The sequence below is a fragment of the Amycolatopsis sp. NPDC004368 genome (assembly GCF_053602515.1).
The window spans coordinates 1-56,768 of sequence record NZ_JBSGDT010000016.1; the positions used below are offsets into that span (position 1 = coordinate 1).

At 71.5% G+C, this 56,768-nt stretch carries 53 protein-coding genes and 1 pseudogene (1 of these 54 running past the window's edge); 24 read left to right on the forward strand and 30 right to left on the reverse strand.

Annotation, left to right across the window (positions count from 1 at the left end; genetic code table 11):
* The 4 genes from ACWEOE_RS22230 to ACWEOE_RS22245 form a co-directional block, all read right to left on the reverse strand.
* Positions 1-245, reverse strand: a 245-nt coding sequence (locus ACWEOE_RS22230) for a transposase (RefSeq protein ID WP_452012158.1), incomplete at its 3' end; no start/stop codon positions are given.
* Between the two features lie 130 nt (positions 246-375).
* A complete protein-coding gene (locus ACWEOE_RS22235) occupies positions 376-3,807 on the reverse strand; it encodes a S8 family serine peptidase (RefSeq protein ID WP_452012159.1) in 3,432 nt (1,143 codons plus the stop codon).
* 216 nt (positions 3,808-4,023) lie between these two features.
* On the reverse strand, positions 4,024-5,244 hold the full coding sequence (locus tag ACWEOE_RS22240) for an MFS transporter (protein WP_452012160.1): 1,221 nt from the start codon (positions 5,242-5,244) through the stop codon (positions 4,024-4,026).
* On the reverse strand, positions 5,241-5,885 hold the full coding sequence (locus tag ACWEOE_RS22245) for a GntR family transcriptional regulator (RefSeq protein WP_452012162.1): 645 nt from the start codon (positions 5,883-5,885) through the stop codon (positions 5,241-5,243). Before ACWEOE_RS22245 ends, ACWEOE_RS22240 begins: the two co-directional genes overlap by 4 nt.
* Before the next feature lie 358 nt (positions 5,886-6,243).
* Between ACWEOE_RS22245 and ACWEOE_RS22250 the strand changes: the two genes are divergently transcribed.
* The 7 genes from ACWEOE_RS22250 (at position 6,244) to ACWEOE_RS22280 (ending at position 15,511) form a co-directional block, all read left to right on the forward strand.
* Entirely contained in the window at positions 6,244-10,281 is a 4,038-nt protein-coding gene (locus ACWEOE_RS22250) for a carboxypeptidase regulatory-like domain-containing protein (protein WP_452012163.1), read from the forward strand.
* A gap of 92 nt (positions 10,282-10,373) precedes the next feature.
* Complete coding sequence (locus tag ACWEOE_RS22255; protein WP_452012164.1) at positions 10,374-10,907, forward strand: hypothetical protein; 534 nt, start codon at positions 10,374-10,376, stop codon at positions 10,905-10,907.
* Positions 10,908-11,044: 137 nt separating this feature from the next.
* Positions 11,045-12,208 carry an NAD(P)/FAD-dependent oxidoreductase gene (locus ACWEOE_RS22260; protein WP_452012165.1) on the forward strand — a complete coding sequence of 388 codons (1,164 nt, stop codon included), beginning with the start codon at positions 11,045-11,047 and terminating at the stop codon, positions 12,206-12,208.
* The gene (locus ACWEOE_RS22265) at positions 12,205-12,483 is read left to right on the forward strand and encodes a (2Fe-2S)-binding protein (RefSeq protein ID WP_452012167.1); all 279 of its coding nucleotides are present in this window, start codon (positions 12,205-12,207) and stop codon (positions 12,481-12,483) included. The genes ACWEOE_RS22260 and ACWEOE_RS22265 overlap by 4 nt, the downstream gene beginning before the upstream one ends.
* Positions 12,464-13,843, forward strand: coding sequence for an FAD-dependent oxidoreductase (locus ACWEOE_RS22270; protein WP_452012168.1), 1,380 nt, complete (start codon positions 12,464-12,466; stop codon positions 13,841-13,843). Before ACWEOE_RS22265 ends, ACWEOE_RS22270 begins: the two co-directional genes overlap by 20 nt.
* A complete protein-coding gene (locus ACWEOE_RS22275; protein WP_452012170.1) occupies positions 13,836-15,101 on the forward strand; it encodes an aconitase X in 1,266 nt (421 codons plus the stop codon). The genes ACWEOE_RS22270 and ACWEOE_RS22275 overlap by 8 nt, the downstream gene beginning before the upstream one ends.
* On the forward strand, positions 15,089-15,511 hold the full coding sequence (locus ACWEOE_RS22280) for an aconitase X swivel domain-containing protein (protein ID WP_452012172.1): 423 nt from the start codon (positions 15,089-15,091) through the stop codon (positions 15,509-15,511). Before ACWEOE_RS22275 ends, ACWEOE_RS22280 begins: the two co-directional genes overlap by 13 nt.
* Positions 15,512-15,513: 2 nt before the next feature.
* On the opposite strand, the gene ACWEOE_RS22285 is transcribed toward ACWEOE_RS22280, so the two are convergent.
* Together ACWEOE_RS22285 and ACWEOE_RS22290 are read right to left on the reverse strand one after the other, a co-directional pair.
* Positions 15,514-16,740, reverse strand: a complete 1,227-nt coding sequence (locus tag ACWEOE_RS22285) for an amidohydrolase family protein (protein ID WP_452012173.1) — start codon at positions 16,738-16,740, stop codon at positions 15,514-15,516.
* Between the two features lie 22 nt (positions 16,741-16,762).
* Positions 16,763-18,169: an MFS transporter gene (locus tag ACWEOE_RS22290; protein ID WP_452012175.1), complete on the reverse strand. Its 1,407-nt coding sequence runs from the start codon at positions 18,167-18,169 to the stop codon at positions 16,763-16,765.
* A 137-nt stretch (positions 18,170-18,306) separates the two neighbouring features.
* Between ACWEOE_RS22290 and ACWEOE_RS22295 the strand changes: the two genes are divergently transcribed.
* The 5 genes from ACWEOE_RS22295 to ACWEOE_RS22315 are packed head-to-tail and all read left to right on the forward strand — an operon-like array spanning position 18,307 to position 22,467.
* Positions 18,307-19,215, forward strand: a complete 909-nt coding sequence (locus ACWEOE_RS22295; RefSeq protein ID WP_452012177.1) for a dihydrodipicolinate synthase family protein — start codon at positions 18,307-18,309, stop codon at positions 19,213-19,215.
* 3 nt (positions 19,216-19,218) lie between these two features.
* Entirely contained in the window at positions 19,219-20,220 is a 1,002-nt protein-coding gene (locus ACWEOE_RS22300; protein WP_452012179.1) for a proline racemase family protein, read from the forward strand.
* A complete protein-coding gene (locus tag ACWEOE_RS22305; RefSeq protein WP_452012180.1) occupies positions 20,217-21,110 on the forward strand; it encodes an ornithine cyclodeaminase family protein in 894 nt (297 codons plus the stop codon). The genes ACWEOE_RS22300 and ACWEOE_RS22305 overlap by 4 nt, the downstream gene beginning before the upstream one ends.
* Entirely contained in the window at positions 21,107-21,781 is a 675-nt protein-coding gene (locus tag ACWEOE_RS22310; protein WP_452012182.1) for a GntR family transcriptional regulator, read from the forward strand. Before ACWEOE_RS22305 ends, ACWEOE_RS22310 begins: the two co-directional genes overlap by 4 nt.
* Positions 21,782-21,840: 59 nt before the next feature.
* Positions 21,841-22,467: a class I SAM-dependent DNA methyltransferase gene (locus ACWEOE_RS22315; protein WP_452012184.1), complete on the forward strand. Its 627-nt coding sequence runs from the start codon at positions 21,841-21,843 to the stop codon at positions 22,465-22,467.
* On the opposite strand, the gene ACWEOE_RS22320 is transcribed toward ACWEOE_RS22315, so the two are convergent.
* From ACWEOE_RS22320 to ACWEOE_RS22345, 6 genes are all read right to left on the reverse strand, one after another.
* Complete coding sequence (locus ACWEOE_RS22320; protein WP_452012185.1) at positions 22,468-23,364, reverse strand: isocitrate lyase/PEP mutase family protein; 897 nt, start codon at positions 23,362-23,364, stop codon at positions 22,468-22,470.
* Positions 23,365-23,702: 338 nt separating this feature from the next.
* The gene (locus ACWEOE_RS22325; protein WP_452012186.1) at positions 23,703-23,903 is read right to left on the reverse strand and encodes an antitoxin; all 201 of its coding nucleotides are present in this window, start codon (positions 23,901-23,903) and stop codon (positions 23,703-23,705) included.
* Positions 23,904-24,017: 114 nt separating this feature from the next.
* Positions 24,018-24,317: a putative quinol monooxygenase gene (locus ACWEOE_RS22330; RefSeq protein WP_452012187.1), complete on the reverse strand. Its 300-nt coding sequence runs from the start codon at positions 24,315-24,317 to the stop codon at positions 24,018-24,020.
* Between the two features lie 49 nt (positions 24,318-24,366).
* A complete protein-coding gene (locus tag ACWEOE_RS22335; protein ID WP_452012189.1) occupies positions 24,367-24,633 on the reverse strand; it encodes a hypothetical protein in 267 nt (88 codons plus the stop codon).
* The gene (locus ACWEOE_RS22340; RefSeq protein ID WP_452012190.1) at positions 24,630-24,860 is read right to left on the reverse strand and encodes a non-oxidative hydroxyarylic acid decarboxylases subunit D; all 231 of its coding nucleotides are present in this window, start codon (positions 24,858-24,860) and stop codon (positions 24,630-24,632) included. The genes ACWEOE_RS22335 and ACWEOE_RS22340 overlap by 4 nt, the downstream gene beginning before the upstream one ends.
* 23 nt (positions 24,861-24,883) lie before the next feature.
* Positions 24,884-26,305: a non-oxidative hydroxyarylic acid decarboxylases subunit C gene (locus ACWEOE_RS22345; protein ID WP_452012192.1), complete on the reverse strand. Its 1,422-nt coding sequence runs from the start codon at positions 26,303-26,305 to the stop codon at positions 24,884-24,886.
* A 72-nt stretch (positions 26,306-26,377) separates the two neighbouring features.
* Here ACWEOE_RS22345 and ACWEOE_RS22350 point away from each other — a divergent pair, with 72 nt between their 5' ends.
* The gene (locus ACWEOE_RS22350) at positions 26,378-26,785 is read left to right on the forward strand and encodes a MarR family winged helix-turn-helix transcriptional regulator (protein WP_452012193.1); all 408 of its coding nucleotides are present in this window, start codon (positions 26,378-26,380) and stop codon (positions 26,783-26,785) included.
* Between the two features lie 45 nt (positions 26,786-26,830).
* Positions 26,831-27,925, forward strand: coding sequence for a CaiB/BaiF CoA transferase family protein (locus ACWEOE_RS22355; protein WP_452012194.1), 1,095 nt, complete (start codon positions 26,831-26,833; stop codon positions 27,923-27,925).
* A gap of 109 nt (positions 27,926-28,034) precedes the next feature.
* On the opposite strand, the gene ACWEOE_RS22360 is transcribed toward ACWEOE_RS22355, so the two are convergent.
* The 3 genes and pseudogenes from ACWEOE_RS22360 to ACWEOE_RS22370 all read right to left on the reverse strand — a co-directional run bounded on the left by ACWEOE_RS22360 (position 28,035) and on the right by ACWEOE_RS22370 (position 30,774).
* Positions 28,035-28,916: an MFS transporter gene (locus ACWEOE_RS22360; RefSeq protein ID WP_452012399.1), complete on the reverse strand. Its 882-nt coding sequence runs from the start codon at positions 28,914-28,916 to the stop codon at positions 28,035-28,037.
* Between the two features lie 16 nt (positions 28,917-28,932).
* Positions 28,933-29,193 (reverse strand): annotated as a pseudogene (locus ACWEOE_RS22365) (MFS transporter); the annotation flags it as partial.
* A gap of 645 nt (positions 29,194-29,838) precedes the next feature.
* Complete coding sequence (locus ACWEOE_RS22370; RefSeq protein WP_452012196.1) at positions 29,839-30,774, reverse strand: LysR family transcriptional regulator; 936 nt, start codon at positions 30,772-30,774, stop codon at positions 29,839-29,841.
* 203 nt (positions 30,775-30,977) lie between these two features.
* On the opposite strand from ACWEOE_RS22370, the gene ACWEOE_RS22375 reads away from it, so the two are divergent.
* The 3 genes from ACWEOE_RS22375 to ACWEOE_RS22385 all read left to right on the forward strand — a co-directional run bounded on the left by ACWEOE_RS22375 (position 30,978) and on the right by ACWEOE_RS22385 (position 33,010).
* Positions 30,978-31,562: a hypothetical protein gene (locus ACWEOE_RS22375; RefSeq protein ID WP_452012198.1), complete on the forward strand. Its 585-nt coding sequence runs from the start codon at positions 30,978-30,980 to the stop codon at positions 31,560-31,562.
* Positions 31,563-32,168: 606 nt separating this feature from the next.
* Positions 32,169-32,564, forward strand: coding sequence for a PPOX class F420-dependent oxidoreductase (locus ACWEOE_RS22380; RefSeq protein ID WP_452012199.1), 396 nt, complete (start codon positions 32,169-32,171; stop codon positions 32,562-32,564).
* Positions 32,565-32,593: 29 nt separating this feature from the next.
* The gene (locus ACWEOE_RS22385; protein ID WP_452012201.1) at positions 32,594-33,010 is read left to right on the forward strand and encodes a hypothetical protein; all 417 of its coding nucleotides are present in this window, start codon (positions 32,594-32,596) and stop codon (positions 33,008-33,010) included.
* A gap of 108 nt (positions 33,011-33,118) precedes the next feature.
* Here ACWEOE_RS22385 and ACWEOE_RS22390 read toward each other — a convergent pair whose 3' ends face one another.
* From ACWEOE_RS22390 to ACWEOE_RS22450, 13 genes are all read right to left on the reverse strand, one after another.
* Positions 33,119-34,678 carry a purple acid phosphatase family protein gene (locus ACWEOE_RS22390; RefSeq protein WP_452012202.1) on the reverse strand — a complete coding sequence of 520 codons (1,560 nt, stop codon included), beginning with the start codon at positions 34,676-34,678 and terminating at the stop codon, positions 33,119-33,121.
* 229 nt (positions 34,679-34,907) lie between these two features.
* A complete protein-coding gene (locus ACWEOE_RS22395) occupies positions 34,908-35,444 on the reverse strand; it encodes an HD domain-containing protein (RefSeq protein WP_452012204.1) in 537 nt (178 codons plus the stop codon).
* Complete coding sequence (locus ACWEOE_RS22400; protein WP_452012205.1) at positions 35,441-36,262, reverse strand: inositol monophosphatase family protein; 822 nt, start codon at positions 36,260-36,262, stop codon at positions 35,441-35,443. Before ACWEOE_RS22400 ends, ACWEOE_RS22395 begins: the two co-directional genes overlap by 4 nt.
* Positions 36,259-37,461, reverse strand: coding sequence for an alpha-D-ribose 1-methylphosphonate 5-triphosphate diphosphatase (locus tag ACWEOE_RS22405; RefSeq protein WP_452012206.1), 1,203 nt, complete (start codon positions 37,459-37,461; stop codon positions 36,259-36,261). The genes ACWEOE_RS22400 and ACWEOE_RS22405 overlap by 4 nt, the downstream gene beginning before the upstream one ends.
* Before the next feature lie 43 nt (positions 37,462-37,504).
* Complete coding sequence (locus ACWEOE_RS22410) at positions 37,505-38,242, reverse strand: ATP-binding cassette domain-containing protein (RefSeq protein WP_452012208.1); 738 nt, start codon at positions 38,240-38,242, stop codon at positions 37,505-37,507.
* A gap of 5 nt (positions 38,243-38,247) precedes the next feature.
* Positions 38,248-40,068: an alpha-D-ribose 1-methylphosphonate 5-phosphate C-P-lyase PhnJ gene (locus ACWEOE_RS22415; RefSeq protein WP_452012210.1), complete on the reverse strand. Its 1,821-nt coding sequence runs from the start codon at positions 40,066-40,068 to the stop codon at positions 38,248-38,250.
* A complete protein-coding gene (locus tag ACWEOE_RS22420; protein WP_452012212.1) occupies positions 40,068-41,183 on the reverse strand; it encodes a carbon-phosphorus lyase complex subunit PhnI in 1,116 nt (371 codons plus the stop codon). The genes ACWEOE_RS22415 and ACWEOE_RS22420 overlap by 1 nt, the downstream gene beginning before the upstream one ends.
* A complete protein-coding gene (phnH, locus tag ACWEOE_RS22425) occupies positions 41,183-41,785 on the reverse strand; it encodes a phosphonate C-P lyase system protein PhnH (RefSeq protein WP_452012400.1) in 603 nt (200 codons plus the stop codon). Before phnH ends, ACWEOE_RS22420 begins: the two co-directional genes overlap by 1 nt.
* Before the next feature lie 5 nt (positions 41,786-41,790).
* Complete coding sequence (gene phnG / locus ACWEOE_RS22430; protein ID WP_452012213.1) at positions 41,791-42,225, reverse strand: phosphonate C-P lyase system protein PhnG; 435 nt, start codon at positions 42,223-42,225, stop codon at positions 41,791-41,793.
* The gene (locus tag ACWEOE_RS22435) at positions 42,218-42,967 is read right to left on the reverse strand and encodes a GntR family transcriptional regulator (RefSeq protein ID WP_452012214.1); all 750 of its coding nucleotides are present in this window, start codon (positions 42,965-42,967) and stop codon (positions 42,218-42,220) included. Before ACWEOE_RS22435 ends, phnG begins: the two co-directional genes overlap by 8 nt.
* Positions 42,968-43,079: 112 nt before the next feature.
* Positions 43,080-44,726 carry a phosphonate ABC transporter, permease protein PhnE gene (gene phnE / locus ACWEOE_RS22440; protein ID WP_452012216.1) on the reverse strand — a complete coding sequence of 549 codons (1,647 nt, stop codon included), beginning with the start codon at positions 44,724-44,726 and terminating at the stop codon, positions 43,080-43,082.
* Positions 44,723-45,511, reverse strand: coding sequence for a phosphonate ABC transporter ATP-binding protein (gene phnC, locus ACWEOE_RS22445; protein WP_452012217.1), 789 nt, complete (start codon positions 45,509-45,511; stop codon positions 44,723-44,725). The genes phnE and phnC overlap by 4 nt, the downstream gene beginning before the upstream one ends.
* Positions 45,508-46,467: a phosphate/phosphite/phosphonate ABC transporter substrate-binding protein gene (locus ACWEOE_RS22450; protein WP_452012218.1), complete on the reverse strand. Its 960-nt coding sequence runs from the start codon at positions 46,465-46,467 to the stop codon at positions 45,508-45,510. The genes phnC and ACWEOE_RS22450 overlap by 4 nt, the downstream gene beginning before the upstream one ends.
* A 488-nt stretch (positions 46,468-46,955) precedes the next feature.
* Between ACWEOE_RS22450 and eno the strand changes: the two genes are divergently transcribed.
* The 3 genes from eno (at position 46,956) to ACWEOE_RS22465 (ending at position 49,795) form a co-directional block, all read left to right on the forward strand.
* Positions 46,956-48,233: a phosphopyruvate hydratase gene (gene eno / locus ACWEOE_RS22455; protein ID WP_452012219.1), complete on the forward strand. Its 1,278-nt coding sequence runs from the start codon at positions 46,956-46,958 to the stop codon at positions 48,231-48,233.
* 104 nt (positions 48,234-48,337) lie between these two features.
* Complete coding sequence (locus ACWEOE_RS22460) at positions 48,338-48,892, forward strand: PadR family transcriptional regulator (RefSeq protein ID WP_452012220.1); 555 nt, start codon at positions 48,338-48,340, stop codon at positions 48,890-48,892.
* Between the two features lie 6 nt (positions 48,893-48,898).
* The gene (locus ACWEOE_RS22465) at positions 48,899-49,795 is read left to right on the forward strand and encodes a LysR family transcriptional regulator (RefSeq protein WP_452012222.1); all 897 of its coding nucleotides are present in this window, start codon (positions 48,899-48,901) and stop codon (positions 49,793-49,795) included.
* 31 nt (positions 49,796-49,826) lie between these two features.
* On the opposite strand, the gene ACWEOE_RS22470 is transcribed toward ACWEOE_RS22465, so the two are convergent.
* Together ACWEOE_RS22470 and ACWEOE_RS22475 are read right to left on the reverse strand one after the other, a co-directional pair.
* Positions 49,827-50,603, reverse strand: a complete 777-nt coding sequence (locus ACWEOE_RS22470) for a S1 family peptidase (protein ID WP_452012224.1) — start codon at positions 50,601-50,603, stop codon at positions 49,827-49,829.
* A 159-nt stretch (positions 50,604-50,762) separates the two neighbouring features.
* Positions 50,763-52,019, reverse strand: a complete 1,257-nt coding sequence (locus ACWEOE_RS22475; RefSeq protein ID WP_452012226.1) for a hypothetical protein — start codon at positions 52,017-52,019, stop codon at positions 50,763-50,765.
* Positions 52,020-52,296: 277 nt separating this feature from the next.
* Here ACWEOE_RS22475 and ACWEOE_RS22480 point away from each other — a divergent pair, with 277 nt between their 5' ends.
* The 4 genes in view from ACWEOE_RS22480 to ACWEOE_RS22495 are tightly spaced (each overlapping or abutting the next) and all read left to right on the forward strand, a layout consistent with a single transcriptional unit that may run on beyond the window.
* Positions 52,297-53,241 (forward strand): ABC transporter permease, encoded by a 945-nt coding sequence (locus ACWEOE_RS22480; protein WP_452012227.1) that lies wholly within the window; start codon positions 52,297-52,299, stop codon positions 53,239-53,241.
* Positions 53,241-54,110, forward strand: coding sequence for an ABC transporter permease (locus ACWEOE_RS22485; RefSeq protein WP_452012228.1), 870 nt, complete (start codon positions 53,241-53,243; stop codon positions 54,108-54,110). Before ACWEOE_RS22480 ends, ACWEOE_RS22485 begins: the two co-directional genes overlap by 1 nt.
* A complete protein-coding gene (locus tag ACWEOE_RS22490) occupies positions 54,110-56,182 on the forward strand; it encodes an ABC transporter ATP-binding protein (RefSeq protein WP_452012229.1) in 2,073 nt (690 codons plus the stop codon). The genes ACWEOE_RS22485 and ACWEOE_RS22490 overlap by 1 nt, the downstream gene beginning before the upstream one ends.
* Positions 56,179-56,768, forward strand: the 5' end (the start) of a protein-coding gene (locus ACWEOE_RS22495; protein ID WP_452012230.1) for an ABC transporter substrate-binding protein. Its footprint extends 1,243 nt past the window's final position; only the first 590 of its 1,833 coding nucleotides appear in the window; the start codon lies at positions 56,179-56,181; its stop codon lies beyond the right edge, outside the window. The genes ACWEOE_RS22490 and ACWEOE_RS22495 overlap by 4 nt, the downstream gene beginning before the upstream one ends.

Here is a 56,768-nt window from a genome sequence, read left to right on the forward strand (position 1 = left end):
ACCTGCGCCACCAGGGCGGACAGAATGCCGGTCCGTGACCAGCGCCAGAACCGGTTGTAGACCGTCTTCCACGGCCCATACCGTTCCGGCAGGTCCCGCCATGCCACCCCCGTCTTGGCCTTGAACAACATCCCGTTGATCACCCGACGATCATCCACCCGCGGACGGCCCTTCGCCCCCGACACCGGCAGCAACGGCTCGACCACCTGCCACTGCTCGTCAGTCAACTCATGCCTACGCACCACAACCCAAGATCAAAGCAGGTCGCACCGCCCACTTTGAGGACAGGCCCTAGCAGTACCGACCAGAGAACCGGGCCGCCGGTCCCAAGTGGACCGACGACCCGGTTCGTCCTACCGCGACGGATGCGAAAGATCAGCCGATCTTGTAGCTGTACGGCAGCGTCGAGATGACCTCACCGGTGCCGTACTGCGGCAGGCCGGTGACGCCGGTCGGCAGGATCGGCACGGTCACCAGGTTGAGGTGACCCGCGACCGAGGCGCCACGCTTGCCCGAAGGCTTGATGGTCACCATGATCGTCACCGTCTGGCCCTGCTTGACGAGCAGCGGCGTGCCGCCCGTGCCGTTCGGGTCGATCGACTGGTCGTACGGGTCGCCGGTCGACGACGTCACGGCCGAGTCGAAGCCCGCGGTCCGCATCGACGCCGTGTACGACGCGTGGCCGGCCGGGGCGCCCGACGGGCCGAACGGGCCCATCTCCTGGACGTCGGCGAACCAGACGCCCTTCGTGACGTAACCCTGCTTCTCGCCGATCGTCGCGACGGAAACGGTGCTGCCGGCCTGCGCGGCCTTGAGGTCACCGAGCACGTCGATGCCCGCGGCGGCGTTCTGCAGTTCCACCTGGGCCGGCGCCGAAGACGACGTCGCGACGGTGAACTTGCTCGTGTCCGGCGGGATCGAGTACACGGGCGCGTCGGTGTTGAACTCGGGCAGATCGACCTCGGTCGAACCGCCGACCAGCTGCGGCTGCAGCGTCTGCTGCGTGTTCGTCCGCGCGTCCACACCGATCGCGATCGGCTCGACACCCGTGTTGTGCACGGTCACCGGCACCGTCACGGCCTGGCCGGCGGCCAGCTTCTTCGACGCCGAGTTCGGCAGCGCGGGTGCGCTCACCACGACCTGGTCGAAGCCGACCGTGCCGGTGAACGGCTGCTCGAGCTGCTTGCCCGTGACCGGGTTCTGCACCACCACGACGAAGTGCCAACGGCCCGGCAGCGGGTTCGCGTCGGTGAGCTGCACCGCGGTGCCCTGCGACAGCTGCGTCGCCGAGCTGAGGAACACGTTGCTGTTCACGTCGGCGACCTCGCCGTTCGGGTCCACGAGCACCCCGTCGACGATCGTGCCCGGGTCCTGCAGCTTCACCGCGACGTCGAGGTCCTTCTTGCCCTTGGGCACGTCGAACTCGTACGAGAAGGTCTGCCCCGGCGAGACCGCCCGCGCGTTGCCGCCCGTGATCGTGCCGCCGAAGGTGCCGGTGCCGTTCTTGGTCGGGATCAGCGCGCGCAGCACGGCGGACACCGTGGTCTGATGGCCGTCGGAGCTGCCGAAGGTGATCGAGTAGTCCGCGTCACCACCGGAGGACGGCGTCTGCAGCGACACCTTGACCGGCTTGGTCTGGCCCGGCTTCAGCGTGAGCACGGCCGGGGAGACCTGGCCGTACGGGATCGCGCGCTGCGTGGAGGTGGCGAGCTGGATGTCACCGGTGTAGCCGGTCGGGCCACCCGCCGAGTAGAGCACCGCGGTCCACGTGCCGGCGACCGGACGGGTGACGTCCACATTGGCGTAGTTCGCCGTCGCGGCCCCACCCTGTGGGCGGCTGTTGGCCACGAACGTGCCGTCCGGCGCTAGCAGCGTCGCCCGCACGACCGGGGTCACGGACTGGCCGTTGACCGTCTTCGGGCTGCCCTGCCACGCCATCCGGGCGAGCAGGCGCTGCGCCCCGGCCGGCACGGTGAAGGTGACCTTCTTGTACGCCCAGTCGGTGCCGTTGTAGTACGGGAAGGTCGGCAACGTCTTCGAGTCGAACGCGGTGGTCTGCGTCTGCGTCGACTGCGGGGCGAACGAGCGCGTGCCCGCCGTGACCGTCAGGGGCTTGTTCCCGACGTTGGTCACGTTCACCGTGGCCTTCTGGGTGCTGCCCGGGGCGCCTTCCAGCGTGAGCTGGTCGGCCGAGAGCGCGATGTTCGACGACACACCCGCCGGGGCACCGCTGGTGCCGGGCGAGGTCAGGGCCGCCTCCACGGCCGCGCGCGCGTCGAGCAGACCGGAGCCCTGCTCGTCGGCCGGCAGACCGAGGTCACGCGTGGTGCCGGTGATGAACTGCTTCACCTGCGCCGGCGACGGGGAGGCGCCGTGGTGCGTGCCGCGGTAGGCCTGGATCACCAGGGCGGCGACACCCGCGGTCAGCGGGGCCGATTCGCTGGTGCCACCGAAGGACTCGAGGTCCGTCGGCTGCGGCACGGTCTTGAAGTCGCGGCATTCGGCGTACGCGGGCGCGCAGTCGGCCCAGTTGCCTTCACCCGGGGCGACGAGGTCGATGGTGCGCCCGTCCTGCGTGATGCCCGACGACGACAGCGCGGAGATGTTGTCGCTCGTCCACTTCCCGTTGGAGAACGGGAAAGCCGCGTAGGTGGTCTGCGCGTAGAGCCGGTTGTCCGTGGTCGCGCCGGTCGAGATCACCAGCGGGTCGGTGGCCGGGCTGCCGATGGTCGACGTGATGCCCGCGTCGCCGCTGGAGGCGGTGACGGTGACACCCGCGGCCACGGCCTCGTCGTTGAAGACCTGGAACAGGTTGCGCGAGCTCGCGTCCGGGTAGGAGTTGAGGCCGAGCGACTCGTTGATCACGTCGACGTGGTCCACGGTCACCGCGTAGTCGATGGCCTGCAGGATCGCGGAGTTCGTGGCGGTGGAGCCGAACACGTTGAGCCCCACCAGGCTCGCGCCCGGCGAAACGCCCTTCACCACGATGTTGCAGCCCGCGGGGAGCGGGTGCTTCTCGTTCACGAACTTCGACAGGTCGTGCACCACCACGCCCTGCGCGGCGATCGACGACGCGTCGCCGAACGCCTCGGCACCCGAATCGGTCGTGTTCGGGCCGTCACCGGAGAAGTCCTGGTAGTCGGAGAACACGTGGGAACCGTCGGGGCGGATGAAGTCCGCGTAGTTCGGGTCCATGTTGTCCGCGAGGAACGCGACCTTCACGCCCTTGCCGTCGGCGAGGTCCGAAGCGGACTTGGAGCCGTCGGTGCTGTAGGCGTGGATCGAGGTCAGTGCCTCGGGCTCCAGCAACGGCTTGGCCGGGTCGGTCGGGCAGATCGCGTTGGGGTCCTGGTTCTGCGCCGTGCCGCCGCCCGCCTTGGGCGCGTTCGCGTCCGTGGTCTTGGCCGGGTTCGCCTCGGGCAGCGCGACCAAGCTGTCCGGCAGCACCTGCGCCACGGCCGGGTCGGCCGCGAGCTGCGCGGCCTGGTCCGGCGTCACCGTGGCGGAGAACGCGTTGCCCAGCGCGAAGTGCTTGACCTTGGCCGGCGCCGAGCCCGAAAGCTTGGCCAGCACCGACTCCTGCTGCCGGGTCGCCTTGGCCCGCCGGTTGCCCGAAGCCGCCTTGGTGGCCGGGGCGTCGGGCAGCTGGTCCTTGAGGACCACGATCACCGACTGCGGTGCGCTGCCCGCCTGGGTGGTGGGCGCGGCGACGGCGGCCTGACTGCCGAGCTGGGTGACCCCGGCCAGTGCCAGACCGCCTGTCGCGGCTATGACGAGGGCGCGAACGGATCGCGAGGAACGCCGCATGTGCAGCTCCCACTTCCTTCTCGTAGGGTTCGAAAGTTACTGGCCCCGACGAAATCGGGCCCGGTCGCGCCGGGCCGATTTCCCTGCTGGAGCACTATTTCGCGCACCCCGACGATCCACAAGCGACAATAGTGGTGAAGATTTCCGTGCAAAGGGGACACCGTTTCCGGAATGCCCGGAATCGGTGTCCCATTTGTCGGTGAAGTGAATTCCTGCTCAGGTCACAGGAAGGTGACTGCGGGAATTTCGGGCGACCGTGAGTGTCCCCGCGAACGCGATCACGGCGAGGCAACCGAGCAGAACCGGGTAGCTCGCGACCCCGCTGAGCGCCGCGAGCACCGACGGCAGCAGGAAGCCGATGTAGGCCAGCGCGTAGTAGACCCCGGTCAGCTGGGCGATTTCTCCCGGGCGGGCGAGTCGTTGCAGCTCCAGCAGCCCGGACACCACGACCGTGCCGTAGGCGGCGCCGAGCACCACGGCCGTGAGCAGCGCGAGCCACGGCGAACGCAGGTCGGCGGCCACGGCGGCGAGGACCAGACCAGTGCACATCACGGCCATGCCGGTGAGCACCGCGCGGGCGCTGGTGGTCCGGTCCACGCGTTTGGCGATCGGCTGGATCCCGACGCCGGCGCCGATCGCGCACACCGTCAGCAGCGTGGAGTAGGCGAGTGACCACGAACCGAGTTGGTCCTGGACGAGCTGCGGCATGATCGCATAGGCGACCCCGCACGAGCCGAAGATCCACGGCGCCATCGGCAGAATGATCCGGCGGAACCGCGGGTGCCGGGTCGTCACGGGCAACCGGGTCAGCGCCGGCTTGCGGCTTTCGGTGCCGAGCGTCTCCGGGCTGCGACCGACGAAGGGCAGGGCGAGCAGCGTCAGTCCGATGTGGACGGCGAACGGCAACACCATCGGCCACGGTCCCCACTGCGCGAGCACACCCGCCGCGCCCGGCCCGATGCCGAGCCCGAGCGTGAGGCACAGCGCCGCACGGCGGGTGCCGAGGTCGGCGGCCCCGCGCGGGTCGGCGTCGGCGAGCTCCTTGATCCACGTTGAGCCCACCGCCATCGCGACCGCCACGGCCACGCCGGTCAGGAACCGCCCCGCGGCGATCCAGCCGGCGCCCTCGGGGCCGAGTGCGATCAGTGCGCTGGCGAGCAGCGAAAGCACGGTGCCCGTGGCCATCACGGGCCGGCGACCGTAGCGATTGGACAGTCCACTCGAGAGCAACAGGCCCGGGACGAGCCCGACCACGTACGCGCCGAGCAAGGCGTCGACGGTGAAGGTGGAGTAGCCCGCTTCCTTGTACATCACCAGCAGCGGCGTGAACTGGTTGCCACCCCAGCCGACCACGAACACCGCGGCGGCGGCGCCGAACCAGGCTGGCCGGGTGGTGTCGGAGCGGGGGAGTGGCGCGCTTTCGGCGGTCGCGGTCACCGGCGGTGCACCTGGTCGAGATGGGCTCGCAGCGCGGGGCCGAACGCTTCGCCGTCGGCGCGCTCGATGATGGCGAGCAGGTCCTCGTGCTCGCGCAGCACCACCGGCAGTCGCGCGGGGATCGGGCCCAGGGCGTGCACGCTCATCCGGCGCTGGCGGTCGGCGAGCGTCGCGTAGAAGTCGAGCAGCAGCGTGTTGCCGCCCGCCGCGACGATGGTGCGGTGGAAGAGTTCGTCGGCCTCGGCGAAGCCGTGCAGGTCGCCGGAGCCGGCGTGGCCGCGCTGGGTGTCGAGCACGCCGCGCAGCTGTTCGAGGGCGTCGGGGATGAGGTCGGGCCGGCGCACGAGCCGGCGCACGGCCGCGCCTTCCACCGCCTCCCGCGCGTCGAGCACGTCCTCGGCCTCGCCCGGCGGCACGGGCACCACGACGGCGCCGCGCTTGGGGATGAGGTTGAGGAACCCCTCGACCTGCAGGCGCAGGAACGCCTCGCGCACGGGCGTGCGGCTCACCCCGAGCCGCTCGGCGATCTCCCCTTCGCTGAACAGGTGGCCGCCGGGGAGCTCGCCGGTGAGGACGAGCTCCTTGGTGAGGCGGTACGCGCGGTCGGCTGCGCCGGGCGCGGTGTACTTGGCTGGTGTCACGCCCGGAACCTAACATGGGTGCAAGCTTGTATCTAAGGGGTTGTGACCTGCTGCTCACCTGTGCGGGGAAAGATCACCTCAACGAGGTTTCCTCGGTGGCGACCGGTGGCGTCCGTGGTAGGTGAGGACGAAGTGCTGCCGGGACCATGTCGCCGGCGCGAGGCGGCGTGGGCCGGCCTGCTCCTAGTGGTCTGAACCATTGCTCCGTTCGCCGCGTGAGGGTCCCGGACAGCGGGAAAACCGTGATCCTGTCCGGCTTTTTGTCCGTTCGGGCGTGATCGTCCGCGGCAGGTCGCTGACAGAATTTCGCGACGTCGGGTGAGCAGCCGACCGCGGTTCGTCAGCGAAAGGGACGCGCATGTCGTTCGCCAAAGCGGCACTGAAGACCCTCCTCACGTTCCTCCTGGCGACGATGGCGTTCGGCGTCGTGCCCGCCGCCCAGGCGGCACCGGCCGCACCCGCGGCGCCGGTGCTCGGGCGCAAGGCGTGCACCGATGACCCGAAACCCGGGCAGGTCGCGTGTTTCGCGCTCTTCCGCGCCGACGAACACGGCCTTCAACGCGCCACCGCACCCCAGGGATATGGCCCGGCTGACCTCGCCGGCGCGTACGAGCTGCCCACGGGCACCGGCGGCGACGGGATGACGGTCGCGATCGTCGACGCCTTCGACACCCCCGACGCGGAAGCCGAGATGGGTGTGTACCGCGCGCAGTTCGGGCTGCCGCCGTGCACGGTCGCCAACGGCTGCTTCACGCGCGTGGACCAGCGTGGCGGCCAGGACTTCCCCCGCGAGAACACCGGCTGGCAGCAGGAGACGATGCTCGACCTCGACATGGTCTCGGCCGTCTGCCCGCGTTGCCACATCCTGCTCGTCGAGGCCGACGACGACCTGGTGCCGAACATGGGCGCCGCGGTGAACCGGGCCGTCGCGATGGGCGCGAAGTTCGTGTCCAACAGCTACGGCGCCGACGAGGACCCGTCCGAGCTCGACCTCGACGAGTCCTACTACGACCACCCCGGCGTCGTCGTCACCGCGAGCTCCGGCGACTACGGCTACGGGCCGCAGTTCCCGGCCGCTTCGCCCCACGTGACGTCGGTCGGCGGTACCTCGCTCCACCGCGACTCAACCGCCCGCGGCTGGCGCGAGACGGTGTGGTCGGGCACAGGCAGCGGGTGCTCCGCGTACGAGCCGAAGCCCGCGGCGCAGACGGATTCCGGCTGCTCTCGGCGCACGATCGCCGACGTCGCCGCGGTCGCGGACCTCGCCACCGGCGTCGCCGTGTACCTCCACGGCACCTGGGCGGTCGCGGGCGGCACGAGCGCGTCCTCGCCGATCGTCGCCGCTGCTTACGCCCTGGCCGGTGAACCGGCGGCGGGCACCTACCCCAACGCGTTGCCCTACCGCGCCGGCGCGACCTTCAACGACGTGACCGAAGGCGCCAACGGCACGTGCGCCCCGGCGTACCTCTGCACCGCCGGCCCGGGCTTCGACGGCCCGACCGGGCTCGGCACCCCACGTGGCATCTCGGCCTTCACGCCCGGCGCGACCGGACTCGTGTCCGGCACGGTGCGCGACGCCGCGGGCGCGCCGCTGGCCGGTGCTCAAGTCAAGGCCGGTGACTTCGCGACCACTGTGGACAGTGCGGGTCGCTACACGCTGGGCGTTCCGATCGGCACCTACACGGTGACCGCGAGCAAGTTCTCCTACCAGGACACGGCCGCCGACGTCACCGTCGAAGCCGGCAAGACCGCGACCGCCGACTTCACCCTCGCGTCGGTGCCGTCCGTGCGGCTGAGCGGGACCGTCCGCGACGGCAGCGGCCACGGCTGGCCGATGGCCGCGCACGTGCAGGTCGCCGGGCAGCCGACCACCACCGTGCAGACGGATCCGCTCACCGGGCGCTACTCGATGAGCGTGCCCGAAGGCGCGGTCTACAGCGTGCAGGTCGATCCCGACTACCCCGGTTACCTGCCCGGTTCCGCGTCCGTGTCGGTCGGTGACACCGCCACCACGCACGACGCCGTGGTCACCGTCGACCCCGTGAGCTGCGGTGCGCCCGGCTACACCGACCGGTTCACCGGCCCCGCGCAGGACTTCGAGGCGCCCTCGGGGTGGCAGGTCGTGAACAACCTCGGCGAAGATGCGGCGACCTGGTCGTTCACCAACCCCCGCCGCGACAACTACACCGGCGGCACCGGGGCCTTCGCCACCGTCGACAGCAACTCGATCGGCGGCGACCAGGACACCGCGCTCGTGAGCCCGGTCGTGGACCTCAGCGCCGCGGTGAACCCGACCGTGCGGTTCGCGAGCGACTACCAGGGCACGCAGGGCCAGCAGGGCTCGGTGGACTTCACGACCGACGGCGGCGCCACCTGGACCACGGCGAGGCAGCACGGCAGCGACACCGTGGCCGGGCCGTCGACGCAGGTCGTGCCGCTGCCCGGCGCCGCGGGCAAGCCGGCCGTGCAGGTGCGGTTCCACTACCGGGACAAGCTCTTCGGCTTCTGGTGGCAGGTCGACGACGTGCTGATCGGCGACCACGTGTGCGAGGTGGTGCCGGGCGGTCTCGTCACGGGTTCGGTGCACGACCACGTGACCGGCGCCGCGCTCGGCGGGGCGGCCGTGGACAGCCTCGACCGGCCCGGCGAGGGCTCGACCACTCGCGCCGACGGTTCGTACTGGTTCTTCTCGACCGCCACCGGCAGCCACCCGGTCACGGCGTCGGCCACGAACTTCGTGCCCGGCACGCAGCAGCCGGTGATCGCGCCCGACGCGGTGACCCCGGCGGACTTCGTGCTCGACGCCGGTCAGCTGCAGGTGACCAGCGCGGCGGTGGCCGAAACCGTGGCCTGGCAAGGACAGGCGAGCGCGAGCGTGAAGGTGCGCAACACCGGCACCGCGCCCGTGGACGTGCGGCTGAGCCCGTCGGCCGCCGCGTTCACCCCGGCCGCGGCCCACGGCGCGCCGTTGCAGCGGATCAAGGGTGACTTCAGCACGGGACCGTTGCTGGGGCACGTGAAGCAGGCCGCGCCGGCCGACCCGTTGCCGGCTTCGGACGCGTGGCAGAGCGTGGCGAACTACCCGACGAAGATCATGGACCACGGCGTGGCGTCGGTGAACGGCAAGGTGTACTCGTTCACCGGCCTCAACGGCTCCGAGCTCACGACCAAGAACTTCGTGTACGACCCGGGCACGCTCGCGTGGACGCCGATCGCCGACCTCGCGACCCCGCGCGAGAACCCGGCGGTGGCGGCCATCGGCACGAAGATCTACGTGACCGGTGGCTGGGCCGACGGCAGCATCCCCGTGACGAACACCGACGTCTACGACACCGTCGCCGACACGTGGACCACGGGCGCACCGATGCCGACGGCCACGTCCGCGATGGGGGTCGCCGTGGCCGGCGGTCGCATCTACGCGGTGGGTGGCTGCGACGGCGGCAACTGCGGCGTCACGCGGGTGCAGGTCTACGACCCGGTCGCGAACCGGTGGTCGGCGGGACCGGCGCTGCCGCTGCCGATCGGCTGGACCAACTGCGGCACGATCGCCGGCTCGGTCTACTGCGCCGGCGGCGTGAGCGACTTCGATCCCGTCAAGACGGCGTTCAAGCTGGATGTCGAAACGGGCACCTGGTCGCGGGTCGCCGACCTGCCGGTGCCGATGTGGGGCTCGGCCTCAACCGTCGCGAATGGACAGTTGCTGCTCTCGGGCGGCATCGCCGACGGCGCGCTCACCAACGCCGGGTACGCCTACGACCCGCGGACCAACCAGTGGTCGGCCCTGCCCAACGCCGATGAGACGCTGTTCCGCGGTGGGTCCACCTGCGGCTTCTACCGCATCGGCGGCTCGGCCAACGCGAGCTTCAACCCGACGGACCACGACCTGCTGTTGCCGGGCTACGGCGACTGCGGGGAGTACGTGTCGGTCCCGTGGCTCTCGACCGCCCCGGCGGCGACCACGATCGCGCCGGGCAAGACGGCGACGTTCACGGTGACACTCGACGCGAACGTCGCGGCGATCACCCAGCCGGGCACGTACACGGCGGAGCTGGTGGTCGGAGCGCTGGTGCCGAAGGCGGTGCCGGCGCTCCCGGTGTCGTTCACGGTGAAGCCGCCGGCCACGTGGAGCAAGCTCACCGGCACCGTCACCGGCGCGCGCTGCGGCGCGACCGCGGGCCCGCTCGCCGCGGTCACCGTGCAGGTCGACAGCTGGGCGGCGAGCTACACACTCAAGACCGACGCCGCCGGCCAGTACACGCTGTGGCTGGATCGCCGGAACAACCCGCTGACGCTGATCGCGGCTCGCGACGGCTGGCAGCCGCAGACGCGGACGGTGAAGCTGGTGAAGGGCCAGCCGGAGGTGGCCGACTTCGTGCTGAAACCGACGGGCTGCTGAGGTTTCGCGGCTGGTCGCGGCTTCTTGGTCACGATCAGCCGCGGCCGCTAATCGGGTGCGTCCGGCGGCTCGGTGGTGCCAGGCTTCGGGCCGTGCTGAACATTCGGATGAACGAGATGGCGGTCGAGAGCCTGGGGCCGTCGGGCGCTGTGCCCTCGGCGGAGTTGACGCCGGGCCTGCGAAAGATGGTCGCCGAAGGCATCGTGCGGCACGGCGCGGCAGTGGGTTTTGCCCGCGACGCTGCTCGGGTTCGAACGCCCCGGCCGGGCGAGCCGGACCTGACTCGGTGGGAGTGCTCGACGAGCAGCGTCCACCTCGAGGACGTGGTGCCGGTCCGCGCGGGAGCGGCGGCGGACGGCGAGCGCCTGATCGGCGAGGCGGATCAGGTCTCGATGCTGCGGCAGGGGTTGGGCTTCGCTCTGGAGGTGGTCCGGCTCGCCCGCGCGCTGCCCGAGCCGGCTGCGGTGCGGTGCGTCGTGGGAGCGAACAGCACGAACGGCACCTTCAGGTTCCACTGCGCTCGGCCGGGTGAGACCAGGCTGGACCCGGATGTGGACACCTACTTGCTCGGCAAGCTGATCCTGGTCGACAGCGGTCCGGTGAGCCTGGGCGGAACACCGTGGTGACGGGTTTTCCCGTTGGTGGGTTGCGCGGTCCGTGTGCGGACTCGCTGCTCTGGCTCACCCACCACCCCGCCAATGCCCACCCGCTCCTGTGGTGAACCGCACGTCCCGGCGTTGTGCAATGTGACATACTACTGGCCATGGAGGCGACGGGAAGGCCCGCCGACGTGCTCGTGGTGGGCGCCGGGGTGGTCGGGGCGGCGTGCGCGTACTACTGCGCCGCGGCGGGGCTGCAGGTCGCCGTGCTGGACCGCGGCGGGGTCGCCGGCGGCACGACCAGCGGCGGCGAAGGCAACATCCTCGTGTCGGACAAGGAGCTCGGCGCCGAGCTCGACCTGGCGTTGCTCTCGGTGCGGCTGTGGGCCGAGCTGGGGGAGCGGTTCGGGTCGGGCGCGCTGGAGCTGGAGCACAAGGGCGGCGTGGTCGTCGCGCAGTCCGCGGAAGCGGCGGCGGGCCTGGCCGAGCTGGCCGCCGAGCAACGTGCGATGGGCGTCGAGGCCGTGGACCTGACGCCGGCCGAGGTGGCCGAGCTCGAACCGAACCTGACGAAAAACGTCTCCTCCGGCGCGTACTACCCGCAGGACAAACAGGTGCAGCCGATGCTCGCGGCCGCGGAGCTGCTGCGCCAGGCTGGGCGGCTGGGCGCGCGGCTGCACACGGACACGGAGGTGCGCGCGTTCCGGCGCGGCGCCGACGGGTCCTTCGCGGGCGTCAGCACCAACCGCGGCGAGTTCTCCGCGCGCTGGCTCGTGAACGCGGGCGGCACGTGGGGCGGCGAGATCTCGGCACTCGCCGGCGCGCCGATCCCGGTGCTGCCGCGGCGCGGGTTCGTGCTGGTCACCGAGCCGCTGCCGCGGGTGATCCGGCACAAGGTCTACACGGCCGACTACGTCGCCAACGTGGCGAGCGGCGACGCCGGGCTCGAGACGTCCGTGGTCGTGGAGGGCACGCAGTCCGGCACCGTGCTGATCGGCGCGAGCCGCGAGCGCGTCGGGTTCGACCGGCAGTTCTCGCTCGACGTGGTGCGCAAGCTCGCGGCGCGGGCGATCGGGGTGTTCCCGTTCCTCGCCGACGTCGCGCTGATGCGCAGCTACCTCGGCTTCCGCCCGTACTGCCCGGACCACCTGCCGGTGATCGGCGAGGACCCGCGGGTGCCGGGACTGGTCCACGCGTGCGGCCACGAGGGCGCGGGCATCGGGCTCGCCGCCGCGACCGGGCACCTGGTGGCGCAACTGGTCACCGGCGTGCGGCCGGACCTGGACCTCGCGCCGTTCCGGGCGGATCGCTTCGAGGGGGTCGCGTGACGGAGCAGGTGAAGTTTTCCTTCCGTGGCACGGAGATCGTGGCGGAGCCCGGACAGAGCGTGGGCGCCGCGCTGATCGCCGCCGGCCACCGGTCCTGGCGGACCACGCGCCGCGAAGGCGCGCCGCGGGGCATCTTCTGCGGCATCGGCGTGTGTTTCGACTGCCTGGTGGTGGTCAACGGCGAGCCGGGCCGGCGCGCGTGTCTCACCGAGGTGCGCCCGGGTGACGTGATCGAACCGCAGGAAGGAGCCGGCCGTGGCGATCTCGCCTGCTGAGTGGGACGTGGCCGTGCTGGGCGCCGGGCCCGCCGGGCTGGCTGCCGCGGTGGCGGCCGGCTCGGGCCGCGCCCGGGTGTCGCTGGTGGACGGCGGTGCCCGCGTGGGCGGGCAGTTCTGGCGCCACCGCGAGGGCGACGACGGCGCGGGTCACCACGACTGGCGGACGCTGGTGCGGCTGCGCTCCAGACTGTCGCGAGTGGACGTTCGCGTCCGCCACCGGATCTGGCACGTCGAACGCACCGGCGCCGGGTTCACCGTGCACACCGACCGCGGTGAGCTCACCTGCCGCGCGGTCGTGATCGCGACCGGCGCGTACGACCGGCAGCTGCCGTTCCCGGGCTGGACGCTGCCGGGTGTGTATACCGCTGGGGGCGCGCAGGCGCTGCTGAAGGGCCACGGCGTGCGGGCAGGGAACCGGGTCGTCGTCGGTGGAACGGGACCGTTCCTGCTGCCGGTCGCGGCCGGGCTGGTCTCCGCGGGAGCCGAGGTGGCGGGCGTGTTCGAGGCCGGCTCGCCCGCCGGGTTCGCGCGGTCGCCGATGGCCGTGCTGGCCAACGCGGGCAAGCTCGCCGAAGGTGCCGCATATCTGAAAACACTGGCGCGGCAACGGGTTCCGTACCGCACGCGCACGGCCGTGGTGGCCGCGCACGGCACGGACGGCGTCGAGGGCGTCACCGTCGCGTCGCTCGACCGGCGCTGGCGGATCGTGCCCGGTACCCGGCGGGAGATCGCGTGCGACACCGTCGCCGTCGGCTACGGCTTCACGCCCCAGCTCGAGCTTCCGTTGCAGCTCGGGTGCGAAACCGCGCTCGGTGCGGACGGCAGTCTCGTCGCCGTGGCCGACGACCGGCAGCGCGCGACGGCCCCCGGCGTCTACCTCGCCGGTGAGGTCTGCGGCGTCGGTGGTTCGGCGCTGTCCGTGGTGGAGGGTGAGCTCGCCGGGCTGCACGCGGCGCTCACGACCGTCGGCGCCGAGCCGGGCCGGGACACCGTCGCCCGCCTGCTGCGGCGGCGCAAGTCGTTGCGGGCCTTCGCTTCGGCGATGCACGCGGCCCACCCGGTGCCGTCCGGCTGGCAGACGTGGCTCGACGCCGAGACTCAGGTGTGCCGCTGCGAAGAGGTGTCCGCCGGCACCGTCCGCGGCGCTGTGAAGGATTTCGGCGCCACCGACGCGCGAACCGTGAAGCTGCTGGCGCGCCCGGGTATGGGCCTGTGCCAGGGCCGCGTGTGCGGCTACGCGACGGCCTGCCTCGTCGCGGCCGAGTGCGGGCGGGAGCCGGCGGCCGCCGACCTCGCCGGCGTGGCGACGCGGCCGATCGCGCAGCCGGTGAAGCTCGGGGACCTCGCGCGTGGCTGACCTCCAGCTGTCCGAAGAGGACACCGCGGTGCTCGCCGGCGATCGTGGCGAGGCGGCGAAACTGTGCCTGCGCCTGGTGGTCGCGCTCGCCGAGGTGCGCGGCGCCACCCGGCTGCGCACGGTGGAGTCGGCCCACGTCGACGGCTGCCTCTACCACGGCCAGGCCGGGCTGGACTTCGTCGAACGCCTGCGTGAGCTCGGTGGCCGGGTCGCCGTGCCGACCACGCTCAACGTCGGCTCGCTCGATCTGCGCCACCCCGAGCTGGTGCGCGCCGACCCCGAAACGGCGGCCGGGGCACGCCGGCAGATGGCCGCCTACACCGCACTGGGCTGCACGCCGACCTGGACCTGCGCGCCGTACCAGCTCACGCACCGGCCGGCGTTCGGCACGCACGTGGCGTGGGCGGAGTCCAACGCGATCGTGTTCGCCAACTCCGTGCTCGGTGCCCGCACCGACCGCTACGGCGACTTCCTCGACATCGCCGCGGCTCTCACCGGCCGAGTGCCCGACGCGGGCCTGCACCGCGACGAGAACCGCCGCGCCACGATCCGGCTCGACTGCGCGGGCCTGTCGCCGCGGCTGCTCGCGGAGGACGCGGCGTGGAGCGTGCTCGGCCACCTCGCCGGCCGCTTGACCGGCAGCGGGGTCCCGGTGGTGACCGGGGTGTCCGGCGCGGTGACCGAGGACCAGCTGAAGGCGTTCGGTGCGGCCGTGGCGTCGAGCGGGGGCGTGGGCTTGTTCCACGTCGTGGGCGTGACGCCGGAGGCCCCGACAGTGGAAGCCGTTGCGTCGCCGGGGATCCCCACCCATCGCGTCGAAGCCGCGCAGTTGCGGGCGGTGCGCGACGAGCTCACCACGGCACGCGGCTCGGCGCTCGACGCGTTGTGCCTGGGGACCCCGCACTTCTCCCTCACGGAGTTCGAGCGGCTGGCGGCGCTGCTCGGCGACGGCGACGGCGAGCCGCTGCGCGTGCGGGCGTACGTGACCACGAGCCGCGCGGTGCTGGCGGAGGCGGAACGGCTGGGCTACGCGGAAACCGTGCGCGCGGCGGGCGCGCGGATCGTCGTCGACACGTGCACCTACATCACGCCGATCGTCGAGGCGGACGTGCGCACGGCGATGACGAACTCCGGCAAGTGGGCGTGGTACGCGCCGGGCAACATCGGCGTGGACGTGGTGTTCGGCTCGTTGGCCGAGTGCGTCGCGTCGGCGCGGGCCGGGCGGGTCGTGCGGGACGAGGCGCTGTGGACGAGCTGACCGGGCGCACCGTGTTCGCCGGCTCGGCGACCGGGGACCTGCTCGTGCTCGACGCGCCGCTGTCGTTCTGGGGCGGCACGGACCTGTCCGGGTGCATCGTCGACGAGCACCACCCGCAGCGCGGCGCGGTGCTGACCGGCCGCGTGGTCTTGCTGCGGCAGGCGCGCGGCTCCAGTTCTTCGTCGTCGGTGCTGGCCGAGCAGATCCGCAGCGGCACCGCGCCGGCAGCCCTCGTGCTCACCGAGCCGGACGCCATCCTGATGCTCGGCGCCTGGGTCGCGGCCGAGCTGTACGCCCTGCGCCTGCCGATCGTCGTCCTCACCGAACAGGACTACGCGCGGCTCGCCGCCACGTCCGGCCCGGCGCGTGTGTCCGCCGGACCGGACGCGGCGACCATCTCGGTCGGTTGACTTCAGCGCCGCACGCGCACCACGCCGTCCTGGACCACGGCCGCGATCCCCGTGGCCGGGTTGGCGAGCACGTCGAGGTCCTCCAGCGGGTTCGCCCGCGCCAGCACGACGTCACCTGTGGCACCGGGTGAAAGCGTGCCCAGCGAACCCACCTGCCGCAGCAGTTCGGCTGCGACCGTGGTGGCCGCGCGCAGCACCGCCGCCGGCTTCTGCACCTTGGCGCGCAACGTGAACTCCTCCGACTGCCGCGCCTGCATGGCACCCAGGAGATCACTGCCGTAGGCGATGCGGACGCCCGCCGAATCGGCCAGCTGCAAGGCCTGGTAGCCGTTTTCCGTGACCTGCTCGACCTTTTCGTACTGCTCGGCCGTGAACCCCAGTTCGCGGCTCTGCTCCAGCAGCGCCTGGTAGGTGACGAGCGTGGGCACGTAGAACGCGTCGTGGGCGAGGAACAGGTCGATCGAGGTCTCGTCGAGCAGGTTGCCGTGTTCGATGGTGCGCACGCCGAGGCGCAGACCGCGGTTCACGGCTTCGGCGGTGTAGGCGTGGCCCGCCGTGTAGAGGTTCGCGGCGGCGGCCTCCTCGACGATCGCCGTCACCTCCTCGTCGGAGAACTGCAGCGAGTCGACGCGGTCGGTGAGGCTCGCGCAGCCGCCGGACAGCATGATCTTCAGGTGGTGCGCGCCCCGGCGGATCTCGTCGCGCGCGGTGCGGCGCACCTCGTCCACGCCGTCGCACACGCGGCCCAGGACGGGGATCGCGTAGTGCTGGTCGTGCACGTCGCGGCCTGCCGGGCGCAGGTCGCCGTGCCCGCCGGTCTGCGAAAGGGCCTTGCCACCGAAGAAGATCCGCGGGCCGGTGAACAGGCCGTCGGCCACGGCCGCGGCGATGCCGAAGTCGGCACCCCCGACGTCGCGCACGCTCGTGAAGCCGCGCGCCAGCATGTCCTTGAGCAGGTGCGACGCTTGCGCGGCCACATACGCCGGTGACACGTCGGCGACCGTGCCCAGCGCCGCGCTCACGGCGTTCACGTGCACATGGCAGTCGATCAGCCCCGGCACGGCGAAGTGTCCCGAACCGTCGAGCTCGTCCGCGCCGAGGGCGCCGCCGGGATCGGGCTCCACCGCCGTGATCCGCCCGCCCGCGACGCGGATCGTGTGGTCGCCGGCCACCTGCTCGGTCGCCGGGTCGACGACACTCACGTGCCGGATGGTGAGGTCCGCTGCCACCTTTGCTCCTTCCGATTCCGCTTCAGTCACGTCGGATCGTCTCCTGTCCGATGGTCTCGAGCGAGCGCCCGGTGGTGCGCTGCCCGAAGACTGCCACCACGGCGGCGCCGATCACGAGCAGCACCAGCAACATCGTGAACACGCCGCCGAACCCGACGCTGCTGTAGGAGAACCCGATCACGATGGGGGCGATGATCCCGCCGACCCGCCCGACCGCCGACGCGACGCCGAGGCCGGTGGTGCGGATCATCGTCGGGTAGATCTCGGACGTGTAGGAGTACTCGAGCGCGGCGTTGCCGTTCATGAAGAACGACAGCACGATGCCCCAGATCAGGATCTGCGTGCTGGTGCCCGCGAACGCCAGGCCCAGCGCGCCGATCGCGCCACCCGCCAGGTAGATCACGATCGTCCACTTGCGCTCGATGCGCTCGCTCACGAACGCGGCCGAGTAGTAGCCGGGGATCTGCGCGAGGTAGATGACGATGGAGAACAGGAAGCTCTTCGAGATGTCGAAGCCCTGCTTCACCAGCAGCGACGGGATCCAGGTGAAGAAGCCGTAGTAGGTGAAGATGGCGACGAACCAGTAGATCCACGACGTGATCGTGGTCTTGCGCAAGCCGGTGGAGAACAGCGCCCGCAGGTTCGAGGCGATCGAGCCGGAGGACACCTGCACGTCTTCGTCCTGTGTGGACGGCACCGGCGGCGGCAGCGTGCCGACGCGGGCGCTCACCTGGCGCTCGATGTCGGCGACCACCAGTTCGGCTTCCGCGACCCGGCCGTGCACGTGCAGGAACCGCGGCGACTCCGGCAGGGAGCGCCGCCACCACAGCAGCATCACGATCGGCACCGCGGTGAGCACCTGCACCCAGCGCCAGCCGTGGGGCACGTCGCTCACCACGAAGTAACCGAGCAGGCTCGCGAACACGTAGCCGAACGCGAAGAACCCGGCCAGTGAACCGATGTAGCGCCCGCGCACGCGTGAGGGCACGAACTCCGAGAGGTAGGGCGCGATGATCGCGCTCTCCGCGCCGGTGCCCATGCCCGCCACGACCCGCGCGACGAACAGCACCGCGAAGTTCGGCGCGGCGGCCGCGACGAGGCTCGCGGCCGCGTAGAGGACCAGCGCGCTGACCATCACCGCGCGCCGGCCGATCTTGTCGCCCAGCACACCGGCGCCGAACGCGCCGAAGAGGAAACCGATGAGCAGGCTGCTGCCGAGGATGCCGGTGGCTCCGGCCGACAGCCCCCACTCGGCGGTGACGGAGGGGAGGATGAAGGCGACGATCGCGCCGTCCATCGCGTCGAAGGTGTAGCCGAGGCCGCCCGCGAAGAGCAGCTTGTAGTGGAACCGGGAGATCGGCAGGCGTTCGAGCCGGGCCGCCAGCACGTGTGAAGTGAGCTTCGGGGGCGCGCCGGTCGTTTCTGACATGGAGCCTCCCACCATGGGGGACGAGGTCAGGCCACTGTACAATGTCACATGACACGTGGCACGATGAATTTTCCGAGCGGTTCCGCGCTCGGCTCGCACTCAGGCGCACTGGGTAACATCGACTTCGTGGAGGCTTCATGACCGGGCGCGAAAAGCCGTGGCACGGCGTGCTGGTGGCGGCGGCCCTTCCCCTGCGGGAGACCGCGCCGGACGAGCTGACGGTCGACTTCGACACCTACGCCGAGCACGTCGCGTGGCTGGCCGCGAGCGGCTGTGACGGCGTCACGCCCAACGGTTCGCTGGGGGAGTACCAGACGCTGAGCGTCGAAGAGCGCACGCGGGTGGTCCGCACGGCCGTCGAAGCCGCGCCCGAGGGCTTCACCGTGATGCCGGGTGTCGCCGCGTACGGCGCGACGGAAGCGCGGCGCTGGGCCGAAAGCGCGGCGGAGGCGGGCTGCCCCGCGGTGATGCTGCTGCCGCCCAACTCCTACCGGGCCGACGAGCGCGCGGTGCTCGCGCACTACCGCGAGGTCGCGAAGGCCGGCGTGCCGATCGTCGCCTACAACAACCCGTTCGACACCAAGGTCGACCTCGTGCCGGAGCTGCTGGCGGAGCTCCACGCCGAGGGCCTGATCGTGGGTGTCAAGGAGTTCTCGGGCGACGTGCGGCGGCCGTACCGGATCGCGGAGCTGGCGCCGGAGCTCGACGTGCTGTGCGGTGCCGACGACGTGATGCTGGAGCTGGCCATCGCCGGTGCGCCCGGGTGGGTCGCGGGTTACCCCAACGCGTTCCCGAAGGCCACCAGCGAGCTGTGGGCCGCGGCGAAGGCGGGCGAGCTGGACAAGGCCGTGCCGCTGTACCGGCTGCTGCACCCGCTGCTGCGCTGGGACTCGCTCACCGAGTTCGTGCAGGCGATCAAGCTGAGCATGGACATCGCGGGCCGCTACGGCGGGCCGTGCCGCCAGCCCCGGGTGCCGCTCACGCCCGAGCAGGAGAAGGCCGTGCGCCAGGCCACCGAACGAGCGCTCGAGGAAGGACTTTCGTAGCTGATGCGTGCCAAGCGGCTGTTCCACGCGGTCGACTCCCACACCGAGGGGATGCCGGCCCGCGTGATCACGGGCGGGGTCGGGGTCGTGCCGGGCGCGACGATGTTCGAACGCCGGCAGTACTTCGTCGAGCACCTCGACCACCTCCGGCAGCTGCTGATGAACGAGCCCCGCGGGCACTCGGCGATGAGCGGCGCGATCCTGCAGCCGCCCACCCGCCCCGACGCCGACTGGGGTGTGCTGTTCATCGAGGTGTCGGGCTGCCTGCCGATGTGCGGGCACGGCACGATCGGCGTCGCGACGGTGCTGGTCGAGACGGGCATGGTCGAGGTCGTCGAGCCGGTCACCACGATCCGGCTCGACACCCCGGCCGGGCTCGTGGTCGCCGAGGTCGCGGTGCAGGACGGCGTCGCGAAATCCGTGACGATCCGCAACGTGGCGTCGTTCGCGGTCGGGCTCGATCGCAAGGTCGAGGTGCCGGGGCTCGGACAGGTGCGCTACGACCTGGCCTTCGGCGGCAACTTTTACGCGATCGTGGAGCTGGAGGAGCTGGGGCTTCCGTTCGACCGCGCCCAGAAGCAGCGGCTGATCGACGCGGGACTGTCCATCATGGACGCCATCAACACCCGCGACCTGCCCGTGCACCCGGAGAACCCGGAGATCACCGGCTGCCACCACGTGTACCTCGCCGCGCCGGGCTCCAACGCGCGGGTGTCACGCCACGCGATGGCCATCCACCCGGGCTGGTTCGACCGGTCGCCGTGCGGCACCGGCACGAGCGCGCGGATGGCGCAGCTGCACGCGCGGGGCGAGCTGGCGCTGAACACCGACTTCCGCAACGAGTCGTTCATCGGCACGCACTTCATCGGCCGGCTGGTGGAGGAGACGACGGTGGGCTCGCTGCCCGCCGTGGTCCCGACCATCACCGGGCGCGCGTGGCTGACCGGCACGGCGCAGTACTTCCTCGACCCCGACGACCCCTTCCCGGCGGGGTTCGAGCTGTGACCGAGGTGCTGGCCGCGCGGCCGTCGATGTCCGCGGCGATCGCGGCGCTGCGGGCGGCGCTGGCCGGTGGCCTCGACCCGGCGGCGGATCCGGCGCGGGCCGTCGTGCCGGTGCCGAGCGGGCAGTTCCTGCTCATGCCCGCGTTCTGGGGGACCTACGCCGGGGTGAAGGTGGCCACGGTCGCGCCGGACAACCCCGCCGTCGGGCGGCCGCGGATCCAGGGCGAGTACCTGCTGCTGGACGGTGCGACGTTGACACCGCTGGCGTTGCTCGACGGGGTTCCCCTGACGTCGGTTCGCACCGCGGCGTTGTCGGCCCTGGCGGTGGACTGCCTGGCCCCACCGGACGCGGCACGGCTGGTGGTGTTCGGCACGGGACCCCAGGCGGCGAGCCACGTCGAGGCGCTGCGCACGGTCCGACCGCTGACCGACGTCGTGGTGGTGGGCCGTTCGGCCGCGCGGACGGCCGAGTTCGCGTCGACCTGGCACGCCCGGGTCGGCACCGCGGCCGACGTCGCTTCGGCCGACCTGGTGGCCTGCTGCACGACGTCGTCGACGCCGTTGTTCGACGGTTCGCTGGTGCGCGACTCGGCGGTCGTGGTGGCGGTGGGCTCGCACGAACCCCACGTGCGGGAGGTCGACGCCGGGCTGGTCGGCCGTTCGTCCGTGGTGGTGGAAGCCGTGGGCACCGCCTTGCGCGAGGCGGGCGATGTGGTGCTGGCGGTGTCCGAAGGCGCGTTGGCGCCGGAAGCGCTGGTGCCGCTGTCCGAGGTGGTCCGTGGGGCTCGGCCCGGGCCGGGGCCGTGGCTGTTCAAGAGCGTGGGAATGGCGTGGGAGGATCTGGTGGTCGCCGCCACCACCTACGAGGCCGCCCGGGGAGAGTCACGTTGACCAGCGAGGAGCACCTCGCGCTGACGCTGCCGACCTTCGGCGTCCAGCGGAACCTGCGCGACCAGATCACGCAGACGCTGCGCGCGGCCGTGATCTCCGGCGAGCTGCGCCCCGGTGTCGTGTACTCGGCCCCCAGCCTCGCCACGCAGTTCGGCGTCTCGGCGACCCCGGTCCGCGAGGCCATGCTCGACCTCGTGAAAGAGGGCTTGATCGACACGGTGCGCAACAAGGGTTTCCGCGTCACCGAACCGTCCGCAAAGGACCTCGACGACCTCAGCGAGCTGCGCGCGCTGATCGAGGTGCCCACGATCCGCCGCCTCGCCGCCGACGGTGTCGACCCCGCCGTGATCGCCGAGCTGCGGCCCCTGGCCGCCGGCATCGAACGCGCGGCCGCCGCGCACGACCTCATCGCCCACGTCGCCACCGACATGCAGTTCCACCTGCGCCTGCTCGAACAGGCGGGCAACCCGCACCTGGTCGAGACCGTCCGCTCCCTGCGCTCGCGCTCCCGCATCTACGGTCTGCGCGGCCTCGCCGACCGCGACGAGCTGGTGCCCTCGTCCCACGAACACGCCGAACTCCTGGACCTCATCGAAGCCCGCGACGCGCCCGGCGCGGAAGCCCTGATGCTCCGCCACATCCGGCACGTGCGGGGGATCTGGGCGGAGTAAACGCCCTCGCCGAACGCGATTGTGTGCCACAGTGGGGCCCCTCAGGAGGGGAGCGCGACATGGCCGAGGAAGCCACGGCACAGGAACTCTTCGACACCATCGGTGCGAAGTACGAGGAAGCCTTCGGCTCCCGACCGGTGGTGGACGACGCCATCAGGGAGCTGCTGGCCGGGCTGCGGCCTGGGGCGAAGGTGCTCGACATCGGCAGCGGGACCGGGCGGCCGCTGGCCTCGGAACTGGCCGCGGCCGGGCATCAGGTCACGGGGCTCGACGTGTCCGGCGAGATGGTGCGCATCGCGCGGGAGCGGGTGCCCGCGGCGAAGTTCCTGCACGTCGACGTGCGTGAGTGGGAGTCGGAGGCGGCGAGCTGGGACGCGATCTGCGCGTTGTTCTCGTTCGTGCAGCTGACCCGGGCCGAGACGGAAGGCGTGCTCGGCAAGGTCGCCGCGTGGCTGAAGCCCGGCGGACGGTTCGTGCTGATCACGGTGCCGGGTGACATCGAGGATCTGCCGATCGAGTTCCTCGGCCACCCCATCCGAGTCACGAGCTTCGCGGCGGAAGACCTCGAAAGCCGGATCCGGGCTGCCGGGTTCGAGGTGACCGAGACGCGGTCGGAGGTCTTCGAGCCCGGCGAGTCCGGTGCTCCGCAGGAGGAGCACCTCCTGATCACCGCGCGGAAACCCTGATCACTCCCCGGAGAACCGCTGCTCCAGGTCCTGCACCTCGGGCAGCCCGATGAGCGTCGTGAACTCGTCGAACGTCGGCACGCCCGGCAGCGCGGCCGACGGCGTGCCGTCGCGGCGGATGACGTCGAGCAGGGAGCGGATGCCGGCCGTGGCGGCGAGCAGGGTGCCGATGGGGTAGAGGACGAGGGAGAAGCCCAGCTCCGTGATGCGCGCGAGCGACAGCGGTGGCGTGCGGCCGCCTTCGGCCCAGTTGAACACCAGCGGCGCGACACCCCGCAGTTCGGTGGCCACGCGCTCGATGCTCTGCTCGCTCGTGGGCGCTTCGACGAACAGCACGTCGGCGCCCGCGTCGGCGTAGGCCTTGGCGCGGCCGAGGGCGTCGTCGAGACCGTGGACGGCGGCGGCGTCCGTGCGGGCGATGAGCACGAAGTCCGGGTCGCGCCGGGCGGCGGCGGCCGCGGAGATCTTGCCGACCATCTCCTCGCGCGAGATCACCGATTTGCCCGACATGTGCCCGCACTTCTTCGGCATCACCTGGTCTTCGAGGTGGATCGCGGACACGCCGGCCTGCTCGTACGCCCGTACCGTGCGCACCACGTTGATCGCGTTGCCGTACCCCGTGTCGGCGTCGGCGATCACCGGCACGTCGACGGCCGAGACGATCCGCGTCGCGTTGTCGATCATCTCCGCGCCCGAGAGCAGGCCCACGTCGGGCCGCCCGATCAGCGACGCGGTGGTGCCGAAGCCGGTCATGTACACGACGTCGAACCCGGCCTGCTCCACCAACCGGGCCGAAAGCGCGTCGTACGCCCCGGGCGCGACCAGCGGCGGACCGGCCGTCAGCAGTTCGCGCAGGCGCTTGCGCGGGGTTGCGGCGGTACCGAGCAGATTTCCCACGGAGTTCCTCCTTGTGTGCGTCCACCGCGAAAATACGCCTCCGCGCCACCTTGGGGATCGAGCGGGCCGACGGTACGGAGGAAGTGCTGCCCGGCAAGCACCACGTGGGCCCGCCGGTCGCGGCCTGGGGACACGCGAGGGAGCCCGTCGCTTCGACGTGGTCGTCGAGCGTCCATTGTAGACAAGTCCGGTGTGGACAATCCGGCGGAAGCGGGGTGTGGCGCGAAAAACCGGTCGCCGCACCAACCGGCCCGGAAACCGCGCCGTGGCAAGCACGAGGGGCCTCCCCGTCCGGCTCGGGATACCGGTGGGGAGGCCCCTCTGTGGTGCTGCCGCGGCTACTGCTGCTGCTGGTCCTCGCCGCCGCCGAAGCGTTCCTTCAGCTTGTCGGCACCCTGGTGGATCTGATCGCCGTGCTTGCCGCCGGTCTTGTCGTCGGCGAAGTCGGCGGCCTTGTCGACGCCCTGGCCGACCTTGTCCGGATGCTGGCCCGCGAACTCCTGCAGCTTCTCCTTGGCCTTGTCGAACATGCCGTCCATGTCGCGCTCCCTTCCGTCGTGCCGAATTCCGGTGGACGTTCCGAGGAGTACCCAGCCTTTCACCGGGTCAGCCTCATTGTCCCCTCATCGGGTGAGGTGGGAACGGGAGACTTTTCAGTTGAAGCGGCCGGCTCCGTCGAGGTAGGACACCTTGTCGACGGTGATCCCGCCGTCGAGCAGCTCGTCGGCGCGCGCGACGAGCCCCCGCAGGGCGTCGTTGCCACTGTGGACCTTCAGCGCATCGAGGTCGGCGAACATCTCGTAGAACACGAACTCGTCCTCACGCTTGTTCAGCAGGTAGAGCAACGTGCCCTCCTCCTGCCGCGCCGCGTCGACGAGCCCGCGCAGCAGCTGCTCCACCTCCGCCTCCTTGCCCGCTTTGGGACGGATGTAGGCGATCTGCGCGACTGTCATTCCTGACCTCCAAGGCGAAAATGGTCCCTGCCCGGCCAACGTACCGGCGTCACGGGGTCACGGTGGTGTGATGCTGGAAGGGCCACTGCGCCACCGGACGCGCGAGCAGCTCCTCCGGCGGGTCGGGCAGCCGTGGGGGAGTGGTGCTCCAGCGCGCGATGACCACCACGCGATCCTGCCCGCCGAGGTACACGTCGGCGCCGGCGAACTGCTCCGTGGCCGTGAGTGCCGGCACGGCCGTGGCCTCGACCCAGGCCAGCAGCTCCTGCTGCCGGCCCGGGGCCGCGCGGACTTCCCACATCAGTGTGTCGCTCATGCCCGCGACTCTAGTGGCGGGACGGCCGGCACGGCGGTGGCGCCGGTGATGTCCGCGACGGTGAGCCGGAACGCTTCGGGGTACTGCGCGCGCCGAGTGCGCCGGGCGGGTTCCGTGCTGCGCCAGGTGTAGCGGCAGCGCGGGCACTGGTGCACGGTCCACACACCGGCGACCGGCGAGTCGGCGAGCTTCGTGATGTCGGGGTTCTCACAGCGGGGGCAGGTCATGGGCGGGGCTCCTTCCGGTCGGTTCACCGGGCGGCCAGTTCGCGCAGTTTGTCCAGCCAGCGCTCGGTTTCGGGCAGGTCCCGCACCGGCTGGCTGAAGTGGCCGCGCTCGTCGGGCGGGACGGGGGTGGTCGCGTCGATGATCATCTTGTGGGTGATGCCCGCGGGGTCGGCCGCCGGGTCGAGGGCCACCACGGGCAGGTTCGGCAGGATCATCACGTCGCCGGCGGGGTTGACCTTCGTGGACACCGCCCACATCACCCGCGGCAGGTCGAACGGGTCGACGTCGTCGTCGACCACGATCACCGTCTTGAGGTAACCGAGGCCGTGCGGCGTGGTCATGGCGCGCATGCCGACGGCCTTCGCGAACCCGCCGTAGCGGGACTTCGCGGAGATGATCGCCAGCAGGCCGTGGGTGTACATCGCGTTCACCGCCCGCACCTCGGGGAACTCGGCCGTGAGCTGCTGGTGGATCGGCACGCAGGTGTTGGCGGCCATGAGGAAGTCGATCTCGGTCCAGGGCATGCCGAGATACAGCGACTCGAACACCGGGTGCGTGCGGTGGGAGATCCGGTCGATCCGGATCACGGGCATGGCGCGCCCGCCCGAGTAGTGGCCGGTGAACTCGCCGAACGGCCCCTCCAGCTCGCGGCGCCGGCCGAGGATCACGCCCTCCAGCACCACTTCCGCGCCCCACGGCACGTCGAGGCCGGTCAGCGGCGCGGCCGTGACGGGAGCGGGGGCGCCGCGCAGGGCACCGGCCAGCTCGTACTCGTTCTGGTCGTAGGCCAGGGGCGTGGCGGCGACGATGGGGATCACGGGGTCGTTGCCCAGCGTGATCGCCACCGGCAGGTCCTCGCCCGCCCGCTCGGCTTTCGCCAGCTGCAGCGCGATGTCGTGCATCGGCACGGGCTGGATGCCCAGCTCGGCGGGGCCTTTCACCTGCAGGCGGTAGATGCCGACGTTCTGTTTGCCGTCGTCGCCCGGATCGTCCGGGTCCCGTGAGACGACCGCGGCTTTGTCCAGGTAGAAACCGCCGTCGCCGTCGTTGAGGCGGAACAGCGGCAGCACGGAAAACAGGTCCACGTCGGCGCCCTCGAGCACGTTTTCGGCCCACGGCGGGTCGTCACGGCGTTCCACGGGCACCGGGAAGGTCTCCCAGCGGCGGATGAACTCCGCGACCTGCTCGCGCACGCCGGTCGAGGCGGGCAGCCCGAGGGCGAGCGCGTGGTTGGCCCAGGAACCGTGGACGTTGAGCGCGATGCGGGCTTCGGTGAAGCCCTCGACGTTGTCGAAGTACAACGCGGGGGCGGCGTCACCGAGCTTCGGCGCGGCGTTGGCGGCCGCGGCGAGGTCGGGTTCGGGGGCGACCTGCTCGGTCACCCGCAGGAGCTGGCCCTCCTCCTCGAGCGTGGTGAGGAACGACCTCAGATCGTCGTGGGGCACGGCGCTACCTCCTCCGGTGTCGCGGCAAAAGTTTGTATACGAACCGTTCGTCTTCATACTAACATGGAGATCATGACGAGCCGGATGGACGAGTCGGTCTTCCACGCCTTGCGGCGCGCGTTGCAGGAGCACGGCGCGCGCTGGCAGGCGAAGCTGCCGGGGCTCACGAAGCCGCAGTACGCCGTGCTGCTGGCGATCTCCGAGACACCCGGGCTCGACCAGGCGTCGGCCGGGCAGCGTGCGGCCACGGACAAGGCGACGCTCGCGAACTTGCTGCTGCGCCTGGAAGAACGCGGGCTGATCACGCGCACCGTGGGCGCCGACCGGCGCCGGCGCGAGCTGCGGCTCACGCCGGCGGGGGAGGAGCTGCTGGCCGGGGCGACGCCCGTGGTCGACGGCGTGAACGAGTCGATGCTGTCCCCGCTCGACGCGGACGAACGCCGTCAGCTGGTGGCGTTGCTCACCAAACTGGCGATCTGAGGCCCGGTAGGGTCGGGCGATCGGCACCGAGGCTGAGGAGGGCACGTGGCGGGACCGCTGAGCGGACTGAAGGTGGTGGAGCTGGCCGGCATCGGCCCGGGTCCGCACGCGTGCATGGTGCTCGCCGACCTGGGTGCCGACGTCGTGCGCGTGGAGCGCCCCGCGGGCTCGCTCGACCTCACCGGCGGCAAGCCCGACCCGCTGCTGCGCGGCCGGCGTTCCGTCGCGGCGGACTTGAAGACGCCCGAAGGTCGCGACCTCGTGCTGCGCCTGGCCGCGAAGGCCGACGTGCTCGTCGAAGGCCTGCGGCCCGGTGTCACCGAACGCCTCGGGGTCGGCCCGGCCGATTGCCACGCGCTCAACCCCCGCCTGGTCTACGGCCGGATGACGGGCTGGGGGCAGGAAGGCCCGCTGGCGCAGCGCGCCGGGCACGACATCAACTACATCGGGCTCGTCGGCGTGCTCAACGCGATCGGCCGCGCGGGCGAGCGCCCGGTGCCGCCGCTCAACCTCGTGGGCGACTTCGGCGGCGGCTCGATGTTCCTGCTCGTCGGCGTGCTTTCCGCGCTGTGGGAACGGGAACGCACGGGCCAGGGCCAGGTCGTGGACGCCGCGATGGTCGACGGCACGAGTGTGCTGGCCCTCATGGTGTGGTCGCTGCGCGGACTGGGCGTGTGGTCCGACGAGCGCGGCGTGAACCTGCTCGACGGCGGCGCGCCGTTCTACGACACCTACGTGTGCGCGGACGGTCGCTACGTCGCCGTCGGCTCACTGGAGCCGCAGTTCTACACGGCACTGCTCGCCGGGCTCGGCCTGGACCCGGCGGATCTCCCGCCCCAGCAGGACAAAGCGGGCTGGCCGGCACTGCGGGCCGCGTTCACCCGGGCGTTCCTCACGCGCACGCGCGACGAGTGGACCGAGGTCTTCGGCGGCGTCGACGCGTGTGTGACCCCGGTGCTGGAAGCGGACGAGGTCGCCGCCCACCCGCACATCGCCGCGCGCGCCGGGCTGGTCGAGCTCGACGGCGTGCTGCAGCCCGCGCCGGCGCCGCGGTTTTCGCGCACCGCACCGGATCTGCCGTCGTCTCCGCCGAAGCCGGGCGCCGACACCGACGAGGTCATCGCGGACTGGGGCATCTGACCGGCGAGGTCCGCGCGCGGCTGCGAGGAGCCAGCACGAGCACCGCCACCGCGATCGCCGCCCCGCACCCGCCGACGAACAGGAACACCGGCGTGTAGCCCAGCGAAAGTTAGATCTGGCCGACCAGCAACGGCCCGAAGACGTTGGCCAGCCGGCCCGCGCCGTAGCAGAGGCCGGTGGCCGTCGCGCGGATCTCCGCCGGGAACAGGCGCGGGGTGTGGGAGTAGCACAGCGCGACGAGCGTCTGGTTCAAGGCCGCCACGAGAAAACCGAAGATCACGACTGCGGCCGAGCCGAACGTCAGTCCATAAGCGACACCCGAGCCGGCGAACAGCAGGCTGAACACGGTGAGCGGCCCACGCAGCTCGAAGCGGTCGGACACCGGCCACGCCAGCAACGCGCCCGGAACCGCGCCGAGCGTGGTCAAGGCGGTGTAGCCGACGCTGCGGGTGAGGGTGAACCCGTGCTCGTGCAACAGGGTCGGGGCGAACGACGCGAAGCCGTAGTAGCTGATGGTGAGGAAGATCCACAGCGCGAGCATGGCCGTGCGGCGCGCGAAGCGGCCGGTGAACAGCTCGCGCACCGGCGCGGGGGCCTCGGTGGCGGTGGCGAGCGGCAAGCCGGCGCGGCGTTCGATTTCGGCGGCGGTCCGGGCGGCTTCGGTCTCGCGGCCCTGGGCGCGCAGCCACGCCGGTGACTCCGGCAGCCACCGGGTGATCACCAGAGGCGCGAAACCCCATGCGCCGAACACGAACACGAGCCGCCAGCCCTGAGGTCCCAGGTCGATCACGGCTCGCGCGAAGAAGGCCATGGCGGGGATCCCGAGCAGCCCGGCGGCGAGCGTGCCCGCCTGCACGCGGCCGCGTTGCCCGGCCGGAACCAGTTCGGTCAGGTAGGTGACCGCGACGGCGGTCATCGCGCCGAGGCCGCAACCGGTGAGGAACCGGGTGGCCAGCAGGCTCGTGGTGTCGAAGGCGCCGGCGTTGGTCAGGGGAGCAGACGGAGAACCACAGCACGGACCCGCGCAGCGCTCGCTTGCGCCCGAGGCGCTCGCCCAGCCGTCCGCCCACGGCGGCGCCGACGAACATGCCGAGGAATCCCGCCGCGGTGATCACGGAGATTTCGCGCACGCTGACGTGCAGCGCGTGCTGCACGGCGGGCGCGACGTAGGCGAAAGAGTCGAGGTCGGCCAGTTCGAAGGCGAAGCAGAGCGCGAGGGTGCCCGCCACCTGCCCCGGGTGGTGGCCCGGTCGGGCTCGCGGGGTCACGTCAGTCCCTTTCGGACCTCAGTGTTCGGAAGGGGTGTTCGGCCAGGGGGTGTTCGCAGCGGTACCGCCCCGCCGAGGGTGGCGGCGGGGCGGTACCGGATCGGGCGACCGCGTCACCGATCGGCGTCGGTGATCACTTCGGTCGGTGGCGCCGTTTCGGTGCCGAGCGCGCAGGCGAGAGCGGCGAGCTCGGCCGGGGTGGCTGTCGGGTTCACCAGTCGGCCTTGCGTGCGGATGACTTCGTCACGGGACAGGCTCCTTTGCTCGATCGGAGGAAAAAGGAAACGAGCCGGGGGAGAGGGGAAGCCTCGGAAGTGGTGGTGAGGTGGTCGTGGGTCGCGCGCGGTGCTGCTCGCACAGACCGGTCGGCCCCCTCGGCCGGCCGGTTCGCCCGAACAGCACCCCGGGCACCGCGACCTGGCCCCCGCACGACGGTGGGCAACCGCCGTGCCGCCCGGGGGCCGAGAACGGGAGTGACGCCGGTGGGAGGTCCGTCGTCGAGGTGGTCCGCCGCGGTGAGCGGGACCGCGCCACCGGCTTCCGGCGCGCGGGACCCGCAAGTCCCGGTGCGCGCGGTGGTGGCGGCCATGATCACGAAGCGTAGGGAGCCGCGCGGCGGGGAAACAACGCCATCGTGCGGCGAGATCATTGCACCCTTCGCAACGGTTCGGACATGCGTTTGCCGTGGGCGCGGGCGATGCGCGCAAGCGTTTGCACGTTGTCGGTGACGGTGGAACTGCGGTGCCACGCCAGGAAGATCGTGCGGCCGGAGAACGACGGGTCGTCGATGGGGATGCGGGTGATGCGGGGGTGCTGGTGGTCGTTCATGCCCTCGGGCACCACCGACACGCCGATCCCCGCGCCGACCATCGACTCGACGACGAACAGGTCGTTGCCCTCCACCGAGATGCGCGGCACGAACCCGGCCCGCGCGCACGCGTTGACCATGTGCGTGCGGCTGCTCGACCCCGGTTCCATCGCGACGAACGGCCGCTCGCTCACCTCGCGCAGCGACACGCGTTCCCGGCCGGCGAGTTCGTCGTCCACCGGCACGGCCAGCAGCAGCGACTCGGTGAACAGCGGTTCCACCACCAGATCCGACTCGATCGGCGCCACCGAGGAGAAGGCGGCGTCGGCGTCCCCGCGCAGCAGCATTTCGACGACGCCCGTCGCCGGGCTCTGGGTGCAGCGCAGGCGCAGCTCGGGGCGTTCTTCGAGCAGATCGGCCAGCACGCCCGGCACGAAGCCCAGCCCGAGCGAGTACGTGTGCGCGATCCGCAGCAGCCGTTGGGGTTCGCCGGCGTCGGCGAGCGCCGCGCCGACCGCGTCGGACCGCGCCCGCAGCACGGCGTGGGCCTCGCGCACGAGCACGTGCCCCGCCGGCAGCATCCGCACGCGGCGGCCGTCCTGCTCGACCAGCCGGATCTCCAGTTTCCGCTCGAGTGCGCGGATCCCGCGCTGGACCGTCGCCACGCTCACCCCGAGCTCCGTGGCGGTCTGCCCGAAGTGCTCGGTGTCGGCGAAGCTCAGCAACAGCTCGAGGTCCGCGAAGGTGACCTTGCCGGCGCGTCCGTCGTCCACCCGCACGATTATCCGCCGACGACCGAAGTGACGGATGTGGCCACGAACGTCACCTTCCGGCCTGGTCGTGCGAGATGCCGTTCCACCAGCGACGATCCAAGTACACGGTCGTGTGAGAGTGGGTCCGAAAGTACCCGCGACGCTGCCCCCGAGGTCATTTCGGCGGTGTGGACCACCCGGCCGGTGCCGTTATCGTCACCCGGATGAGGGCGGCGCTGGGGGCGGACTTCCGCCGGTTGTGGTGGGCTTCGACGGCGAGCGAGGCCGGCTCCGCCCTCGGCTACGGCGCGATGCCGCTCGTGGCCGTGCTGATCCTCCGCACGCCGGCCGCGCAGGTTTCGCTGCTCGCCGCCGTGCCGAGCCTCGCGGGCGCCCTGCTGGCACTCCCGCTCGGCGGCTACGTCGAGTTCCGGCGCAAACGCCCGGTCATGATCACCGCCGACGTCGTGCGGTTCGCCGTGCTCGCGACCGTGCCGCTGACGATCGCGCTGGGTGTGGTGTCGCTCGCCCAGCTCTACGTGGTCGGCATCGCGCAGACCACGGCGCTCGTCGCCTTCACCGCCGCGTCCGGTGCGCACCTGCGCGCGCTCGTCCCGGGCCGGCACCGCGCCGACGCCGCCGGCCGCTTCGAAGCGGCGAGCTGGACGGTGAACTCGGCCGGCCCACCTTCCCACCTGGCTGCGGTGTGGGGACGCTCGGCAAGATGGTTGTTCGTGGCAGCGCTTGGCAGCACCTTCGGTAGCGTTGCCCGACCGTTTCGAACCGGGTGCCGAACGATACCCGTGTGAGGTAATCCTGGGCTGTGGTTGGCAGGTAACCAGCAGGTCAGGGAGTTGTCCACAGGTATCGCGAGTTGTGGATGATCAAGGCCGGAACCTGTTTGATCACCCATTTTTGTCGGTGTGGCTCGATACGCTGGAAGCGGGCAGGCCCCCTAGGGAGGGCGGGGTCTGTCCCGTGGGGGATTGGCTCTGGTTTTGGTCCTGGTTTCCGTCTGATTCGTCTCGCAGGTCATGCACGGCTGGTGTCGAGGCGGCATAGTTGTGAGGCCGCGCGACTGAGCCAGTGCGCAGGCCATCCCGGTCTCGAGAGCCGTCCGACTGAAGACGGCGGTATCGCTGCGGCCTGCGCTCGACGCGCGCCCCGCGCTGTCCCTGCCCGCGCGCGACGCCCTCGCCCTTTGCCGGGATTTTGTCGCGGGCCGGAGTTCCCGTTCACTGGCCGGAATTCCCCGGCGAGTTCGCGTTCCTGATGATCGGAATGCTGCCGCTGATCGCCGCGCGGGGGTGGTGTGCGTGCTCAGCGTTGCGCTGCTGCTCGTCCCCGTCCGGAAACGCGCGCCACGGAACGAACCTGGCTCCGTGACCCCCGCGCGGGGCGGCTAGCGTGGCCGCATGGATCTCCCCGAGGAGCTCGTCGCGCTGCTGGAGCAGCCGAGCCTCTGCTTCATCGCCACCACGATGCCCGACGGTTCGCCCCAGCTGACGCAGACGTGGGCCGACACCGACGGCAAGCACATCCTCGTCAACACCGTGGAGGGTTTCCGCAAGGTGCGCAACATCGAGCGCGACCCGCGGGTGGCGCTGAACATCGCCGACGCCACGCACCCGCACCGGTACTTCACCGTGCGCGGGCGCGTGCTGGAGACGACGACGGACGGCGCGGCCGAGCACATCGACAAGCTCGCCCACCGCTACACCGGCCGGCCCTACGCGTGGTACGGCGGGCGCGACCAGGTGCGCCTGCTGCTGCGCATCGAAGCCGAGCACATCGGCTCGATGGGCCACTAGCGAGCCTGTTCCGGGGAAGGGGGCCAGCCGTGCAACGTCAGGTTCTGCTCATCGATTTCGGGGCCATCGGCGGTGCGCCGGCCGGAACGCCGCCGAGCTTCGACGTGAAATCCGGGCCGGGGACGATCACGGTGCTCGAAGGCAGCGCGGACGCCGCGCCCACCTCGGCGTCCTACGAAACGCACGTGGTCTTGACGGGCGACACGAGCTTGCGCGAGGACGGCGTCGTGACCTTCGACCGAGGCGGACTGCGGCTGTCCTGCGTGGCGGACGGCGTCTCCGAGCCGTCGGCGGAGGAGGGAACCGCACGCGGCGCCATCGTGTGGCGGGCCGAGGGGTTCGGGGACTGGGCGGGGGTGACCGGCCTGGTCACCGCGAACTTCGAAATCGAGATGTCGACCGGCCGGGGCCGCGACCGCCACGTGTACCGGCTGTTCCTGCCCTGACGGCGCGCCGCTGGCCTCGGCCCCGTGAGAACGGCGCCGCCAATTCCGAAAAGCGGAAAGGGCGCCATCCCGGCCCACCCGGATGGCGCCCCGCCCTGGAGGTTCCGCTCAGCCGTCGGAGCGGCGGCGGTGCAGCGAGAACTTCTCGAACACCGACAGCTCGCCGTGCGGCTTGTTCACGTTGTAATACGTCACGTGCATCGTCGTGGTGTCACCGCGGTGGCGTCCCGGGTCCACGGTGAACGACGCGAAGCCGTAGGGGTGCTCCTCGTCGCGGACGGCGCTCCACACGGCCTGCTCCTTGACGTACGTCGACACGCGCTTGCCCGACGTCGGGTCGGCCTTCGGTGACACCGCGGTGATGACCTTCGCGGTGCCGTCCTTGAAGAAGCTGCCGTTGGTGGTGCCGGAGACCCCGCCACCGCCGAGGACCATGTGCACGGTGCCGTGCGTGGCGTCGATGTTGTCGGTCGCGGTGGAGACCGGGTTCGGCGTGAGCGTCTCGCTGCCGGAGACCACGCCGTGCACCGCGAGCGAACGCTCGTAGTCGTGCTCGTGGCCGCACAGCACCAGGTCCACGCCGTACTTGTCGAACAGGGGCCCGTACTTCTCGCGCAGGCCGAGGTCGGCGCCGTTGGCGTCGGAGGTGCTGATCATGACCTGGTGCATCGCGACGACGATCCAGTCGATGTCCCGTGACGCGCGGGCCGCGGCCAGCTCCTTCTTCAGCCAGGCCAGCTGGCGGCCGCCGGAGTAGCCGTTGATGTAGACGTCGCCGCCGTCCTGCAGGGCGTTGTCGTCGTTCTGCAGCACGATCACGCGCACCGAACCGGCGGTGAAGCTGTACCAGAGGCCGGCCAGCTCGCGGTCGGTCTCGGTGGAGGGCAGGTCGAAGTAGGCCTGGTAGGCGGACAGGCCGATGTCGCCGTTCTGCTTCTCGATCTCGTGGTTGCCGGCGGCGGGCATCCACGGCCGGTAGCGCGCGGAGCGGGTGTTGTTGGTGAAGAAGTTGTTCCAGGTGCGCACGCGGTCGACGTCGAGGTTCGCGTAGCAGAGGTCGCCGTTGAGCAGGTGGAACAGCGGCGCGACGGTCTCGACGCCCGTCACGATGTCCTTCGTGGCCGGCGTTGAGTTGGCGTCGAGGCCCACGGCGCCCGCGGCGTTCCAGGTGACTTGCGGCGCCGACTGGTCGCCGAAGCTGGTGAAGGTGAAGGCCGAGCGGCCACTGGGGGCGGTGCGGAAGGTGGCCGCGTCGGGCGTCGCGCCGTCGTGCTGCGCGGCGTAGATGTACTCGGTGCCCGGACGCAGGTGGTCGAGCAGCGCGTGGTGCACCCACACGGTGCGGCCGGACGTGCCGTCGACGTAGGTGCGCGTGTCGGCCTGCGCCACGGCGCCGAAACCGCCGTCGAGCGTGCCGTACAGCACGCGCGGGCGGCGCACGGAACCCTCGGTGATCCAGGAGACCACCATCTGGCGCGCGGGGTCGCGGCCGAAGGTGAGGTGCAGGCCCTGTACCGGTGTCGTGCCGGAACCGACCTGCGGCACGAACTCGGCGCTCTGCGGGGCGGCACTCGCGACCCCGGTGCCGAGCAGCGGCACGGCCGCTCCGGCGCCCAGCAGACCGAGTGCTCCCCGGCGGCTGACGGTGTGTTTGCTGGACTCGGACATGCACCCTCCTCGGCTTCGGCCAGGCGAACCTAGGCGGGCCGGCCGACGCGGCGATGAACGAAACCTGTCAGCCGCGTGAAGTGTGCGGCGGCGGGCAGGGCCTTGGGCCGGACGGTCCAATCTGGACACCCGACGTGCGGAACTTTTCGGTCATCGAGGCGAAAACGCCACGGGCGGCGCACCTGGACGGCGTCGTCGACGTCCAGGCACGTCGCGTTCGGGGGGATGCCTAGCGCGCAGCCAGGAACCGGTCGTATGCGGCGAGCACGTCCTCGGTCGTCAGCGCCGGGCCGTTCGGGTCCTTGGCGTCGTCGTCCCAGCGGCGCACGAGCACGGCCTCTTCGGCGTTCGGGTGCGCGGCGAACTCGGCGACCTCCTCGGGCGTCATCGGACCGCCCTGCACCTTCAGCGAAGCGACCGACGCGGGGCTGAGGTGATCGTGGTACTCCGCGTCGGTCGCGACGAGATAGCGCTTGGCCGGCACGTGCTGCGCGATGATGAACGCGGCCCGCTCGCCGAGGTGCCGGCGGGCGAACTCTGCACCGGACAGTTCGTGCGGCAGCTTCGGCCATTCCTCGCGCACGGCCTTCGCGCGGCCGATGTCGTGCAGGGTCGCGGCGAGCACGAGCTCGTCGTCGCCGCCGTGCTGCGCGGCGAACCAGCCGGCCTGCAGCGCGTGGGTGCGCTGGTCCACCGCCTCGCCGCCGTAGGGCAGGCCGGCGAGGCCGTCGACGAGCTCGGCGAGCGCTTCTCGAGTGAGGGTCACGAGTTCTCCTTCAACGTGCTCGCGAGCTCTTCCGCGAGCTCACGGGTGGCGGCGACGACACCGGACCAGCGGCGCGTCAGGTCGGGGTCGATCTCCAGCGGACGGCCGTTCACGTCGAGCACGGCGCCGCCGGCGGCGGGGACCATGACCATCGCCGCGGCGAGGTCCATGATGCGGTGGGTGTCGGAGCCCGCGTCGGCGAACGCGTCGGTGGACCCCTCGGCCACCAGCGCCGCCTCCAGGCAGCTCGAGGACAGGATCCGCACGCGCGCGGCGCGCTTGGCCACACGCCACCAGGCCGGGTCGTCCGAACCGTGGGGCCGCAGCAGGCTCACGGCCGCGCCGTCGAGCTCACGCCGGCCCGTGGTGCGGTAGGGGGTGGGCTGCCCGGCCACGGCGTGCCAGCACCGGCCGGTGTCGAGCCAGCAGGTCAGTGCCTCGGTCGCGACGCCGTCCACCGCGACGACCCCCGCGAACGCCGAGAGCGGCACGCCGGCCGCCGCGTTGGCGGTGCCGTCGACCGGGTCGACCACGAGTGTCACCGACGAACCGTGGTCGATCACGCCGATCTCTTCGCTCAGCAGGTTGACCCGGTGCTTGTCGACTACCTCGGCGACGGCCGTGTCGACGAGGATGTCGAGCCGCATCGTCGGGGTGCCGTCGGCGCCGATCTGGACCTTTTCCGCCAGTTCCGCCCGGGTGTGCTTCGCCCGGGCGGCCGCGAAGGCCGCCACGGCCGCGCGAGTGGCGTCGGCGAGCGCCGGGTGCGTGCCCTCGGGGATCACGGGCTCGGGCACCGGCCATCCGATGTAGGTCATGCCTTGCTCACCAGCGTCGTGTGCACGACCGGCCACTTCGGGCCCGCCGCGATGAGCGCCAGGTCGGCGCGCCGGCCGGGTTCGAGGCGACCGCGGTCGTCGAGCCCCGCCACGGCGGCGGGACCGCTCGTGACGAGCCCGATGGCTTCGGGCAGGGACACGAGGCCGTCGTCGACGAGCGCGAACGCCGCCGCGAGCAGGCCCGAGGGCAGGTAGTCCGACGCCAGCGCCGTCACCAGGCCCAGCGCCACGAGGTCGCGGCCCGACGCGTTGCCGTTGTGGGAACCGCCGCGCAGCACGTTCGGCGCGCCCATGACCACGGGCAGGCCGCGTTCACGAGCTTCCCGCGCCGCCTCGACGGTGGTGGGGAACTCGGCGACGGAACCCCCGCGTTCCACCAGCTCGCCGATCTCCTCGGCCGACGCGGGATCGTGGCCCAGCAGGCGGATGCGGCCCGCGCTGGCCTGCTCGCCCAGCCACGCCATCGCGTCCTCGCGCACGCCGAGCCGGCCGTCGCGCTCGGCGATCAGGCTCGTCACGTGCTCGGCGGCCTCCTCCTGCGACAGCCCGCGGGTGCCGACGAGGTAGCGCTCGTAGTAGCTGCGGTCGGCGTACTGACCCTGGCCCGGCGTGTGGTCCTCGTGCGACACGAGCGGTGGGACACCGGTGTCCGGGGCCACCGCGATCCGCGCCTGCAGCGCCTGCAGGCCTTCGGGGGAGCGGACGTCGAGCCGGTACAGGATCCGGTGGTCGACCAGGCTCGCCGAGCGCTCGTCCACCGCGTGGCACACGTCGCGGGCGCGCTCGACCGTGCGGGCCAGCCCGCGGCCGTGGCTCTGCTCGAACCCGGCGCCGTGGAACGCGGTCGTCACGGCCGCCGCGCGCAGCTTGCCCTCGAACGACAGCAGCGCGAACTCCATCGGCAGCTCGGCACCGGGCCGGGGCAGCCGCTCCTTCTCCAGGCCGTCGCTGTGCACGTCGACCAGGCCCGGCACGCACAGCAGGCCCTGACCGTCCACATCGCCCTCGACGCCCGCCGTGTGCGGCTCCACGGCGGCGATCAGGCCGTCGCGCACCACCACGAGCGCGTCGTCGAGCACGCGGTCCGCCAGCACCGCGCGTACGTGCCCGAGCACGTAGCTCGCGGGTGGCGCCCCCAGTGTCCACTCTGTCCGGGACTCGAACACCTCGGTCGTCATGCCGCCCAACCTTCTGGGTAGGGAGTGAGAACGTCGGCAGTGGTCATGCCACTTCCTCCAGGATTTCTTCGGGCGCGCCGTCGCGAGCGATGCGTCCGTCGCTCATCAGCACGACGCGGGAAGCCAGGCGCCGCATGGCGTCGAGGTCGTGGAACACCGCCAGCACCGCCACGCCCTGTGCGGTGAGCGAGGCGATGAGGTCCAATGCGGACTCGCGGTTGGCCGGGTCCAGAGCGGACACCGGCTCGTCGAGCAGCAGCAGCCGCGGCGGCCGCACGGTGCCCGCGGCGAGGTTCACGCGCTGGCGTTCCCCGCCCGAGAGCACCGAGCAGTCGACGTCCCACAGGGCCTCGTCGAGGTTGAGCCGCTTCAGCGCTTCGGCCGCGGCTTCGCGAGCTTCGGCGCGGTCCACGCCACGTCGGCGCGCCGTGGCCGCGACGACCTCCAGCGGCCCGGTGCGCGGGGGAGCGGCCAGGAACTGGGACACGTAGCCGAACTCGCGGCCGCGCACCCGCGCCATCGCGCGGTCGGGCAGTTCGGTCAGTTCCAGTTCGGTGCCGTCGGCCGTGCGCAGCCCGACCGAACCGGAGTCGGGTAGGTAGGTGCGGTTCACGCACCGCAGCAGCGACGACTTGCCGGCACCGCTGGGCCCGGCGAGCGCCACGTGCTCGCCGGCGCGCACGTCGAGGTCCACGCCGTGCAGCGAGTGCACGGTGCGGCCGTCGATCGTGTGCAGCGTGAACGACTTGCGCAGGCCGCGCAAGGACAGGACGGTGGACACTTCGGTCACCTCCGGGCCGCGGCGACGAGCCGCTGGGTGTAGGGGTGGTGGGGGTCGTGGAAGAGCTGGTCGGTGAGCCCGCGCTCGACCACGCGCCCGAGCTGCATCACGAGCGTGCGGTCGGTGAGGGCGTCGATCACGGAGAAGTCGTGGCTCACCACCACGGCCGCGATGTCGCGTTCGGACAGCAGACCGCGCAGCAGGTCGAGCACACCGGCGGCCACCGACGCGTCGAGCCCCGTGGTCGGCTCGTCGAGCAGCACCACCGGCGGCTCGGTGGCGAGTGCCTTCGCGATCTGCACGCGCTGGCGCATGCCACCGGAGAACGTGCCCACGGGGTCGTCCATCCGCGACAGCGGCACCTCGACGCGGTCGAGCAGCTCGGCCGCGCGCCGGCGGATGTCGTGGTAGCCGCGCCAGCCCGCGGCCGTGAGGCGCTCGGCGATGTTGCCGCCCGCGCTCACCCGCAGGTCGAGCCCATCGGCCGGGTTCTGGTGCACCACGGCCATCGCGTCCACGCGCAGGCCGCGCCGCTCGGCGTCGGGCAGGGTGAGCAGGTCCGTGCGCCCACCGTCCACAGTGGCCAGCCGAACCTCGCCGGCGGTGGCGCGCTCGTCGCCGATCACGCACGCCAGCACGGTCGACTTGCCGGAACCCGACTCGCCGATCACCCCCAGCGCCTCGCCCGGCGCGACGTCGAACGACACGTCCCACGCGGCCACGATCGCGCCCGTCGCGGGGCTCACCGCGGTGCCGTGCTCGGGGCCGGTGCCGGGAACCGCGTCTGCGCCGCCCGCACCGTGCACCTTGCCGATGCCGGTGACCTTCAGCGCCCACTCGGGCGCGTCCGCGGCGATCTCGCGCCGCGGCATCTCCCGGTGCTCCGCCGTCGTCACAGTGGCGCGGGCACGCCGGCCCGGGTCGGGCAGCAGGCTCAGCGGTGCGCGGTGGTAGTGGCCCGTCACGTCGGCGTCGCCGGCACGCACGCGGGCGCACCACTCGGTATCGCTGCAGGCGTAGGCACCGCTGGTCCCCGCCGCCACCAGGAACGAATCGTCGCGGCCGCACAGCTTGCACACCGCGCCCGGCGTGTACTCGACCTCGAACGGCACGTCGTCGAAGGTCAGGGGCCTCACGTCGGTGTTCGGCGGCACGGCGTAGATGCGCTTCTCGCGGCCCGCGCCGAACAGGTTCAGCTGCGGGGACTGGTGCAGCCGCGGCACGTCCCAGCGGGGAATCGGCGTCGTGGCCATCACGTACCGGCCGCCGACGAGCACGGGGTAGCCGGTCGTCCGGGTGATCATGCCGTTGCGGACGATGTCCTCGTACAGGCTCACCCACATCGCCGAGTAGTCGCCCTCGGCGTGCATCCGCCCGCACTCGGCCATGGACTTCTCGACGCCGCGCAGCGGTTCGGGCACCGGCACCTGGTACACGAGCACGTCGCCTTCCGACAACCTCTCCTCCGGCACTCGGTGTCGCGTTTGGACGATCGTGGCCTCGCGGGTGTCGGCCGTCTCGGCCGCACCCGTGGTGGCGGCGATCATGCGGCGCAGGTTGGTGGCGTTCACGCCGGCGTCGTCGCCCTGGTCGATCACCTTCACGGTGTCGGTCGTGCCGACCACCGCGAGCGTCACCTGCAGACCACCGGAACCCCAGCCGCGGGCAACCGGCATCTCCCGGGAGCCGAAGGGCACCTGGTACCCGGGCACGCACACCGCGGTCAGCGCCGCGCGGCGGACCTCGCGCTTGCCGCCCTCGTCGAGGATGCCCGCGGGCTCGGCCACGGCTTCGAGGTCGGCGAGCAGTCGTTCGGTCGTGGTCATCAGCATTCCCCTCCGAAGGGCTCGGACTGCCGGGGCGCCGGTCCTTCGCCGGCGGCGGCCGCGGCCTGCAGAGCCCGCTTGCGTTCCACCATCGAGCGGAACGTGACGTAGTGCGGGAGCTTGAGGTGCTCCAGGAAACCTCCGGAGTCGAGCCCGTCGGTGGTCAGCAGCAGGAGCTGCTCCAGCGGCCCGGACTTGCCGAAGCGGCGGTTGGCGATGTCCAGGTTCGCCATCGCGATGGCCTTGCGCTCGTTGTGGCCGAAGCACAGCCCGTAGCCCACGTCGAAGCGGCTGCGGTCCTCCTCGGCGCCGTTGAGGTCCTCGATGGCCTCGGCCTCGGTCACCCGGAAGGTGCCGACGGACACCGGGTTGCCGGTGTGCGGGTGCTTCACGCGCAGCGGCAGCCGGCCGTGGCGCACCTCGCCGAGCGTCACCTCGTGGAGGTTGCCGTCGGGCCCGAGGATCGAGCGGTACCACAGCGACACGAGCGCGCCGGTCTCCGCGCGCGCCATGGCGGCCAGCGCGGCCGAGCGCGGGGCCGGCGGCCGGGCGGGCTTGCGCGTGAGGTCGAACGGCTCGGTGTCCTCGGCCTCACCGCGGTGGTCCACGGCGAGGTCCAGCTCCCGCAGCAGGTCGAGGAACCGGCGCGGCCGGCGCTGCTCGTCCGTGCGTGGCTTCGGGGTGCTCGCCACGTGCTCGTCGGCGGCGGGCTGTGCGGCCGGCTTTTCGAGCAGGCGTCCGGTGTAGTCGGTGGTGCGGCCCAGCAGCTGCGGGCCGTCCGGCTCGCGGAACGCCGGCACGATCCGGCGCAGGATCAGCATCTCGTCCGGGTCCACCGGCTCGCCGACGGCCAGGCGCGGCAACGTGGACCGGTAGGCGCGCAGCAGGTGCGACGCCTCCAGCGGGTCGCCCTCGGCCTGGCGGAACGCCGCGGCGGCGGTGTCCTCGTCGAACAGCCCGGCCTCGCCCATCACGCGGTCGACCGCGAGCCGGAACCGGGCAACGATCTGCTCGGTGTCGGCCCACGCCACCGGCGCGTGGTCCCGGGCGCGGCGCACCAAGTCTTCGGCCGCGAGGATGGCTTCGAGCCCGCCCCGGGCTCCCGAGTACCCCATCAGTCCTCCTCGACGATCGTGGTGGTGCGCGGCAGGCCGACGACACGACCGTCGTCGGTCACCAGCAGCAGGTCGATCCCGGCCGGGTAGCCGGCCACGGCTTCGGCGCGCGCGGCGACGAACCCTTCGGGCAGCCCCCGCGGGGCCAGCGTCAGTTCGCCGGGCACACCCGCCCCGGAGATCCGCCAGCGGTGGTCTCCGCCGTCCACATCGGACACGGCGAGCGCGGCCAGTGCGGCGTCCTCCGGGGCCGGTGCGCTGCCACGGCACAGGCGGGTGATCTCGTCGGCGGTCACCGGGCGCACGGCGGCGACGAGGCGGGCGAGCTCCAACGGCCGCATCGGCGCGGAGGTCGCCAGCGCCACGGCGTCGGCCCAGTTCGTGCTCTCCTCCAGCACGCACACGCCGGTGCCGAGGTCGGCCAGCGCGAGCACCGGCAGCACCGCGGGATCGTTCGCCCGCACCAGATCCGGTGGCAGGTCCTGCGGGGTGCCCGGCCGGGAAAGCGCTTCCAGCACGGTGCGGAACACCAGCTGCGACTCGGCGGGGCGCAGCACCGCGTTGGCGGTGGGAGTGGCGGTGGGAGTGGTGGTGGCGGTCATGGCGATCACGTCAGCTCCTCGAACTCGACCACGGTCGGGGCCAGCTCGGCCCACTCGCGTTCTTCGCGCTCGACGAGGCGGCGCGCGACCTCCCGGCACAGCTCGTCCACTTCGGACGCGTGTGCGCGGCCGGCCTCGACCTCGGCGTCGAGCACCGCGGCGGCGAGCACGGCCGCGCGGTCGTCGCCCAGGCGCATCGCCCAGCCGCGGTGCCCGGCGAGCTCCACCTCGGCGCGGCAGGCGAGCACGTCGCCGAGCAGGAACCGGTCACCCGCAACGGGTTCGCGCACCTGCGTCGACACGGTGCCGACCTCCGGCGTGAGCAGCACCCGCACGTCGGTGCCATCGGCGAGGCAGGCGTCGGCGAGCGCCCGCAGTTCACCGGGTTCGGCTTCGGCCAGCAGACCGCAGCGCTCCTCCCGGCCCAAGGGGTCAGTCACCCTGTTCTCCTTCGTGTTTCGCGGGGAAGGCCGGGTCTTCCAGCTCGACGACCACGCGGACCGCGTCCATGCGCGTCCACGCGTTGCTGGTCATGAGAACCCGGCCGGATTCGGCGTCCCGGTTGACGCTCTCGATGCACCACACCGGGACCCTGGCCTCGATCTGCAGGCCGCGCAGCACCTCGGCCGGCGGGATGTCCACACTCGCCCGGAACCACGCGCGCACCGGCTGCACGCCGCCTAGCTGCCGCAGCACCAGGTCCACCGACTCCACGCTGTGCAGCGCGATGTCGATGTTCGGGGCCACGTCGACGGGGATCAGCTCCTCGGTCCAGGAGGCGAGCAGGTCGTCGATGAAGAAGTGGCGGATCACCCGGTACACGGGCGAGCCCACCGGCCGTTCGAGCCGCTTGGCCGCCGCTTCGCACGCTTCGACGCGTTCCACGCCCTTGATCTGCGAGCGCGGGGTGGCGCCGGCCGCGGCGACCGTGGCGTGCCAGGACGGCGGCCGGCTGTGCGAGATCACGTAGTCGATGCGCCGGCTCACGAACGTTCCGGCGCCCTGCACGCGGCGCACGAGCAGCCGCCGCTCCAGTTCCTGCAGGGCCGATCGGGCGGCCGCGCGGCCGACCCCGAAGCGGGTGGCGAGCTCCGGCTCGCTCGCCACCCGCGCTCCGGGTTCGTAGGCCACCAGCTCGGTGGCCAGCTGGTCGGCGATGTCGAGGTACCTCGTCGAGGTCATGTCACCCACAGTGCTCGCCGGCCTTGTCCGGACAACTGCGCTGTGGCCAACGCCCGCACGCCCGAAGGTGAACATCAGCGACAGTTGTCGCCGGCCGCGGCCGGTGCCGAACTCAGCGCAGGACGTGCCGCAGCCAGACCGCGAGCAGCTCCACGAGCAGCACCGTGACGAACACCAGGATCAGAACCGTGGTGACCACGCCGAACTCGATCACCCGCGAAGCGCTGAGCAGGTCGAAGCCGATCCCGCCCGCTCCGACGATGCCCAGCAGCGTCGCCGAGCGGATGTTGGTGTCGAGCTGGTAGAGCACGTGGGCCACGAACGCGGGAGCCGCCTGCGGCAGCGTGCCGGTGAAGAACACCTGCCACGGCCCGGCCCCGGTCGCCCGGATCGCCTGCTCGACACCCGGGTCGACCTCTTCGAGCGAGTCGGCCACGAGCTTGCCCAGCAGCCCGACCGCGCCCACGGCGAGCGCGAGCGTGCCGGCCACCGCACCGAGCCCGGTGATCACCACGAACACGATCGCGAGCACCAGCTCGGGGATACCGCGGATCAGCACCACGATCAGCCGGAACGTGCGCGCCACCCACGCGGCCGGCGCGACGTTGCGCGCGGCCAGCGCCCCGATCGGCAGCGCCAGCACCGCCCCGAGCACCGTGGCGCCCAGCGCGATCTGCACGGTGACCCACAGGTCGTCGAGCAGCTGGCCGAAGATCCCGGCCGTCTCGGGCGGCCAGAACAGCCCCGCCGTCTGCCCGAGGTTGCCGAGCGCCCCGAAGAACTGCGCGGGGTCGAGGTCGGCACCCCACGCGGACGCCGCGATCACCAGCACGGTCACCAGTGCGTAGGCCGCCTGGCGGACCCGGCGGAACGTCCACCCGGGACTGACCTGGTCGCCCCGCTGCACGGGGATCGCCACTGTCTTGCGGGTGTCCTGCCCGCGCAGCAGCGCGCGGCGGATGGCGCCGGAGAGCAGTTCCACCGCAACGCACAACAGCAGCACCACGAGGGCGAGCGCCATGCCGCGCGGGTAGTCGAGCTGCTGGAACGCCGTGGCGATGGCGTAACCGAGCCCGTCGACACCGACGAACCCGAGCACCACCGACACCCTGAGGTTGATGTCGAGCCGGTGCAGCGCGGTCGCCACGAACGCCGGCAGCACCTGCGGGAGCACCCCGCTCACGAGCTCCTGGAACGTCCCGGCGCCGCCCGCTCGCACCGCCGAGCGCGGGCCTTCGTCGATCTGCTCGACCGCGTCGGCGTACATCTTCCCGACCATGCCGACCGAGTGCAGGCCCATGGCCAGCACGCCGGTCATGGCGCCGAGGCCGAAGATCCGGAAGAACACGATGGCGAGCACCACGTCGGGCACGGCCCGGGCCAGCACGATCAGCGTGCGGGCCCCGACGCGCGCGGTGCGGTGCGGTGTGGTGTTCTCGGCCGCGAGCAGCGCCAGCGGCACGCTGAGGATCACCGAAAGCAGCGTCGCGGACACCACGATCGCCAGCGTTTTCCCGCACAGCTCCAGCAGCTCGCCCACCGGCGGGAAGTCGAGCGGGAACATCCGGCCGGCGAAGTCGACCGCGTTGTCGGCGCTGTCGACGAACGTGGCGACGTTGATCTTCAGGTCCGCCACCGCCCACACGCCGACGGCGACGATCGCGGCGAGGACGAGCCACGCCGCCGTGCCACCGGCGCGTGGCCGGGAGAGGGTCCGCTGCGCCACGCGGGCGGTGGACAGCGGCGGCGCGGCGGTCATCCGACGGCCGCGGGCACGGGCAGCGAAGCCGCGGCCACCTTGGCGTAGAGGCCCATGGCCGCGTCGCGGTCCAGCCCGGCCACCGGGGTGTCGAGCACCGCCTGACCGCCGCGCAGGCCGACCACGCGGTCGCCCCAGCTCAGCGCCAGGTCGACCTGGTGCAGGCTGCACAGCACCGTGAGCTTCTGCTCGGCCCCGATCTCCCGGATCAGGGCCATGACCTGAGCCGAGGACTCGGGGTCGAGCGAAGCCACCGGCTCGTCGGCGAGCAGGATTTCCGGCCGCTGCATCAGCGCCCGCGCCACGGCGACGCGCTGCTGCTGGCCACCCGAGAGCGTGTCGGCCCGCTGGAACGCGCGGTCGAGCAGACCCACGCGCTCCAGGTGGCCGAGCGCTTCGAGCCGCACGGACTTCGGGTAGGTGAACAGGCCCAGCCGCGGCCCGCGCAGGCGCCCGAGGGCGCCCGCGCACACGTTCTCCAGCACCGTGAGGCTGCCGATGAGGTGGAACTGCTGGAACACGAACCCGATCCGCCGGCGCAGGCGCCGCAGCTCGCTGCCGCGGGCCTGGCCGACGTCGGTGCCGAGCACCGTGACCGAGCCGCCGGTGGGCCGCTGCAGCCCGTCGACGTGGCGCAGCAGCGTGGACTTGCCCGAGCCCGAGAGCCCGAGCAGGACCACGACCTCGCCCGGGTGCACCTTCAGCGAGACCTCGTCCAGCGCCCGGACCTGGGGCCCGAAGTGCTTGCTGACGCCGTCGAAGACGATGACCGGTTCGTCGGTCACGACGCGGTGCACTGCTTGTCCTTGGTGGTCTCGCAGACCTTGCGGACACCGGCGTAGAACGCGTCGTCGACCTTGGCGTAGCCCCAGTCGCCGGCGTCGTCGATCGCCTTGCAGGCGGTGGAGCACATGCCGTTGGCGTTGAGGTAGTCGACGTTGGCCTTGTTCTGGAACACGTCGGTGATCTTGGCCTTCAGGTCGGCCGAGAGGTCGTCGTCGACCGCGACCGGCGAACCGGCGATGATGTCGGACTTCCAGACGGTGTTGATGTCGCCCTTCTTCAGCTGACCCTTGTCGATGAGGATCTTGTCGACCATCACGTCCTCGGCGAAGCCGGCGTCGCACTGGCCGCTGTTCACCGCGAGCACCGAAGCGTCGTGGCCGCCGGTCATCACCGGGGTGATGTCCTTGACCGGGTCGATGCCGGCCTGCAGCAGCGCGGCCTTCGGGTAGAGGTAACCCGAGGTCGACGCCGGGTCGACGAAGCAGATCTTCTTGCCCTTGAAGTCGTTGATGCTCTTGATCGGCGACCCGGCCTTGGTGATGCCGTAGGACTTGTAGCCGGGCGTCTCACCCTTGGCCGTGATACCGGCGGCGACCGGGCTGGCCTTCACACCGCTGTTCTTGGCGAGCACGTAGGAGAGCGGGCCGTAGTTGGCGATGTCGACCTTGCCGCTGCGCTGCGCCTCGATCACCGCGGCGTAGTCGGTGGCCGGCTGGAACTTGACCTTCTTGCCGGTCTCCTTCTCGAGGAGGTTGATCACCGGCTGGAAAGCCTGTTGGAGGCTCGTCGCGTTCTCGGACGGAACCGCCGAAAAGACGAGCTCGTCGGGGTTGCGACCGCCAGCATCGGCTGCGTTGCCGGTGTTCGTCGCCGCGCTCTGGCCGCACGCGGCCAGGAGGAAGGCGGCGGCCACGCCGAGGACGGCCGCGGCCGTGCGTCGGGGGAGACGGGACATCGGGGACTCTCCTTCATTCCGCCCGGGGACGGGCGTCGTCGTGTTGACGTCCCGAGAGTCGTTCCGGCCGATGCAGGTGAGGAGAAGCCATGGTTACGCTTCGTAGAACTCCGTGCGTAGCTTGGCGTAACCCGGTCGGAGGTGTGCGGCGGTGTGACGGTCGTCGTGCCCCGGTGTGGATCATGGCCACCAGCTGTGAAGATCGCGCAACCCGCCCGTGATGACTCCGTGACCTCAGGTCTGGACTTGCGGTGAACTGGTCACGCAGAGCAATGGCTCCGTGGTACTCCTCGACCGTGCCTGCTCGACGGCCTCTGGCGCGAGGTGTCCGGTATGGACTCTCCGTGAACTCCTCGGATTGTCGTGATCGATTCAGTCGATCTCTGCTAGCCTCCCCGTGATTCGCGGCTCACCGTGGTGCCGCCTGCTGCCGCAGTGCCCACGGTCTCCGTCGACGAGCGCTGCCGCCCGAACCTCCGAGGAGCGACATGACAAGCATCGTCCGGGTCAAGGGCCGCGAGGTGCTGGACAGCCGCGGGAACCCGACGGTCGAGGTCGACGTGGAGCTGGCCGACGGGTCGCGCGGGCGCGCGGCCGTGCCGTCGGGGGCCTCCACGGGCACGCGCGAGGCCGTGGAACTGCGCGACGGGGACAAGTCCCGCTACCACGGCAAGGGTGTGCGCAAGGCCGTCGACGCCGTGAACGGCGAGATCGCCGAGGCCGTGACGGGGCTTCAGGCCGAGGCACAGGCCGACGTCGACCGGGCGCTGATCGCGCTCGACGGCACCGCGAACAAGGCCCGCCTCGGCGCCAACGCGACGCTGGGGGTGTCGCTGGCCGTGGTGAAGGCCGCCGCGGCCGCCAACCGCCTGCCGCTCTACCGCTACGTCGGCGGCGTCTACGCGCACTTGCTGCCGATGCCGATGATGAACATCATCAACGGCGGCGCGCACGCCGACAACCCGATCGACTTCCAGGAGTTCATGATCGGCCCGGTCGGCGCCGAGACGTTCGCCGACGCCGTGCGCATGGGCTCGGAGGTCTTCCACACGCTGCGCAAGTCGCTGCACGAAGCCGGGCACAACACCAACGTCGGCGACGAAGGCGGCTTCGCGCCGCAGCTCGGTTCGGCCGACGAAGCGCTCGAGTTCGTGGTGCGGGCCATCGAGCAGACCGGTTACGAGCCGGGCGAGGACATCGCGCTGCTGCTCGACCCGGCGGCGTCGGAGTTCTACACCGGCGAGGTCTACGACTACACCGGCGAGGGCCGCAAGCGCAGCGTCGAGGAGCACGTGGCCTACCTCGAGGACCTCACCCGCCGCTTCCCGATCGTGTCCATCGAGGACGGTCTGGCGCAGGATGACTTCGCCGGCTGGAAGCAGCTCACCGACGCGATCGGCGACCGGGTGCAGCTCGTGGGCGACGATCTCTTCTGCACCAACGTCGAGATCCTGAAAGACGGCATCGAACGCGGCATCGCGAACTCGATTCTCATCAAGGTCAACCAGATCGGCACGCTCACCGAGACCCTCGCCGCCGTCGAGACCGCGCACAAAGCCGGCTACTCCGCGGTCATGTCGCACCGCTCGGGCGAAACCGAGGACACCACGATCGCCGACCTCGCCGTGGCCACCAACTGCGGCCAGATCAAGACCGGCTCGCTCTCGCGGTCGGACCGCACGGCGAAGTACAACCAGCTCCTGCGCATCGAGGAGGAGCTCGGCACCGAGGCCCGGTACGCGGGCCGCGCCACGCTGCGGGGCTGACCAAACCGGCTGACCAAACCGGCTGACCTGCGGTTCGGCGACCTCCCGGCCCGATCTTCCCCGGCTAGTATCACTGAGACTACTCACGAGCTACAGTGTCGGACGTGGAAGACGGTGCCGGGTTGTCGCTGAGCGAGTGGATCGTGCTCTGCCTGGTGGCGGAGTCGCCGACCCACGGATTCGCGCTCGTGCGGCTGACCTCGGACTCCGGCCAGGTCGGCCGCGTGTGGCGCCTGCAGAAACCCGTCGTCTACCGGGCCGTGGACCGCTTGCTGGCGCGCGGTTTTGTCGTGGGCGCCGGCACCGAGCCCGGTGACTCCGGCCCGCCGCGCGCGCTCGTGCAGGCCTCCCCCGAGGGCCACGCGGCCGTGGGGGAGTGGCTCGCGCGCCCGGCCCGCCACGTGCGGGACGTGCGCTCGGAACTGCTGGTGAAGCTCGCGCTGCTGGGACGCCGGGGGGCCGATCCGGCGGCGCTGCTCGGCGAGCAGCGGCGGGTGCTGGACCGGATCGTCGACGGGCTCGAGAAGCAGCAGGACTCCTCCCACGGCTTCGACACCGTGCTGCTCACCTTCCGGATCGAGAACGCGCGGGCTGCTGTCGCGTTCGTGGACGCGACGCTCGGCGGGCGGGCACCGCAGTTCGCCGTCACGGGCGAGTAGGCGCCCGTGCTGGATGTCAGGCGCCTGCGGATCCTCATGGCGGTGGTCGAAGGGGGTTCGTTCACCGCGGCGGCGAACCGGTTGCAGCTCACGCAGTCGGCGGTGTCGCAGCAGATGTCGGTGATCGAACGCGAGGTCGGGCTGTCGCTGCTCAAACGGCTGCCGCGCGGGGTCGAGCTGACCCCGGCGGGTGAGGTGCTGGCCGCGCACGCGAAAAGCCTGTTCGGGGAGCTCTCGGCCATCGAGCAGGAGGTCCGCTCGTTCGGCGTCGAGCCCGCCGAGCTGCGGATCGAGGCGTTCGCGACGGCCGGTGTCGAGCTGCTGCCACCGGTCGTGAAGGCGTTCCGCGAGCAGCACCCCGACGTGCGCCTGCGCTTGTCCGCGACCCACGGCGACGACGCGTTCAGCCGCCTGCGCGAGGGCGCGGCGCACGTGGTGCTCGTGTGGGGCTACGACTTCGCGCCGCAGCCCGTGGACCGCGGGTTGCGGCACCTGGCACTGCCCGACGACCCACTGCACGTGGTGCTGCCGCTCGACCACCCACTCGTCGACGCCGAAGAGGTGGCGCTGGCCGACCTGTCGGGGGAGCAGTGGGTGACGCGCACGCACCGCGCACCGTACGAGCAGGCGTACGAGACGATGTGCCGCATCGCCGGGTTCGAGCCACGGATCACGTTCCGGGCCGCGGATTACCAGTCGCTGCAAGGGCTGGTGGCGGCGGGCATGGGCGTGAGCCTGGTGCCGCGGCTGTCGCTCGCCGCGCACCGCAAGGACCTCGCCGACCGCCCGCTGGCCGGGCGTGGTTTCGCCCGGCGCGTCACGGCGGTCACGCTGCCGGAGGCGCAGCGGTCGAAGCCGGTCGCGGATTTCCTGGACGTACTGCGGTCTTCGGCCGAGGCCTGAGCTTCACGGTCCACTGTGGACCGCTGGCGCGTCAGCGGTCGCGGGCGTGCTCGGCGATCGCGGCGGCGAACGACGTCACCCGCGTGTAGACGCCGGGCTTGCCGGGTTTCCCGCAGCCGTCGCCGAACGAGACGATTCCCACGAGCGTGCCACCGATCACGAGCGGACCGCCGGAGTCGCCCTTGCACGCGTCGATGCCACCGTCGCGGTACCCCGCGCACACCATGCTCGCCGGGTCGTAGGAACTGTAGGCGGCCTTGCACGTGGAGTCGCTCACCATCGGCACCACGGCGGAGCGCAGGTAGTCGGAGCGGTCGCCGCCGTCGGCGACACGGCCCCAGCCGAGCACGGTGGCCTTCGTCCCCGCGGTGTACACGCCGTTGTCGCGCGCCACCGCGGCCGCGCGGCCCGGCAGACGGCCGCGCACGGTCAGCACCGCGATGTCGTCGCCCTGCTCGGCCTGCTCGAAACCGGGGTGCACCCAGGCCCTCGTGACGGCCAGCGTGGTCCCGTCGTCCGTGCGCTTGTCCTCGCGCCCGACGACGACACGGATGTTCTTTGTCGACACCGCTTCGGCGCAGTGGGCCGCCGTCGCGACCGCGGAGGCGCTCACGATCACGCCGCCGCAGAACTGCGTGCCGGCACCGTCCACGAGGTACACCGCGTACGGGTGCTCGGCCAGGGAGGCCTTTTCCCCGCCGACGATCGCGGGCGCGGCGGCCGCTTGCGGACCGGTGACCACAGTGGTCAGTCCCACGGTCAGCAGCGCCGCGGCAACGAGGAAACGCTTTCCCGGAAACCGCAGCATGAAATCCCCCTCGGCGCTCGCGGAAACGATCGCAGAAAGGATAGCCGGGGTACCGGGGAACCGGTGTCGCTGAACCGGGTGGAAACCTTTGCCGGCAACCGTGACCGGTCCGGCGGACGGATCCGCCGGACCGGTCACGGGTCACCGCTCGCCGGGACTTCAGCAGGGCGGGGCGACGGGGAGGTCGGACCCGGTCTTCACGTAGGCGTCGGAGATGAAGTTGTCCGGCCCGATGCGGTCCCAGATCGTGCTGGTGCCGAACGTCCCGGTCACCGACGAACCGTTCACGTAGCACTCGATGTTGACCTTGGCGTAGTTCGCGGCGAGCCCCTTCACCGCGGCCGTGGTGCTGCCGGAGGCGCGCACGTTCATCGGGTCGCCCGCGGTGCTCACGACGCCGGTCGCGGCGGCCGAACCGGTCCAGAGGTAGGTCACCTTCACGTTGCTGTTGTCGGCGAGCCCGAGGCCGGAGTTGAACACGCCGTCGGCGAGGTCGATGCCGGCCGGGTTGCCCACGGTGTAGCCGAGGTCGTCCTTCCCGCCGTTGTAGTGGTTGTGGTAGGCGGCGTACGCCTCGGGCTGGCCCTGCGGCAGGTCCTTGTACTCCGAGCGGACCGACGCCGGGTTCCAGTAGTCGTCCTTGGTGTTCCACGGGCCGACGTCCCACACCGGCGCGTACTCGCAGCGGCTGCCGTCGGTGCGGCACACCTTCACGGTGTAGTTGCCGGTGCCCTTGGGCGAGGTCGCCTTGCCCGAGGGCAGTGCGACGAAGTGGTCGTTGGCCGTGATCACGTGCCCGTTGGCGGTGGTGTGGCCGGTGAGGCCCTCGCGCGTGGCGTAGACGGTGTAGGTGAGCGGGGTCGTGGCCGCGAGCGCGCTGGCCTGCGGGGCGAGGGTCCCGTCGAGGTCGACTTCACGCACGGTCGGGCGCACGCCGTCGGTGGTGCTGGACAGTGAGACACGGGTCTGGACCACGCTCACCGCGCGGCCGAAAGCGGCGGCCTGCGTGCCCGCCGGCGTCCACTCCGTCCAGTCGTCGGCACCGGTGCGGCCGCGCACGTCGACCTGCACGCCGGTGCCCTTCGGCAGCTCCGCCGTGACGGTGGTGCTCACGCGGTTCACCGGCGCGGTGAGCTGCTGCGCCGCGGAGATCAGGTACCCCTCGCTGCCGGCGGTGAGCAGATCCGTTCTGTGCCAGGCGGAGTTCGCCAGGGTCAAGCTTGAATCCACTGCTTCTACGTTCACGTCGTCACCGTCCACGTGGGACAGATCGGCGCGCCAGGACCCGGCCGGCGCGGCGCTCGCGGGAGCGGCCGGCGCGACTGCGCTCGTGGTGACCGCACCCGCGGCCAGGACTGCCGCGACCACGCGGCGGGCGGTGGTTTTCCCGTTGCTCTTCCCCAGCACGACACCCATCTCCTTGACTCGTCCGTCGCGAACGGTGAGGAGTCTGTGCGCGTTCCGTACACGATCCGTACAACGGTGGCGCGGGGCCGTGTACCACGAAGTGCCCCGGATTGTCCGGTTTGCCGATCATCTACATCGGACTGCAAGCGGCCGGTAGCGCCGAAAGTAGGAAGATCACCAGGTGGGACAACGGCGAGTCAGTTTCCGTGGACGCCGTGGACAGGTGAGCCGTTTCCGGTGTAGGTCTATGCGCGGGCACTGGTGGATCGATCACGGGGACGGCTTGATGGCGGGGTACCTGGCGCGCCGCGCCCTGCAGTCGGTCGTGGTCGTCGTGCTGGTCGCGGTGCTCACGTTCGTGCTGCTCCAGTTGCTGCCCGGCGGGCCGGCCCGCGCGATCCTGGGCCCGAAGGCCACGCAGCTGCAGATCACCACGTTCCTGCACGACAACGGCTACGACCGCCCGCTGCCCGTGCAGTTCTTCGCCTGGGCCGGGCGCGTGCTGCACGGTGACCTCGGGTACTCCTACAAGCTCAACCAGCCGGTGACCGACGTGATCGCCGACCACCTGCCCAAGACGATCCTGCTCATGACACTGTCCACTTTGGTCGCCCTCGTGCTGGCGGTGCCGCTGGGCGTGTACCAGGCGCGCAAGCGCAACACCCTGGGCGACTACGTGGCCACGGGCCTGTCGTTCGCGTTCTACTCGATGCCGAGCTTCTTCCTCGGCGAGATCCTCGTGCTGCTGTTCGCGGTGCAGCTGCAGTGGTTCTCACCGCTGGGCCCGAGCGGCGACTCGCTGGGCGAGATCCTGTCGCAGGCGCCGGCGCTCGTCCTGCCCGTGCTCACGCTCGCGCTCATCACCATCGCGTCGTTCAGCCGCTACGCGCGCTCGTCGGTGATGGAGAACCTCAACCAGGACTACGTGCGCACCGCGCTGGCGGGCGGGGCGAGCGAGGGCAAGGTGCTCACGCGGCACGTGCTGCGCAACTCGCTCGTCCCGATCGTCACGCTGCTGGGGCTTTCGCTGCCGCAGCTGTTCGCGGGCGCGCTCATCACCGAGCAGGTGTTCAACTACCCGGGCATGGGCTTCACGTTCATCCAGGGTGCCCAGGTGCACGACTACCCGGTGCTGCTGGGGATCGGGCTCGTCGTCGCGCTCGCGACGGTGGCCGGGTCCCTGCTCGCGGACCTCGGGTACGCCGTGCTCGACCCGAGGGTGAAGTACTGATGACCGACCGAGCGGCGCTTCCGAGATCCGCGGCGCGGGCGACCCTGCGGGCCTTCCTGGAGAACCGGCTCGCGGTGGCGGGCCTCGTGCTGATCGTCGCGTTCGTGGTGTTCTGCTTCCTCGGCCCGCTCGTGTACCACACCGAGCAGATCGCGACGAACCTCGCGGGCGCCAACCAGCCGCCCGGCGCGGGTCACCCGCTGGGCACCGACGACGTGGGCTACGACGAGCTCGGCCGGCTCATGGTCGGGGGGCAGGCGTCGCTCGAGATCGGGGTGGCCGCGGCGGTGCTCGCGACCGTGTTCGGCACGTTGTGGGGCGCCATCGCGGGTTACGTCGGCGGGTTCGTCGACTCGGTGATGATGCGGATCGTCGACACGCTGCTGGCCATTCCCACGCTGTTCCTGGTGCTGATCCTCGCCGCGATCTTCACCCCCACGCTCGGGCTGCTGATCGTGGTGGTGTCGTTCGGTGCGTGGCTGAGCCCCGCGCGCCTCGTGCGCGGCGAGACGCTTTCGCTGCGCACCCGCGAGTACGTGCAGGCCGTGCGGATGATGGGCGGCGGCGGCAAACGCGTGGTGCTGCGCCACATCATGCCCAACGCCATCGGCACCATCGTGGTCAACGCGACCTTCCAGGTGGCCGACGCGATCCTGCTCGTGGCGGCGTTGAGCTACCTCGGCCTCGGCATCGCGCCGCCGCACGCCGACTGGGGGAACATGCTGGCAGGCGGCACCGAGTTCGTGCAGAGCGGCTACTGGTGGATGATTCTGCCGCCCGGCATCGCGATCATGCTCGTGGTCGTGGCGTTCAACCTGCTCGGCGACGCCCTGCGCGACGCGCTCGAAGTGCGGCTGCGGAGGCGTTGATGGAACCCGTGCTGCGCCTGGAAGACCTGCACACCACCATCGACGTGCGCGACGGTGTGGTCCGGCCGGTCGACGGTGTCACGCTGGAGGTGGGTCGCGGCGAACTGCTCGGCCTCGTCGGCGAGTCCGGCTCCGGCAAGACGATGACGGCCCTGTCGATCCTGCGGCTGCTCCCGCCCGGCGGGCGCATCGCTTCGGGGCGGATCCTGCTCGGCGACGACGACGTGGCCGCGATGGGGCCGGCCGAGCTGCGGGAGATTCGCGGCAACCGCATCGGCACGGTGTTCCAGGACCCGATGACCTCGCTCAACCCGACGCTGCCGATCGGGCGGCAGGTGAGCGAACCGCTGGAGCTGCACCCGGCCGGGGCCACGCTGTCGCGGCGCGAACTGCACAAGCGCGCCGTCGCGATGCTCGACCTGGTCGGGCTGCCGGACGCGGGCAAGCGCGCCGAGGACTACCCGCACCAGCTCTCGGGCGGCATGCGCCAGCGGGTGATGATCGCCCGCGCCCTGGTGTGCGAGCCGGAGCTGCTCATCGCCGACGAGCCGACCACGGCGCTCGACGTGACCGTGCAGCACCAGATCCTCGAGCTGATCGACGACCTGCGCCGGCGCCTGGGCATGGCCGTGATCCTCGTGACGCACGACCTCGGGGTGGTCGCGGGCCGCGCCGACCGCGTCGCCGTGATGTACGCGGGGAGGATCGCCGAGCTCACGGACACGCGCCGGCTGTTCGGCAACCCGCGCCACCCGTACACCGAGGCGTTGTTCGAGGCGCTGCCCGAGAACTCGGCGGAGTCGGGGGAGAAGCTCTACAGCATCCCGGGCCTGCCGCCGGACCTGCGCGAGCCGCCGGCCGGGTGCCGCTTCGCGCCGCGCTGCCGGTACGCGACCGACGACTGCGTCGAGAAGGAACCGCAGCTGCGCGAGGACGTGGCCGGGCACGAGTACGCGTGTTTCCACCCGGTGGGTTCGGCGGCTGTCGACGAGCCCTCGGCCGTGGTGCGGGTGCACGAGCGGGCCGGCGCGCCGGTCTCGGAACCGACCTCGGGTCTGCCGCTGCTCGAAGTCGAGAACCTGGTGAAGGACTTTCCGGTCACGAAAGGCGCGGTGCTGCGGCGGCGAACGGGCACGGTGTCCGCGGTCGCGGGCGTGAGTTTCTCGGTGGCGGCGGGCGAGACGTTCGGCCTGGTCGGGGAATCGGGCTGCGGCAAGACGACCGTGGGCCGGGCGATCGTCGGGCTGGACGAGCCGACGTCGGGCCACATCCGCATCGCCGGCACCGAGTTGACTTCCTTGCGCGGCCCCGAGTTGCGGCAGCGGCACCGGGACACGCACCTGGTGTTCCAGGACCCGTACGCCTCGCTGGACCCCCGCATGCGCGTCGGCGCGATCCTGGCCGAGCCGCTGGAGATCCACGGCGTGGGCACGCGGGCGCAGCGCGGCCGGCGCGTCCGCGAGCTGCTGGGCGAGGTGGGCCTGCCCGCCGACTCGGCGCAGCGGTACCCGCACGAGTTCTCCGGCGGGCAGCGTCAGCGCGTGGGGCTCGCGCGGGCGCTGGCACTGGAACCGAAGCTGATCGTGGCCGACGAACCGGTGTCGGCTCTCGACGTGTCCGTGCAGGCGCAGATCCTGAACCTGATGAACGACCTGCGCGAGCGCCACGGGCTCACGTACGTGTTCATCTCCCACGACCTGTCCGTGGTGCGCTACCTCGCGCAGCGCATCGGCGTGATGTACCTGGGCAAGCTCGTGGAGACCGGTCCGGCGGCCGCGGTGCACGACCACCCGCGCCACCCGTACACCCGCGGGCTGATCGACACCGTCCCGGTCGCGGATCCGTGGGCCGCGCGGCAAGGCGGCGGTGTCGCGGGGGAGCTGCCGTCGGCCATGTCGCCCCCGTCGGGCTGCCGGTTCCGCACCCGCTGCCCGTTCGCGCAGGACATCTGCGCCGCCGAGGAACCCGTGCTGCGGCCGTTCGGCGGCGGGCACGAGGCGGCCTGCCACTTCCCGCTCGACGCCGCTCGTGAGCACGACGCGACGAAGGTCTACCAAGGAGAGAACGGATGAGACTGCGCAAGGCACTCGTGGCCCCGGTGGTGCTGCTCGCCGCGGCCGCGCTCGCGACCGCGTGCAGCGGTGGGAGCTCGACTTCCGGCGGCGGGACCCCCACCGAGGGCGGTACGGCCGTGTTCGCCGAAGCGCCGGGCACCCAGCCGAACTGGATCTTTCCGTTCGTGGACTCGGCGCACAACAGCGGTTACGCCACGGGTGACCTGCAGCAGCTGATGTACCGCGAGCTGTACTGGTTCGGCGACGCCGACGGCAGCACCGGCGTCAACACGCGCAAGAGCCTCGCCGACCCGCCGGTGTTCAGCGACAACAACAGCAAAGTCGTGATCAACGTCAAGCCGTACAAGTGGTCCAACGGCGAGACGGTGAACGCGAAGGACGTGGTCTTCTGGATGAACATGATGTTCGCGGAGAAAGCCAACTGGTACGGCTACGTGCCGGGCCAGTTCCCGGACAACGTGAAGTCCGCGACCGCGACCGGGCCGCAGCAGGTGACGTTGCAGCTCACCGACTCGTACTCGCCGACGTGGTTCACCGGCCAGGAGCTGGCGCAGATCGCGCCGCTGCCGATGGCGTGGGACAA

Excerpts from the sequence above, each read along its gene's own strand:
- ACWEOE_RS22330 (WP_452012187.1), bottom strand. The coding sequence starts at position 24,317 with ATGACAGTCGCGCAGATCGCCTACATCCGTCCCAAAGCGGGCAAGGAG.
- phnE (WP_452012216.1), bottom strand. The coding sequence starts at position 44,726 with ATGACCGCCGCGCCGCCGCTGTCCACCGCCCGCGTGGCGCAGCGGACC.
- ACWEOE_RS22335 (WP_452012189.1), bottom strand. The coding sequence starts at position 24,633 with ATGAGCGACACACTGATGTGGGAAGTCCGCGCGGCCCCGGGCCGGCAG.
- ACWEOE_RS22490 (WP_452012229.1), top strand. The coding sequence starts at position 54,110 with ATGGAACCCGTGCTGCGCCTGGAAGACCTGCACACCACCATCGACGTG.
- ACWEOE_RS22375 (WP_452012198.1), top strand. The coding sequence starts at position 30,978 with ATGAGGGCGGCGCTGGGGGCGGACTTCCGCCGGTTGTGGTGGGCTTCG.
- ACWEOE_RS22435 (WP_452012214.1), bottom strand. The coding sequence starts at position 42,967 with ATGACCTCGACGAGGTACCTCGACATCGCCGACCAGCTGGCCACCGAG.
- ACWEOE_RS22475 (WP_452012226.1), bottom strand. The coding sequence starts at position 52,019 with ATGGGTGTCGTGCTGGGGAAGAGCAACGGGAAAACCACCGCCCGCCGC.
- ACWEOE_RS22340 (WP_452012190.1), bottom strand. The coding sequence starts at position 24,860 with ATGACCTGCCCCCGCTGTGAGAACCCCGACATCACGAAGCTCGCCGAC.
- ACWEOE_RS22470 (WP_452012224.1), bottom strand. The coding sequence starts at position 50,603 with ATGCTGCGGTTTCCGGGAAAGCGTTTCCTCGTTGCCGCGGCGCTGCTG.
- ACWEOE_RS22405 (WP_452012206.1), bottom strand. The coding sequence starts at position 37,461 with ATGACGACCGAGGTGTTCGAGTCCCGGACAGAGTGGACACTGGGGGCG.
- ACWEOE_RS22420 (WP_452012212.1), bottom strand. The coding sequence starts at position 41,183 with ATGGGGTACTCGGGAGCCCGGGGCGGGCTCGAAGCCATCCTCGCGGCC.
- ACWEOE_RS22315 (WP_452012184.1), top strand. The coding sequence starts at position 21,841 with ATGGCCGAGGAAGCCACGGCACAGGAACTCTTCGACACCATCGGTGCG.
- ACWEOE_RS22260 (WP_452012165.1), top strand. The coding sequence starts at position 11,045 with ATGGAGGCGACGGGAAGGCCCGCCGACGTGCTCGTGGTGGGCGCCGGG.
- ACWEOE_RS22450 (WP_452012218.1), bottom strand. The coding sequence starts at position 46,467 with ATGTCCCGTCTCCCCCGACGCACGGCCGCGGCCGTCCTCGGCGTGGCC.
- ACWEOE_RS22400 (WP_452012205.1), bottom strand. The coding sequence starts at position 36,262 with ATGACCTACATCGGATGGCCGGTGCCCGAGCCCGTGATCCCCGAGGGC.
- ACWEOE_RS22300 (WP_452012179.1), top strand. The coding sequence starts at position 19,219 with ATGCGTGCCAAGCGGCTGTTCCACGCGGTCGACTCCCACACCGAGGGG.
- ACWEOE_RS22415 (WP_452012210.1), bottom strand. The coding sequence starts at position 40,068 with ATGACCACGACCGAACGACTGCTCGCCGACCTCGAAGCCGTGGCCGAG.
- ACWEOE_RS22295 (WP_452012177.1), top strand. The coding sequence starts at position 18,307 with ATGACCGGGCGCGAAAAGCCGTGGCACGGCGTGCTGGTGGCGGCGGCC.
- eno (WP_452012219.1), top strand. The coding sequence starts at position 46,956 with ATGACAAGCATCGTCCGGGTCAAGGGCCGCGAGGTGCTGGACAGCCGC.
- ACWEOE_RS22290 (WP_452012175.1), bottom strand. The coding sequence starts at position 18,169 with ATGTCAGAAACGACCGGCGCGCCCCCGAAGCTCACTTCACACGTGCTG.
- ACWEOE_RS22235 (WP_452012159.1), bottom strand. The coding sequence starts at position 3,807 with ATGCGGCGTTCCTCGCGATCCGTTCGCGCCCTCGTCATAGCCGCGACA.
- ACWEOE_RS22250 (WP_452012163.1), top strand. The coding sequence starts at position 6,244 with ATGTCGTTCGCCAAAGCGGCACTGAAGACCCTCCTCACGTTCCTCCTG.
- ACWEOE_RS22350 (WP_452012193.1), top strand. The coding sequence starts at position 26,378 with ATGACGAGCCGGATGGACGAGTCGGTCTTCCACGCCTTGCGGCGCGCG.
- ACWEOE_RS22480 (WP_452012227.1), top strand. The coding sequence starts at position 52,297 with ATGGCGGGGTACCTGGCGCGCCGCGCCCTGCAGTCGGTCGTGGTCGTC.
- ACWEOE_RS22325 (WP_452012186.1), bottom strand. The coding sequence starts at position 23,903 with ATGGACGGCATGTTCGACAAGGCCAAGGAGAAGCTGCAGGAGTTCGCG.
- ACWEOE_RS22380 (WP_452012199.1), top strand. The coding sequence starts at position 32,169 with ATGGATCTCCCCGAGGAGCTCGTCGCGCTGCTGGAGCAGCCGAGCCTC.
- ACWEOE_RS22485 (WP_452012228.1), top strand. The coding sequence starts at position 53,241 with ATGACCGACCGAGCGGCGCTTCCGAGATCCGCGGCGCGGGCGACCCTG.
- phnH (WP_452012400.1), bottom strand. The coding sequence starts at position 41,785 with ATGACCGCCACCACCACTCCCACCGCCACTCCCACCGCCAACGCGGTG.
- ACWEOE_RS22390 (WP_452012202.1), bottom strand. The coding sequence starts at position 34,678 with ATGTCCGAGTCCAGCAAACACACCGTCAGCCGCCGGGGAGCACTCGGT.